The 54,180-nt window shown below is 63.5% G+C and carries 62 protein-coding genes (1 of these 62 running past the window's edge); 27 read left to right on the forward strand and 35 right to left on the reverse strand.

What is annotated here, in order from left to right; all coding sequences use genetic code 11:
- Positions 1-103 precede the first annotated feature (103 nt).
- Positions 104-367 (forward strand): DUF1344 domain-containing protein, encoded by a 264-nt coding sequence (locus FJ527_RS13575; protein WP_015318816.1) that lies wholly within the window; start codon positions 104-106, stop codon positions 365-367.
- A 21-nt stretch (positions 368-388) separates the two neighbouring features.
- Here the strand turns inward: FJ527_RS13575 and FJ527_RS13580 are convergent, their stop codons facing one another.
- From FJ527_RS13580 to FJ527_RS13595, 4 genes are all read right to left on the reverse strand, one after another.
- Positions 389-976, reverse strand: coding sequence for a histidine phosphatase family protein (locus FJ527_RS13580; protein ID WP_015318817.1), 588 nt, complete (start codon positions 974-976; stop codon positions 389-391).
- A gap of 52 nt (positions 977-1,028) precedes the next feature.
- The gene (fabI, locus tag FJ527_RS13585; RefSeq protein ID WP_015318818.1) at positions 1,029-1,847 is read right to left on the reverse strand and encodes an enoyl-ACP reductase FabI; all 819 of its coding nucleotides are present in this window, start codon (positions 1,845-1,847) and stop codon (positions 1,029-1,031) included.
- 105 nt (positions 1,848-1,952) lie between these two features.
- Entirely contained in the window at positions 1,953-2,885 is a 933-nt protein-coding gene (locus FJ527_RS13590; RefSeq protein WP_140823332.1) for a DnaJ C-terminal domain-containing protein, read from the reverse strand.
- Between the two features lie 99 nt (positions 2,886-2,984).
- Positions 2,985-3,446, reverse strand: a complete 462-nt coding sequence (locus FJ527_RS13595; RefSeq protein ID WP_015318820.1) for an RT0821/Lpp0805 family surface protein — start codon at positions 3,444-3,446, stop codon at positions 2,985-2,987.
- Between the two features lie 40 nt (positions 3,447-3,486).
- Here FJ527_RS13595 and pdxH point away from each other — a divergent pair, with 40 nt between their 5' ends.
- Positions 3,487-4,104, forward strand: coding sequence for a pyridoxamine 5'-phosphate oxidase (gene pdxH / locus FJ527_RS13600; RefSeq protein ID WP_140617306.1), 618 nt, complete (start codon positions 3,487-3,489; stop codon positions 4,102-4,104).
- 8 nt (positions 4,105-4,112) lie between these two features.
- Here the strand turns inward: pdxH and FJ527_RS13605 are convergent, their stop codons facing one another.
- Together FJ527_RS13605 and FJ527_RS13610 are read right to left on the reverse strand one after the other, a co-directional pair.
- The gene (locus FJ527_RS13605; protein WP_015318822.1) at positions 4,113-4,865 is read right to left on the reverse strand and encodes a crotonase/enoyl-CoA hydratase family protein; all 753 of its coding nucleotides are present in this window, start codon (positions 4,863-4,865) and stop codon (positions 4,113-4,115) included.
- A 19-nt stretch (positions 4,866-4,884) separates the two neighbouring features.
- Entirely contained in the window at positions 4,885-6,654 is a 1,770-nt protein-coding gene (locus tag FJ527_RS13610) for an acyl-CoA dehydrogenase family protein (RefSeq protein ID WP_140823333.1), read from the reverse strand.
- A 211-nt stretch (positions 6,655-6,865) separates the two neighbouring features.
- On the opposite strand from FJ527_RS13610, the gene FJ527_RS13615 reads away from it, so the two are divergent.
- Together FJ527_RS13615 and FJ527_RS13620 are read left to right on the forward strand one after the other, a co-directional pair.
- Positions 6,866-7,102, forward strand: coding sequence for a hypothetical protein (locus tag FJ527_RS13615; protein ID WP_140823334.1), 237 nt, complete (start codon positions 6,866-6,868; stop codon positions 7,100-7,102).
- 140 nt (positions 7,103-7,242) lie between these two features.
- The gene (locus tag FJ527_RS13620) at positions 7,243-8,352 is read left to right on the forward strand and encodes a glycoside hydrolase family 25 protein (protein WP_140823536.1); all 1,110 of its coding nucleotides are present in this window, start codon (positions 7,243-7,245) and stop codon (positions 8,350-8,352) included.
- Between the two features lie 19 nt (positions 8,353-8,371).
- Here the strand turns inward: FJ527_RS13620 and purD are convergent, their stop codons facing one another.
- Both purD and FJ527_RS13630 read right to left on the reverse strand, forming a co-directional pair.
- The gene (purD, locus tag FJ527_RS13625; protein WP_140823335.1) at positions 8,372-9,649 is read right to left on the reverse strand and encodes a phosphoribosylamine--glycine ligase; all 1,278 of its coding nucleotides are present in this window, start codon (positions 9,647-9,649) and stop codon (positions 8,372-8,374) included.
- Between the two features lie 151 nt (positions 9,650-9,800).
- Positions 9,801-10,622: a phytanoyl-CoA dioxygenase family protein gene (locus tag FJ527_RS13630; RefSeq protein WP_140823336.1), complete on the reverse strand. Its 822-nt coding sequence runs from the start codon at positions 10,620-10,622 to the stop codon at positions 9,801-9,803.
- Between the two features lie 90 nt (positions 10,623-10,712).
- On the opposite strand from FJ527_RS13630, the gene FJ527_RS13635 reads away from it, so the two are divergent.
- Positions 10,713-11,624, forward strand: coding sequence for a LysR family transcriptional regulator (locus FJ527_RS13635; protein ID WP_140823337.1), 912 nt, complete (start codon positions 10,713-10,715; stop codon positions 11,622-11,624).
- A gap of 68 nt (positions 11,625-11,692) precedes the next feature.
- Entirely contained in the window at positions 11,693-12,676 is a 984-nt protein-coding gene (gene ubiA / locus FJ527_RS13640) for a 4-hydroxybenzoate octaprenyltransferase (protein ID WP_181166365.1), read from the forward strand.
- 41 nt (positions 12,677-12,717) lie between these two features.
- Here ubiA and FJ527_RS13645 read toward each other — a convergent pair whose 3' ends face one another.
- The 3 genes from FJ527_RS13645 to FJ527_RS13655 all read right to left on the reverse strand — a co-directional run bounded on the left by FJ527_RS13645 (position 12,718) and on the right by FJ527_RS13655 (position 15,887).
- Complete coding sequence (locus FJ527_RS13645; protein ID WP_041163896.1) at positions 12,718-13,284, reverse strand: DUF6101 family protein; 567 nt, start codon at positions 13,282-13,284, stop codon at positions 12,718-12,720.
- A gap of 189 nt (positions 13,285-13,473) precedes the next feature.
- Positions 13,474-14,904: an FAD-binding oxidoreductase gene (locus FJ527_RS13650; RefSeq protein ID WP_140823339.1), complete on the reverse strand. Its 1,431-nt coding sequence runs from the start codon at positions 14,902-14,904 to the stop codon at positions 13,474-13,476.
- A gap of 8 nt (positions 14,905-14,912) precedes the next feature.
- Entirely contained in the window at positions 14,913-15,887 is a 975-nt protein-coding gene (locus FJ527_RS13655; protein ID WP_181166352.1) for an L-threonylcarbamoyladenylate synthase, read from the reverse strand.
- A 154-nt stretch (positions 15,888-16,041) separates the two neighbouring features.
- Between FJ527_RS13655 and FJ527_RS13660 the strand changes: the two genes are divergently transcribed.
- Both FJ527_RS13660 and FJ527_RS13665 read left to right on the forward strand, forming a co-directional pair.
- On the forward strand, positions 16,042-16,518 hold the full coding sequence (locus FJ527_RS13660) for a hypothetical protein (protein WP_224622699.1): 477 nt from the start codon (positions 16,042-16,044) through the stop codon (positions 16,516-16,518).
- Between the two features lie 175 nt (positions 16,519-16,693).
- Complete coding sequence (locus tag FJ527_RS13665; protein ID WP_140715040.1) at positions 16,694-17,080, forward strand: hypothetical protein; 387 nt, start codon at positions 16,694-16,696, stop codon at positions 17,078-17,080.
- A 71-nt stretch (positions 17,081-17,151) separates the two neighbouring features.
- Here FJ527_RS13665 and FJ527_RS13670 read toward each other — a convergent pair whose 3' ends face one another.
- Positions 17,152-17,439, reverse strand: coding sequence for an ATPase (locus FJ527_RS13670; RefSeq protein WP_140715042.1), 288 nt, complete (start codon positions 17,437-17,439; stop codon positions 17,152-17,154).
- Between the two features lie 196 nt (positions 17,440-17,635).
- Entirely contained in the window at positions 17,636-19,852 is a 2,217-nt protein-coding gene (glyS, locus tag FJ527_RS13675) for a glycine--tRNA ligase subunit beta (protein WP_140823341.1), read from the reverse strand.
- Positions 19,853-20,047: 195 nt separating this feature from the next.
- Between glyS and FJ527_RS29290 the strand changes: the two genes are divergently transcribed.
- Positions 20,048-20,224, forward strand: coding sequence for a hypothetical protein (locus tag FJ527_RS29290; protein ID WP_181166353.1), 177 nt, complete (start codon positions 20,048-20,050; stop codon positions 20,222-20,224).
- A 3-nt stretch (positions 20,225-20,227) separates the two neighbouring features.
- On the opposite strand, the gene FJ527_RS13680 is transcribed toward FJ527_RS29290, so the two are convergent.
- Complete coding sequence (locus tag FJ527_RS13680; protein WP_140823342.1) at positions 20,228-21,172, reverse strand: glycine--tRNA ligase subunit alpha; 945 nt, start codon at positions 21,170-21,172, stop codon at positions 20,228-20,230.
- 197 nt (positions 21,173-21,369) lie between these two features.
- Here FJ527_RS13680 and FJ527_RS13685 point away from each other — a divergent pair, with 197 nt between their 5' ends.
- On the forward strand, positions 21,370-21,831 hold the full coding sequence (locus tag FJ527_RS13685) for a GNAT family N-acetyltransferase (RefSeq protein ID WP_140823343.1): 462 nt from the start codon (positions 21,370-21,372) through the stop codon (positions 21,829-21,831).
- A 74-nt stretch (positions 21,832-21,905) separates the two neighbouring features.
- On the opposite strand, the gene FJ527_RS13690 is transcribed toward FJ527_RS13685, so the two are convergent.
- From FJ527_RS13690 to FJ527_RS13710, 5 genes are all read right to left on the reverse strand, one after another.
- Complete coding sequence (locus FJ527_RS13690; protein WP_140823344.1) at positions 21,906-23,681, reverse strand: tetratricopeptide repeat protein; 1,776 nt, start codon at positions 23,679-23,681, stop codon at positions 21,906-21,908.
- A 142-nt stretch (positions 23,682-23,823) separates the two neighbouring features.
- On the reverse strand, positions 23,824-24,273 hold the full coding sequence (locus FJ527_RS13695; protein ID WP_140788105.1) for a DUF1284 domain-containing protein: 450 nt from the start codon (positions 24,271-24,273) through the stop codon (positions 23,824-23,826).
- Positions 24,270-24,863 carry a biotin transporter BioY gene (locus FJ527_RS13700; protein WP_140788103.1) on the reverse strand — a complete coding sequence of 198 codons (594 nt, stop codon included), beginning with the start codon at positions 24,861-24,863 and terminating at the stop codon, positions 24,270-24,272. Before FJ527_RS13700 ends, FJ527_RS13695 begins: the two co-directional genes overlap by 4 nt.
- Before the next feature lie 107 nt (positions 24,864-24,970).
- A complete protein-coding gene (locus tag FJ527_RS13705) occupies positions 24,971-25,639 on the reverse strand; it encodes a GntR family transcriptional regulator (protein ID WP_140788101.1) in 669 nt (222 codons plus the stop codon).
- Positions 25,640-25,739: 100 nt separating this feature from the next.
- Positions 25,740-26,756, reverse strand: coding sequence for a polyprenyl synthetase family protein (locus FJ527_RS13710; protein ID WP_015318844.1), 1,017 nt, complete (start codon positions 26,754-26,756; stop codon positions 25,740-25,742).
- Between the two features lie 188 nt (positions 26,757-26,944).
- On the opposite strand from FJ527_RS13710, the gene FJ527_RS13715 reads away from it, so the two are divergent.
- The 6 genes from FJ527_RS13715 (at position 26,945) to moaB (ending at position 30,648) form a co-directional block, all read left to right on the forward strand.
- Positions 26,945-27,169 carry a DUF2007 domain-containing protein gene (locus FJ527_RS13715; RefSeq protein WP_015318845.1) on the forward strand — a complete coding sequence of 75 codons (225 nt, stop codon included), beginning with the start codon at positions 26,945-26,947 and terminating at the stop codon, positions 27,167-27,169.
- Positions 27,169-27,969 carry a methyltransferase gene (locus tag FJ527_RS13720; protein WP_140823345.1) on the forward strand — a complete coding sequence of 267 codons (801 nt, stop codon included), beginning with the start codon at positions 27,169-27,171 and terminating at the stop codon, positions 27,967-27,969. Before FJ527_RS13715 ends, FJ527_RS13720 begins: the two co-directional genes overlap by 1 nt.
- A gap of 77 nt (positions 27,970-28,046) precedes the next feature.
- Complete coding sequence (locus FJ527_RS13725) at positions 28,047-28,910, forward strand: S49 family peptidase (RefSeq protein ID WP_140823537.1); 864 nt, start codon at positions 28,047-28,049, stop codon at positions 28,908-28,910.
- Between the two features lie 82 nt (positions 28,911-28,992).
- Complete coding sequence (locus FJ527_RS13730) at positions 28,993-29,178, forward strand: membrane protein (RefSeq protein ID WP_015318848.1); 186 nt, start codon at positions 28,993-28,995, stop codon at positions 29,176-29,178.
- A gap of 17 nt (positions 29,179-29,195) precedes the next feature.
- Entirely contained in the window at positions 29,196-30,107 is a 912-nt protein-coding gene (locus tag FJ527_RS13735; protein ID WP_041163508.1) for a 4-(cytidine 5'-diphospho)-2-C-methyl-D-erythritol kinase, read from the forward strand.
- The gene (gene moaB / locus FJ527_RS13740; RefSeq protein WP_140823346.1) at positions 30,094-30,648 is read left to right on the forward strand and encodes a molybdenum cofactor biosynthesis protein B; all 555 of its coding nucleotides are present in this window, start codon (positions 30,094-30,096) and stop codon (positions 30,646-30,648) included. The genes FJ527_RS13735 and moaB overlap by 14 nt, the downstream gene beginning before the upstream one ends.
- 28 nt (positions 30,649-30,676) lie before the next feature.
- Here moaB and FJ527_RS13745 read toward each other — a convergent pair whose 3' ends face one another.
- A complete protein-coding gene (locus FJ527_RS13745) occupies positions 30,677-31,204 on the reverse strand; it encodes a glycosyltransferase (RefSeq protein WP_140823347.1) in 528 nt (175 codons plus the stop codon).
- A 150-nt stretch (positions 31,205-31,354) separates the two neighbouring features.
- Between FJ527_RS13745 and FJ527_RS13750 the strand changes: the two genes are divergently transcribed.
- A complete protein-coding gene (locus FJ527_RS13750; protein WP_041163509.1) occupies positions 31,355-32,509 on the forward strand; it encodes a PA0069 family radical SAM protein in 1,155 nt (384 codons plus the stop codon).
- A 152-nt stretch (positions 32,510-32,661) separates the two neighbouring features.
- Entirely contained in the window at positions 32,662-33,357 is a 696-nt protein-coding gene (locus tag FJ527_RS13755; RefSeq protein WP_140823348.1) for a ribonuclease HII, read from the forward strand.
- Positions 33,358-33,485: 128 nt separating this feature from the next.
- Here FJ527_RS13755 and FJ527_RS13760 read toward each other — a convergent pair whose 3' ends face one another.
- From FJ527_RS13760 to FJ527_RS13790, 7 genes are all read right to left on the reverse strand, one after another.
- Positions 33,486-33,977 carry a F0F1 ATP synthase subunit B gene (locus tag FJ527_RS13760; RefSeq protein ID WP_015318854.1) on the reverse strand — a complete coding sequence of 164 codons (492 nt, stop codon included), beginning with the start codon at positions 33,975-33,977 and terminating at the stop codon, positions 33,486-33,488.
- A gap of 10 nt (positions 33,978-33,987) precedes the next feature.
- A complete protein-coding gene (locus FJ527_RS13765; RefSeq protein WP_140823349.1) occupies positions 33,988-34,587 on the reverse strand; it encodes a F0F1 ATP synthase subunit B in 600 nt (199 codons plus the stop codon).
- A 62-nt stretch (positions 34,588-34,649) separates the two neighbouring features.
- A complete protein-coding gene (locus tag FJ527_RS13770) occupies positions 34,650-34,874 on the reverse strand; it encodes a F0F1 ATP synthase subunit C (protein ID WP_013896722.1) in 225 nt (74 codons plus the stop codon).
- A 66-nt stretch (positions 34,875-34,940) separates the two neighbouring features.
- Entirely contained in the window at positions 34,941-35,699 is a 759-nt protein-coding gene (locus tag FJ527_RS13775) for a F0F1 ATP synthase subunit A (RefSeq protein ID WP_015318856.1), read from the reverse strand.
- 85 nt (positions 35,700-35,784) lie between these two features.
- A complete protein-coding gene (locus tag FJ527_RS13780; RefSeq protein ID WP_015318857.1) occupies positions 35,785-36,186 on the reverse strand; it encodes an AtpZ/AtpI family protein in 402 nt (133 codons plus the stop codon).
- Between the two features lie 256 nt (positions 36,187-36,442).
- Positions 36,443-37,624 carry a cell wall hydrolase gene (locus FJ527_RS13785; protein ID WP_140788090.1) on the reverse strand — a complete coding sequence of 394 codons (1,182 nt, stop codon included), beginning with the start codon at positions 37,622-37,624 and terminating at the stop codon, positions 36,443-36,445.
- Positions 37,625-37,767: 143 nt separating this feature from the next.
- Positions 37,768-39,054 (reverse strand): MFS transporter, encoded by a 1,287-nt coding sequence (locus FJ527_RS13790; RefSeq protein WP_140823350.1) that lies wholly within the window; start codon positions 39,052-39,054, stop codon positions 37,768-37,770.
- A gap of 116 nt (positions 39,055-39,170) precedes the next feature.
- Between FJ527_RS13790 and FJ527_RS13795 the strand changes: the two genes are divergently transcribed.
- Positions 39,171-40,091 carry a LysR substrate-binding domain-containing protein gene (locus FJ527_RS13795; RefSeq protein ID WP_140823351.1) on the forward strand — a complete coding sequence of 307 codons (921 nt, stop codon included), beginning with the start codon at positions 39,171-39,173 and terminating at the stop codon, positions 40,089-40,091.
- A 36-nt stretch (positions 40,092-40,127) separates the two neighbouring features.
- On the opposite strand, the gene der is transcribed toward FJ527_RS13795, so the two are convergent.
- Together der and FJ527_RS13805 are read right to left on the reverse strand one after the other, a co-directional pair.
- Positions 40,128-41,555: a ribosome biogenesis GTPase Der gene (gene der / locus FJ527_RS13800; RefSeq protein WP_140788084.1), complete on the reverse strand. Its 1,428-nt coding sequence runs from the start codon at positions 41,553-41,555 to the stop codon at positions 40,128-40,130.
- Positions 41,556-41,616: 61 nt separating this feature from the next.
- Positions 41,617-42,282 (reverse strand): tetratricopeptide repeat protein, encoded by a 666-nt coding sequence (locus FJ527_RS13805; RefSeq protein WP_140823352.1) that lies wholly within the window; start codon positions 42,280-42,282, stop codon positions 41,617-41,619.
- Positions 42,283-42,541: 259 nt separating this feature from the next.
- On the opposite strand from FJ527_RS13805, the gene FJ527_RS13810 reads away from it, so the two are divergent.
- Complete coding sequence (locus tag FJ527_RS13810; RefSeq protein ID WP_140823353.1) at positions 42,542-43,549, forward strand: polysaccharide deacetylase; 1,008 nt, start codon at positions 42,542-42,544, stop codon at positions 43,547-43,549.
- Between the two features lie 30 nt (positions 43,550-43,579).
- Here the strand turns inward: FJ527_RS13810 and sbmA are convergent, their stop codons facing one another.
- The 3 genes from sbmA to FJ527_RS13825 all read right to left on the reverse strand — a co-directional run bounded on the left by sbmA (position 43,580) and on the right by FJ527_RS13825 (position 46,410).
- Positions 43,580-44,839 (reverse strand): peptide antibiotic transporter SbmA, encoded by a 1,260-nt coding sequence (gene sbmA / locus FJ527_RS13815; protein WP_015318863.1) that lies wholly within the window; start codon positions 44,837-44,839, stop codon positions 43,580-43,582.
- Positions 44,840-44,952: 113 nt separating this feature from the next.
- The gene (locus FJ527_RS13820; protein WP_140823354.1) at positions 44,953-46,113 is read right to left on the reverse strand and encodes a YbfB/YjiJ family MFS transporter; all 1,161 of its coding nucleotides are present in this window, start codon (positions 46,111-46,113) and stop codon (positions 44,953-44,955) included.
- A 78-nt stretch (positions 46,114-46,191) separates the two neighbouring features.
- Entirely contained in the window at positions 46,192-46,410 is a 219-nt protein-coding gene (locus tag FJ527_RS13825; RefSeq protein ID WP_140823355.1) for a hypothetical protein, read from the reverse strand.
- Positions 46,411-46,505: 95 nt separating this feature from the next.
- Here FJ527_RS13825 and FJ527_RS13830 point away from each other — a divergent pair, with 95 nt between their 5' ends.
- Genes FJ527_RS13830 through FJ527_RS13840 form a run of 3 tightly spaced genes read left to right on the forward strand, consistent with a single transcriptional unit; the run spans position 46,506 to position 49,128 of the window.
- Positions 46,506-47,498, forward strand: a complete 993-nt coding sequence (locus tag FJ527_RS13830; protein WP_140823356.1) for a LysR substrate-binding domain-containing protein — start codon at positions 46,506-46,508, stop codon at positions 47,496-47,498.
- Positions 47,495-48,751: an aminopeptidase gene (locus FJ527_RS13835; protein ID WP_140823357.1), complete on the forward strand. Its 1,257-nt coding sequence runs from the start codon at positions 47,495-47,497 to the stop codon at positions 48,749-48,751. The genes FJ527_RS13830 and FJ527_RS13835 overlap by 4 nt, the downstream gene beginning before the upstream one ends.
- Positions 48,752-48,774: 23 nt before the next feature.
- Positions 48,775-49,128, forward strand: a complete 354-nt coding sequence (locus tag FJ527_RS13840; protein ID WP_140823358.1) for a DUF488 domain-containing protein — start codon at positions 48,775-48,777, stop codon at positions 49,126-49,128.
- A gap of 100 nt (positions 49,129-49,228) precedes the next feature.
- Here FJ527_RS13840 and FJ527_RS13845 read toward each other — a convergent pair whose 3' ends face one another.
- Positions 49,229-49,579 carry an ArsC family reductase gene (locus FJ527_RS13845; protein WP_140823359.1) on the reverse strand — a complete coding sequence of 117 codons (351 nt, stop codon included), beginning with the start codon at positions 49,577-49,579 and terminating at the stop codon, positions 49,229-49,231.
- 174 nt (positions 49,580-49,753) lie between these two features.
- On the opposite strand from FJ527_RS13845, the gene FJ527_RS13850 reads away from it, so the two are divergent.
- A complete protein-coding gene (locus tag FJ527_RS13850) occupies positions 49,754-50,110 on the forward strand; it encodes a metalloregulator ArsR/SmtB family transcription factor (protein ID WP_140661448.1) in 357 nt (118 codons plus the stop codon).
- The gene (locus FJ527_RS13855; protein ID WP_140661449.1) at positions 50,107-50,586 is read left to right on the forward strand and encodes an SRPBCC family protein; all 480 of its coding nucleotides are present in this window, start codon (positions 50,107-50,109) and stop codon (positions 50,584-50,586) included. Before FJ527_RS13850 ends, FJ527_RS13855 begins: the two co-directional genes overlap by 4 nt.
- Before the next feature lie 94 nt (positions 50,587-50,680).
- Here FJ527_RS13855 and FJ527_RS13860 read toward each other — a convergent pair whose 3' ends face one another.
- Together FJ527_RS13860 and FJ527_RS13865 are read right to left on the reverse strand one after the other, a co-directional pair.
- Positions 50,681-51,034 carry a SnoaL-like domain-containing protein gene (locus FJ527_RS13860; RefSeq protein WP_015318872.1) on the reverse strand — a complete coding sequence of 118 codons (354 nt, stop codon included), beginning with the start codon at positions 51,032-51,034 and terminating at the stop codon, positions 50,681-50,683.
- A 125-nt stretch (positions 51,035-51,159) separates the two neighbouring features.
- Positions 51,160-51,762, reverse strand: a complete 603-nt coding sequence (locus tag FJ527_RS13865; protein ID WP_140823360.1) for a 2'-5' RNA ligase family protein — start codon at positions 51,760-51,762, stop codon at positions 51,160-51,162.
- 258 nt (positions 51,763-52,020) lie between these two features.
- Between FJ527_RS13865 and FJ527_RS13870 the strand changes: the two genes are divergently transcribed.
- Positions 52,021-53,178 (forward strand): fumarylacetoacetate hydrolase family protein, encoded by a 1,158-nt coding sequence (locus FJ527_RS13870; RefSeq protein ID WP_140823361.1) that lies wholly within the window; start codon positions 52,021-52,023, stop codon positions 53,176-53,178.
- A 295-nt stretch (positions 53,179-53,473) separates the two neighbouring features.
- On the forward strand, positions 53,474-54,180 hold the 5' portion of the coding sequence (locus tag FJ527_RS13875) for a substrate-binding domain-containing protein (protein WP_015318875.1). 229 nt of this gene lie beyond the right edge of the window; only the first 707 of its 936 coding nucleotides appear in the window; it begins with the start codon at positions 53,474-53,476; its stop codon lies off the right edge, out of view.

Here is a 54,180-nt window from a genome sequence, read left to right on the forward strand (position 1 = left end):
GACGGATTTAGTTTTGACACATTCGGTTGGTTTCTGCTCTCCTCCATTCGCCGTTGAGGATCCGCCGCCACCCAGGCCGGCGCAATGACCAAAGAGGACGATGATGCGTACCCTGATTGGCGCTGTTGCCGCCACGCTGCTGCTCTCCACCGCCGCCTTTGCCGGGCAGACCGAAGGCCTGATCAAGAAGATCGACAAGGATGCGCTGACGCTGACGCTGGACGACGGCAAATCCTACAAGCTGAACGCCGAAACCGATCTCGATGCGCTGAAGCCGGGGATGGACATCGTCATTGCTTACGATGTGACTGATGGCGAAAACGTCGTCACCGACATGCAGCTGCCGGGTGACAGCGACACGAACTAGGAGTTGGCGTCACCGGCGTCCCTAAAGCCACTCCAGGCTCCTGCCTTCAAGTTTGAGCACGCGATCCTGCGGTATCTCCAGGTTCGCGGCCTCGTCCTCGGGCATATCAAGCACGAAGCGAAACAGGGTGCGCATGACGCCCCCGTGCGTCACGCAAATCGTCTGCCCCCGAAGTTCACCGAAGCATGGCTTCACCCGTTCGAGCAGCATCTGGTAACTCTCCGCGCCTTCACCTGGCGGCTGAAAATTCCACTTGTCCAGCGCGCGGGATCGGCTCGCGCCGGGCGACTGCCTCTCAAGCTCGGCGAAGGTAAAACTCTGCCAATCGCCGAAATTGACTTCAATCAGTCTGATATCGGTTCGATAGGCGAGCGGATCGAGCCTCATGGCGGCGCGGATGCGTTCCATCGTTTCGCGCGTGCGTCTCATCGGACTGGCGACGAAGTCGAATTCCTGGGGAGCGCCGACGAGTTCGGCCAGCCGATGCCCGTTTGCGCTCGCCTGTTCGCGGCCGAGAGCATTGAGATCGGTATCGGCCTGGCCCTGAAGCCGGAACTCGGCATTCCACGCGGTCTGGCCGTGGCGCACGATATAAACCAGCGGGTACATCAGCTCTTCCGGAGATCGGGCCAGGGCCTGGAAGGAGGAAAGGCGGGGAGACCTAATCCTTGACCGTCGAAATATCTGGAGCGTCGACCGCTTTCATGCCGACGACGTGGTAGCCGGAATCGACATGGTGCACTTCGCCGGTGACGCCACGCGACAGGTCGGACAGGAAATAGACGCCGGAATCGCCGACCTCTTCCTGCGTGACCGTCTGCTTCAGCGGCGAATTGTATTCGTTCCACTTCAGGATGTAGCGGAAGTCGCCGATGCCGGAGGCGGCAAGCGTCTTGATCGGGCCGGCAGAGATCGCGTTGACGCGGATCTTCTTGGCCCCGAGATCGACGGCGAGGTAACGCACGCTGGCCTCGAGTGCGGCCTTGGCGACGCCCATGACGTTGTAATGAGGCATGACCTTCTCGGCGCCGTAATAGGTCAGCGTCAGCAGCGAACCACCCTCGGTCATCAGCGCTTCGGCGCGCTTGGCGATGGTGGTGAAGGAATAGACTGAAATGTCCATGGTGCGGAGGAAATTGTCGCGCGTCGTCTCGACATAGCGGCCGGTCAGCTCGTCCTTATCGGAAAAGGCAATGGCGTGCACGAGGAAGTCGAGCTTGCCCCAATGCTTGGCGACATTGGCGAAGACCTCGTCCAGGCTCGCCGGATCGGTTACGTCGCAATGGCCGGCGACAAAGGCGCCCAGTTCCGCCGCCAGCGGCTCGACGCGCTTCTTGAAGGCTTCGCCCTGATAGGTCAGCGCTATCTCGGCGCCGTGATCGACGCAGGCTTTGGCAATGCCATAAGCGATCGACCTGTTGTTGGCGACGCCAAGAATCAGGCCGCGCTTGCCGGCCATCAGGCCCTGTCCACCCGCCATATGCGTGTTCTCCGCAAGATATCTGCTTTGTGGAGTGCCTATCGCACAGGCATACAGCCCCTTCAAGCGTTCAAAGCGGACAGTTCGGGGGACAAAAGCTCTCGATCAGCCTTTTTGGCCGCGCAACAGCGATTCCAGCGCGCTGTCGCCGCCTTCCGGCAGCATGATGCGCACATGGGCATAGAGATCGCCATGGCCGCCGGCTTTCTCCGGCAAGCCCCTGCCCTTGAGCCGCAGGACCTTGTCCGAGCTCGACCAGGCGGGAACGTTGACCGCGAGCCTGCCGGTCGGCGTCTCGACCGGCACCTTGGCGCCCAGCACCGCATCAGCCAGCGAAACCGGCAGGTCGGCGTGCAGGTCACGGCGTTCGATGCGGTAACGAGGATGCCGGCGGATATGGATCTTGACCAGTGCGTCTCCGGGTTGACCCGGTCCCTGCTCGCCCTGGCCTTTCAGCCGGATGGTCTGGCCATCCTCGACATAGGCCGGCAGCTTGACCGCAACCTTGCGGCCATCCGGGAACATCGCCGTCACCTTCTCGGCATTGGCCGCTTCCTCGATGGTGACGTCGAGCGTGACGTTCAGGTCGGCTGCTGTCGCCGCCTGGCGGCGGTCGCCCGCGCCTGGCCCGCGCGCGCCTGAAAAGGCATCGCCGAAGATCTGGCTGAAGATATCGCTGTTGCCGTCGAATGGATCGCCGCCCGGACGGCCCGAACGGAACTCGAATCGCGAGCCTCCGGCGCCCTGTTGCTGGCGGCGGAACCCGGCAAAGGGGTCGCCACCGCCGGCCGCACCTTCAAAACCCTGGAAACGCGGCTTGCCGTCGGCGTCGATCTCGCCACGATCGAAAGCCGCACGGCTCTTCTCGTCGCCGATGACCTCATAGGCCTGATTGGCCGCGGCAAAACGGTCCTTCGCCTTGGGATCATTCGGATTCTGGTCCGGATGATGCTTCTTGGCGAGTTTCCGGTACGCCGATTTTATGTCCTTGGCCGATGCGTTCTTTGCAACGCCCAGCACCTCATAGGGGTCGCGCATACTTCCTGCCCTGGAAATGAGTTGAGTCCATACTTGCCCCTATATGCGCTCGCATAGGAAGAAATTCCAGTAGCGGACCTTCATATCGACGGCGGAAAATCAGAGTGCCTTGAAGCCCTGCATGCGCCAGCCGCCGGCACCGGCAAGACAGAGTTCGCCTTGGAACATGGCAACGCCGTCAAAGCTTTCGCGCGAAACCTTGAAGCGGCGGCAGGTCTGGCCGCTGTCCTTCAATTCCGCCAGTTCGGTGATGGAGCCGCGCGAGCCGGTGCCGGTGTTCGCCCACGGCACCGCCTGGCCGCCGAGTTGCTCGATATCGGCGGACGATACCGCATTGCCGATCGTCGTCTGGTCGGAGTCGCGATCCGAATCGGCCGGCTTGGGCGAAGCCGATGTGCTGCTGGTCAGGATCGAGCGGTCGACTTCGGCCTTTTCCAGGCTGAAGCCACCTGCACCGCAGGCCGCGAGCGGCAGGGCGACTGCCACGATCGCCGCTTTCGTGCTGGCTGAAGCGATAACGCCCCATTGCCTGCTGTCAAAAGCTTGCGCGATACGCGACAATCGGCAACCTCCCTGGTCTCGTGACAATTTGAGAAAAACTATGAGTGACACAGAGTTAACAAGCAGTGACTTTACCGAGGCGGCCGAGCCGTTTCGCCTCTTTGCCGCATGGCTGGACGACGCTACCAAGAGCGAAATCAACGATGCCAATGGCGTGGCATTGGCGACCGTCGATGCCGAGGGCATGCCGGACGTAAGGATGGTGCTGCTCAAGGGGTTCGATGAAAGCGGCTTTGTGTTCTACACGAATTTCGAGAGCGCCAAGGGCCAGGAGATTCTTGGCAGCATGAAGGCGGCGATGTGTTTCCATTGGAAATCGCTGCGCCGCCAGGTGCGCATTCGCGGTCCGGTGGAGCTCGTCAGCGATGCGGAAGCCGACAGCTATTACGCCACACGGCCACGCGGCAGCCGCATCGGCGCCTGGGCGTCGAAGCAATCGCGCCCGCTGGAAAGCCGCTTCGCGCTGGAAAAGGCGGTCGCAGAATACACGGCGCGTTATGCCATCGGCGAAATCCCGCGACCGAAACATTGGTCGGGCTTCCGGATCGTGCCGAAGACGATCGAATTCTGGCACGACCGGCCGTTCCGGCTGCATGACCGCGTGGTCTTTTCACGCAACGCGGCAGGCGGCTGGGACAAGGCCAGGCTCTATCCCTGAAAAAACCTTCAGCCCTTTTTCCTGGTCATGAATGCCGTGAGAGCGGCGCGCGCCTCGTCGGATTTCAGCCGCTCGCGGAAATGCTCGCTCTCTATCCCGATGCGGGCAACCAGATCGTCGCGTGAGCCACGCATCAGGTCGCGCGCGATCTTGAGCGCTTGCGGTGGCTTGGCCGCGATCTGGCCGGCCGCTGCAAGCACCGAAGCCTCCAGCCCACCTTCCTCGACCACCTCGTAGATCAGCCCGGCGGCCTTCGCGCGCTCGGCCGAAAAGCCCTCACCGAGACCGAGCAGGGCGAAAGCACCCTGCTGGCCCAGGATGCGGGGCGCCAAAAGGCTCGACCCTGCCTCGGGCACGAGGCCGAGATCGACGAAGGGGGTCCGAAACACGGTGCGCGGAGTGGCGAAAGTCAGGTCGCAGTGCAGGTTGATCGTGGTGCCGATGCCGACCGCGATACCGTCGACGCCGGACACGATGGGCTTTTCGACCCCGGCCAGGGCGATCAGGAAATCCCAGACTTCGGTGCCGCCATCGCCGCCGGTGGCCACGACCATGAAATCGGCAAGGTCGTTGCCGGAGGAAAAGGCGCCCGGCACGCCGAAAAAGACATGAACGCGGACCGCCGGATCGGCGTCGCCTTCGGCAAGGGCCGCCGACATTTTCGCATACATGGCACGCGTCAGCGCGTTCTTCTTGTCCGGCCGGTTCATGCGGATGATCTGGATGGCGCCCTGGCGGTCGACGAGGATGTGGTCTGTCACGGTGTTTTCCTTGTGAAGGTCAGGCGGAAATCAGTGCCTCGGCGGCAGCAGCCAGGCTGACGGCGCCATCGATGACGCGCTCCTTCAAAGCGCTGGCTTCGCCAAGCAGGTTCTCGGCGAAGAAGCGGCAAAGCGCGATGCGGCCCTGGTCGGCAAGAGCGGCCCGCGCCAGATAAGCGCCGCCGGCGGCAAGCGAGATCAGCCGGAGATACGGCGTGGCGCCAGCCAGCGCCTCCTCCGTCCGGCCCTCGGCCGACAATTTCTGCAGGAAACGCGTCGCTTGCGTCAAATCGGAGAGCGCCTGATCGAGAGTGTCGGCGGTGCGGCCAAAACCTTCGAGGTTCGACGTTCGCACCGCATTGGCGATACCGGCCAGTTCGTCGATGTAGCCATGCACATGCTCGCCGCCACCGAGCGGCAGTTTTCGGGTCACCAGGTCGATCGCCTGGATGCCGTTCGTGCCTTCATAGATCGGCGCGATGCGCGCGTCGCGATAGTACGCGGCCGCACCCGTTTCCTCGATGAAGCCCATGCCGCCATGCACCTGGACGCCGAGCGAGGCGACTTCCACGCCGACATCGGTCGAAAACGCCTTGGCGAGCGGAGTCAGCAAATTAGCACGGTCGCGCCAATGCATCGCCTCGCCGCCAGACGACACGCGCGCCATGTCGATGGCGTGGGCACAGGAATAACTGATCGACCGCGCGATCTGGGTTAGCGCCTTCATGGTCAGGAGATTGCGCTGCACGTCGGGGTGGTGGACGATCGGCGCCATGCCGGCGCCGGCGTAATCCGCCGCCTTGCCCTGGCGGCGTTCATTGGCATAGGCAATCGCCTTCTGGGTCGCTGCTTCCGCGACCGCGACGCCCTGCATCCCGACGGCGAGGCGGGCATTGTTCATCATGGTGAACATGCAGGCGAGGCCCTTGTTCTCCTCGCCGATCAGCCAGCCGATGGCGCCAGGCCTGGCGCCCTGAAAACCATCGCCATAGATCATGGTGCAGGTCGGCGAGGCATGGATGCCGAGCTTGTGCTCGAGGCCGGAACAGAAGACGTCGTTGCGCGCACCGAGCGAGCCATCGTCGCCGACCAGGAATTTCGGCACCAGGAACAGCGAGATGCCACGCGTTCCGGCCGGCGCATCGGGAAGCCGCGCCAGTACCAGATGGATGATGTTGTCGGTGAAATCGTGCTCGCCGTAAGTGATGAATATCTTCTGGCCGAAGAGGCGGTAGGTGCCGTCGCCGGCGGGCTCGGCGCGGGCGCGCAAGGCGGCGAGGTCCGATCCGGCCTGCGGCTCGGTCAGGTTCATGGTGCCCATCCATTCGCCGGAGACGAGCTTTGCCAGATATGTCGCCTTGAGTTCCTCGGAAGCGTGCTTGTCGAGCGCCTCGACCGCGCCCATGGTCAGCGTCGGGCCGATGCCGAAGGCCATGGCGGCGGAGTTCCACATTTCGAGTGCGGCGACGCCGAGCATGGTCGGCAGCGCCTGGCCGCCATACTCTTCCGGCCCGGAGAGCGCATTCCAGCCGCCTTCGATCCAGCGGCGATAGAGTTCCTTCCACCCCGGCGGGGTGGTGACCGCGCCATCGCCGAGCACGGCGCCATGCTCGTCGCCGATTTTATAAAGGGGGGCCACCTCCTCGGAGGCGAAACGGCCCGCCTCGCCGAGGACGGCGTCGACCAGATCCTCGCTGAGGTCTCCGAACGCTCCCGTATCGATGGCGGATTTCATGCCGGCCACATGCTTCAGGGTGAACGCGATATCCTCGACCGGTGCCCGATACATGCCGCTCGATCCTCCCTTATGCATCGGCCTCGCCGACCCTAGGGCCAGTGCGCCGCAAAACCATCCGCCTTTGGGCGGTCTCCCATCGCCTTTTTACGTAAACGTCAAATTTTGTCACGCTGATTTTGCAATCAGGCGGGGCTGTATTAAATTCGACAGATAGCCGGACCAAATCGACCGGCGACGGAAAACCAGCGACCGGAAGATTCTCATGCTTGCCAGACCTGACGCCTATCGCTGCATCGAATGCGGTTTGCCCTATCGGGCAACCGGGTTTTCCTATTATCACGGCGACCTGGGAAATGGTGCCGCCTACTGGTCGGAGCGCGGCATATTGTGCTCGCCGCGATGCTCGCTTGCCCACCACCGCAAACGCGCCGCCGAAGGTACGCTGCAACAGGGGCCCGCGCCCGACCCGTTCGAAGTTCAACCGTTCAGCCGGCGCTAGCTTATCCCGCACCAGGGTTCGAGAAGCACTTTCTTAACCATAGCGGTCCAGGATTTGCCTTTGATCAACGGGGGTTCCCTGTTTTGAAAAGGACGGCGCGCCTCCTTCGCCGCACGGCGCTTCTCGCTTTCGCGGCAGCGATTGTGCTGGGCACGGCGGCAAAGGCTTCGGACTTCTCCGAGCCGTGGAAGAGCGCTGACCGCGCGCTCGTCATCGACGCCTACGAATACAATTCCATCGACTGGGCCCAGCTTGCCACCGACAAGCGCATCGTCGCCTTCATCAACAAGGCTTCCGACGGCATGCCGCCGCCCTATTTCTGTTTCGGCGGCGACACTGACGTGAAACTGTGCAAGGCACTGTGGAAACGCCACGCGGTGACGCGCGAATTGTTCCAGACACGCAGGGTCGTGGCCAAGGCGCTCGGCATGAAATGGGGCGCCTATCATCTCGCGCGTCCCGGCAATCCGGTCGAACAGGCCAATAATTTCCTCGATTTCGCCGACCCCGCACCGGACGACCTCATGGCCCTCGACATCGAGGGCATCGATCCCTCGCAATGGATGTCGCTCGACGATGCCGAGGAGTTCGCCCGCCAGGTGCATCGGCGTATCGGCCGCTTCCCGGTGCTCTACACCAACGGCAAGACCGCCCAATATATCGCCGACAACCTCTACAAATACCGGCTTTTGTCGCGGCTGCCGCTTTGGTACGCGCGCTATAAGCCTGACATCGACGTGCATTTTCCGATGGGCAACTGGCAGGGCTACGCGCTCTGGCAGTTCTCGGCGCAGGCCAATTGCGGCCGCTTCCGTTGCCCCTACAGGGTTGCCGGCACACCCGACAACATCGACGTCAACGTGGCGCCCACGGATGCCGTCACTCTGCGCCAGCAATGGCCTTTCGGTGGCCTGATCGACGTGCCTGCCGATTATCTTGCCAGCGTGCCAGTGCCGCTCTCGCGGGAAGCCGCGCTCGCCGGCAAGGCCACCATCATTTATGCCGATGTGGCGACGCCGCCGACCTTCGAGGAAATGGTCGCCGTGCTTGGTTCGCGCTGGTCAAAATTTCGCGACGGGTTCCGCATGCCAGTCGTGAAGATGGTCCCGCGACGGCCGGGGTTCGGCATTGTCCAATATGTGGCCTGGAAGCGGGGCGGGCAGCGTTCCCCCGAACAGCTTGACGCCGCCTTTGCCGCGGCCGACCCGGTCAGCACCGCTTCGACAACCCTCGACCGAAGTCAGCAATAGCCGCCACCCGGTCGGAGCTTCAGCCGGCCTGCTCGCGCGCCACGGCCTGCCAGCCTATGTCGCGGCGGCAGAACCCGTCCGGCCAGTCGATGCGGTCGAGGGCGGCATAGGCCCGCGCCTGCGCCTCTCCGACGGTGGCGCCGCTCGCCGTGACATTGAGCACACGGCCGCCATTGGCGACCAGCGCACCGCCATTGATTGCGGTGCCGGCATGGAAAATCTGGACGCCTTCACCGGCGGCGTCCTCGACGCCGCGGATGACAGAGCCTTTCTCCGGTGTGCCGGGATAGCCCCTGGCCGCCATCACGACGGTCAGCGCCGCCTCGTCACGCCAGCGCACCGACATATGCGCGAGCTGGCCATCGGTCGCGGCATTGAGCAGCACCAGCAGGTCATCCCTGAGCCGCATCACCAGCACCTGGCATTCCGGATCGCCGAAGCGGGTGTTGTATTCGATCAGCTTCGGCCCGCTTTCCGTGATCATCAGTCCGGCGAACAGAATCCCGGCGAAAGGCGCGCCAAGCTCGGCCATGCCGCGCATGGTCGGCTCGATGATCTCACGCATGGTGCGCTCGATCATGTCAGGCGTCATTACCGGGGCCGGCGAATAGGCGCCCATGCCGCCGGTGTTGGGACCGACGTCGCCATCACCGACGCGCTTGTGGTCCTGCGCGGTGCCGAAGGGAAGCGCCGTGGTGCCGTCGCAGAGGCAGAAGAAACTCGCCTCCTCGCCGGTCATGAATTCCTCGACCACCACCTCCGCGCCGGCAGCACCCAAGGACCCGTCAAAGCAGGAAGCGAGTGCCGCCCGTGCCTCGTCCATCGTCATGGCGACGGTGACACCCTTGCCGGCTGCGAGCCCGTCGGCCTTGATGACGATCGGCGCGCCCGTCTTCTCGACATAGGCCTTGGCCGAGGCCAGGTCGCCGAACCGGCCATAGGCGGCGGTCGGAATGTTGTACCGGGCGCAGAGGTCCTTGGTGAAACCCTTCGAACCTTCCAGCCGCGCGGCGGCCTTCGAAGGCCCGAAGACGCGGATGTTTTCGGCGCGCAGATCATCGGCGATGCCGGCGACGAGCGGCCCTTCCGGGCCGACCACGACGAGATCGATTTTTTTCTCCCGGCAGAAGGCGGCGACCGCGGCGTGATCGGTGATATCAAGCTTAATCAGTTCGGCCTCGCTGCCGATGCCCGGATTGCCGGGGGCCGCGTAGAGCTTGGTCAGCAGCGGCGAAGCGGCAATCTTCCAGGCCAGCGCATGTTCGCGGCCACCGGAGCCGAGAAGAAGAACGTTCATGGCCACCTCTTGATGCCGCCGATCCCATAGAGAGAACAACCCGCTATTGCTCTCTGGGCGACGGGTCAAGGCATCAGGGTGGATTGCGCACGGGAACGTTATCCCTGTCGAATAGGGCGCCGGCCACCGCCGTGCCTATTCCGGCTCTCGTTCAGCCCTGAAAGACCACCGGAAACCAATCCTCGCGCAGCTTCTGTCCCGGCTGCATGCCATGGCCGTGATAGGGCGGCGAGGTGCGGCCCGGTCGCTCGACATAATGGGCATCGTCGCCGACCCAGCGCAGCGACAACGCCCGGCGCCGGGCCGCGGTCATATTGCCGCGCGCGCCGTGTGCCGTCCTGAAGTCGAACAGGATGGCGTCGCCCGGCTCCATCTCCCATTCGATAACTTTCATCGATGGATCGGTGTCGGGATCGGGCACCGGACGGTAATCGCCCTCGGCGGCGTAAAAATTGCCATCGTCCAGCCAGCGTACCGGCAGGATCACCTTGTCCCATTTGTGCGAGCCGGCGATCAGGCGCAGCGTCGCCTCCTTCACAGGATCGATGGGGATCCAGAAGCTCACCGTCTGCTGGCCGTCGACGAAATAATAGGGGATGTCCTGGTGCCATGGCGTCGGCTTCTGCGTACCGGGCTCCTTGACCAGCACATGGTCGTGGAAGAACTGCGCGGTGCGCGACTGCATCACCGCGGCCGCCAACTGCGCCGCCGGCGAATTGCGCACGACATCGACGAATTCAGGGATACGCTCCCAGTTGCAGTAATCGTCGAAGAAGCTGCCCTTGCCGCCAGCGATGTCGGACGCGGTGGCGCTGCGGCTCCGCATGTTGCGCTCGATGCCGGCGGCAATCGTGTCGACCCAGCCCTTGAAGGCGCCGCGGATGCAGACCGCGCCGTCACGCTGGTAGTCGGCAATTGTCTGCGCATCGATGATTTCGGTGACGATTGGCTGCGTGGCGGTTTGCGAAGCCATGGTGTCCTCCTCTCAGGATGGAGGCCACTATCGCAAGGTCCTCTTATTCAGTAAAATAATAACTTCTCATCTGACACATAGGTTCTGGCTATGAGTCTCACTCTCACGCAACTCCGCTATCTCATCGCCGTCGCCCGCCATGGCAGCGTCACCGGCGCGGCGCGGGCGATCAACATTTCGCAGCCGTCGGTTTCAGTGGCCATCGACACCATCGAAAGGGATTTCGGCCAGAAACTATTCGTACGCCAGCGGGGAAGCGGCGTTTCGCTGACCTCGTTCGGCCGTGTCGTGGTAGCGAAGGCAAAGCAGGTTCTTGCCGAGACGGACGAACTCATGAGCCTGGGGGCGGGCAACTCAGCCATCGGTGGCGAGCTGGTGCTCGGCTGCTTCGAGGATCTGGCGCCCTTTTTCGCGCCGGGCCTCATCCGCGCCTTCTCCGAACGTCATCCAGCGGTCGCGGTTATCGTCCGTGACGAGACGTTCGAGACGCTCGGGCGACGCCTGGCGGACGCCACAGTCGACCTCGGCCTCAGCTACGATCTCGGCCTGCCGTCGCATTTCGCCCGCATCCTGTTGCACGAGCTTCGGCCGCATGCGCTGCTGCCGGCGGGCCATGCACTGGCGGGCCACCCTGAGGTCAGCCTGGCGGATCTGGCCGCCTACCCGCTGATCACGACCGACCAGCCGCATAGCTGGCAGCATATGCTCGACCTGTTCCGCGGCCGTGGCCTGTCGCCGGTGGCCGACATGCGCACAAGTTCGTTCGAACTCCAGCGCAGCATGGTGGCCAACGGCTTCGGCGTCGCGGTCAGCTATACCCGCCCGCATGGCGACCGCAGCTATGACGGCTTGCGCCTCGTCTGCAAACCGCTGTCGGATCCGCTGCCCATGCAGCGCATCATTCTCACCCACGATACGCATCAGCGCGTGTCGAATGCGGCGCTGGCTTTCATCGCGGTGGCGAAAGTCTGGTTTTCCACACGCGACATCTTCGCGTCGTGACGGTTGGCGGGCCGCCGCTCCTCCGCTTGCCGCTTGACGGTTTCCGCCACTGCTGCCACTCCATGCCAATGGAACCTGTCCAGTCAAAAGCGGCCCAGGGTCGCGTCGCCGATGCGCCGAACCGCCATTGGGTCTATCGCGTGCTGCCGCGCGCGATCTGGCCCTATGCGCAGCTGGCGCGGTGGGACAGGCCGATCGGCTGGCAGTTGCTTTTGTGGCCATGCTGGTGGTCGGCGTCACTTGCGGCGAGCGCCTATCCGCGCCCAGGCGACCCGCTGCTCTCGCTGCTGCCGGCGCCCTTGTACCTTGTGCTCTTCCTGATTGGCGCCATCGCCATGCGTGGCGCCGGGTGCACCTATAACGACATTGTCGACCATGACATCGATAACCAGGTCGAACGCACCCGCTCACGCCCGCTACCGTCCGGCCAGACCACGCGCCGGCGGGCCTGGCTGTTTCTTGTCCTGCAGGCCCTGGTCGGCCTGGCGGTTCTCCTGCAGTTCAACAGCTTTGCCATTCTGCTCGGCGTCTGCTCGCTGGTGATCGTCGCTGTCTATCCATTCACGAAGCGGATAACCAACTGGCCGCAACTGTTTCTCGGCCTCGCCTTTTCCTGGGGCGCGCTGATGGGGTGGGCGGTCGAGTTCGGTGATCTCGATGGCCCCGCCGTCATGCTCTATATCGGTTCGATCCTGTGGGTGATCGGCTATGACACGATCTATGCCCACCAGGACAAGGAAGACGACGCCATTGTCGGCGTACGTTCGACCGCGCGGCTGTTCGGCGACAACACCAAGGCATGGCTCGCGGGGCTTTATGGCGGTACGCTGATCTGCTTCGCCATCGCCTTCGCCTCGGCGCAGGCCCCGGTGGTGGCACTGGCGGGATTGATCGCCGCCGGCGCCCACATGGCCCGGCAGATCGCGGTTCTGGATATCGACGATCCAGACCAGTGCCTGCGGCTGTTTCGGTCGAATAACCAGGTCGGCTGGCTGATCTTCCTCGGCCTGATCGGCGGCGCACTGTGGGTGGCGCTGAAGCCGCTGGTGTAGTGGCTTTTCCTTCTCCCCGTCTCTATACGGGGAGAAGAACGCTAGTCTCTTGAAATGATCTCCTCGCCGCCGATCACCAGCCTGAGGCCGAGGTCACCGGCTCTGCGGCGGGCAAGGAAGCGGGGGCGGCGCATATTGGAAACGCGGCCCTTGCGGCGCTCCCGCGGCGGCAATGTCTTGATGGCGGCGCCGAGCGATTCTTCCAGGGTGCGGGCGACGCCATCGGATTCGATCAGCAGCATCGGCAGACGGTAGGCGTCGGCCCAGGCGCGCCAGTCGGCGGCGACGTCTTCGAGATCGTCGGCCACCAGCAGCGGCACCGACAGCATCGGATCGTTGTGCAGGAGTTCCAGGGTCACCGTGACATTGCCTTCCGGATCCTCCATCGCACGGGCGGCGACGCCGCGAAATGCATTGGCGGGCAGCACGATGATCGCCGGCAGGCCGCTCATCTCGAGCAGGCGGCGGATCACGGCGCCGCGCTGGTCGATGGTGAAGGTTACGTCGCCATAATCGTCGCGCGTGGCATAGCTCACCACCTGCGGCAGGCGGAATGGGTCGAGACGCATGTTGCGTCCCGCCCAGACTGGCTTCAGTCCAGTGTTCACGTTCATAGAGCGCCTTCCTGTCTGTCTCCTGAGAGCCGGTTCCGGTTCTCTCCGGGCCAGTTTTCCCGGCCTCGTTATGGGGAAACAGTAGCGCCGGCTCCTTACCGCCGCGCTTAAGAAAGTCGGTTAAATTTTGCTGATCTCAGGGATGGTTATCGGAATGCCACCAGCCACAGGATGGTGAAAGGATCAGATAACCTTACCAGGATTCATGATGCCCGCCGGATCGAAGGCAGCCTTTACCCGGCGCATCAGATCGATGGCCATCGGCGGCGCGGTGGCGATCAGTTCGTCGCGCTTCAACTGACCGATGCCGTGCTCGGCCGAGATCGAACCGTGGAGGCTGCGCACCACGTCATGCACGGCCTTGTTCATAGCATGATAGAGCGCCAGGAACGCCTCGTCGTCGCCGTCGACGGGCCGTGAAATGTTATAGTGGAGATTGCCGTCTCCCATATGGCCGAAGCAGACCACGCGGGCGCCGGCGCTCACTGACGCCACGGCGTCGGCGGCCTCCCTTATGAAGCGCGGTATCGATGCGATCGGCACCGAAATGTCGTGCTTGATCGAAGCGCCTTCCGGCTTTTGTGCCTCGGGCAACAGCTCGCGAAAATCCCAGAAGGCATCGCCCTGCCCGAGGCTGGCGGCGATGACGGCATCGCCGACGAATTCCTGCTCTAGACCCGCCGAAAGCACATCCTCGACCAGCGCCCGAGAATCCTCCGCTGAGCGGCCGGACGATATCTGCATCAGCACGTACCAGGGCCAGTCTTCGGCCAGCGGCCGCACGACGCCCTGGGCGTGCGCAAGGGTAAAGTCATACGGGCGCTTGCCGATCAGTTCGAAGGCCGTGAGTGCGGCTCCGGCGCGGTCCATGGCCAGGCTGAACAGGGAAAGGGCGGCTTCGGGCGACGACAGGCCGACGAAGGCGACGTCCCTCCCCTTCGGCTTCGGGAACAGTTTGAGCACGGCGGCGGTGATGACACCGAGCGTGCCTTCGGCGCCGACGAACAGGTCCTTCAGGTCGTAGCCGGTGTTGTCCTTCTTCAGTTTGCGCAAATCGTCGAACACCTCGCCGGTCGGCAGCACCACCTCGACGCCGAGGCACAGTTCGCGCGCATTGCCATAGGCCAGCACGCCGGTGCCGCCGGCATTGGACGACAGGTTGCCGCCGATCTGGCAGGAGCCTTGCGCGGCGAGCGACAGCGGAAACAGCCGGCCGGCGGCATCGGCCGCTTCCTGCAAGGTCTGCAGGATGACGCCGGCCTCGACCGTGACCGTATTGGACAGCACATCGATCTCGCGGACGCGGTTCAGCCGCGATAGCGACAGGACGATCTCGCGACCGGATCTGTCCGGCACCTGCGCGCCGACCAGCCCGGTGTTGCCGCTTTGCGGCACGATCGGCGTTCCGGTCTCTGTCGCCAGCCGCATGATCCGGCTGACCTCGTCGACGCTGCCCGGCCGCAGCACCAGGGACGTCGCGCCATGCCAGAGCCCGCGTCGCTCGATGAGATAGGGCGCGATGTCCTGCTCGTCGCGCAGCGCATATTTGTCGCCCACGATCGCCGCAAAGCGATCGATGAGAGCAGGATCCAGTTTCGCGGAAATTTCGGCCATGGCGAAGACTATGTTGTGGACAGTATGTTGTCACGAGGAGCGGCGGCACGGGAGAGCCGGTCGTTGATGGCCTCGCCGAGCCCGTCAAAGGGAATTGGCTCGACGGCGATAATCCGCGCGCCGCTACGGTCCAAATCTTGCATGTAGGCAAAGAGATTGCTTGCCGCTTCACTCAGGTCACCTGACAGGGAGAGGTTGAGGAAAGCGGTCGCGCCGCGCCAGCCTTCCGCGCGGTGGTCGCCGAAGGCAAGCAATGCTTCTCCTTCACCAACCGTGCCGGCATTGAGCCGAACAGCCGCGCCCGGTGCGTAGTGCGAGGCAAGCATGCCCGGTGCCTCGACGCCGGCAGTGCCGCCGCGCTGCAGCTCCATGCGGATGGCTGCCTCGATCTCATCGGCGGCAATGCCGCCGGGCCGAAGCAGGCGCAACCTTTCGCCTTCGGCCTTGACGATGGTCGATTCCAGCCCGACCGGGGTGGCGCCGCCATCGACCACCAGTTTGATGCGCCCGCCTAAATCCGCAGCCACCGCTTGCGCCGTCGTCGCGCTGATCTTGCCGGATGAGTTGGCGCTGGGCGCGGCAAGCGGTCGGCCAAGCCTAGCGATCAGGTCGCCGCCAAAACCCCTCGGCATGCGCACGGCGATCGTGTCGAGCCCGGCCGTAACCAGCGGATGAATGCCGTTGCCGGGGCGCTGTGGCAGCACCAGCGTCAGCGGACCCGGCCAGAAGGCAAGCGCGAGCTTCCTGGACAGCGGATCGAACGAGGCGATGCGCTCGGCCATCGCCATGTCGGCGACATGGGCGATCAGCGGATTGAAACGCGGCCGCCCCTTGGCTTCGAAAATGCGCGCCACGCCAATGCCGTTGGTGGCATCGCCGGCAAGCCCGTACACGGTTTCCGTTGGAATGGCGACGACATCGCCGCCCTCAAGCAGCGTCAACGCCGGTTCCATCGCTTCGCCGACGGCAAGTATTTCAGCCACTCTCGTCACCTCGCGGATGCCGGCTGCGTAATACGACGGGGCCGCCGGGGCAAGCGGGCATTGGCAATTCATCAATTCCTAAAATGCTATCTTTCCACGAAAGCCGGCATCAATCGCCGAGTACTATCGTGCGGCTTCTGGGCAATGGGGAGCTATGTCGGTGTCTGTTCGTATCTGGGGAGCGCTTGCCATCACTTTGGCCTCAATGGGTGGCGGGGCTCAGGCCTCGTCGCTGGTCTTTCCCGGTGCGCCGGCCTCGACACCCTCCATCCTTGCGCTGAAGGCGGCCGACGGCAAGGCGAGCGACGTTGTGTCCGTCGTTGTGCTTGGCGAGCCTGACGTCACCTACGAAAAGGTCGCGGCAATCCCCGGCAAGGCCGAGGCGAGGCACTCCTTCGCGCAGAGCCCGATGATCATTAGGGGCGGCGTCGTCGGCGGCGCTTTCTCGACACCCATGCAGGCCAAGGCGCCGGCCGCGGCAACGGCCCCAGCCACCCCAACCGCCCCCGCCACGGCGACAGCCTCGGCAGCCCCCGCGCCGGCAGCGCACGGGAAAGCAGCGGCACCGGCGGCAGCCGCGCCGCCTCCGCCAGCCCACCAGCCTGCTTCAGGAGCCGGCAAGGTCAAGTAGCGACCACGCAAACCGGACGGGCAAAATGCTCGGCGGCTTGACGGCGGTCTGGCCTCCTGCGCACCACTGTCCGGCGAATTTCGTCTAGAGTATCTCGCTGGCGGCCCTGCGGCTGATTTTCGCCAAGCGGCTCCGGCGGACTCAATCGCATTGTTCAAGGCAAAGGGGATTGCTCATGAAAAAATCGAAGACCGTTACCGTGGCAGGGCTTCTGTTGGCGTCATTGCTTGGTGGCGTGGCCCAAGCGGACGACATGCTGGGATCCTATGTCGCGCGCATTTCTGATCGCGACCACCAGGCGAGCGACGGCTATGCGCTGGATGGCGCCGCGCAGATGGTGCGGCAAGACCGTGCCAACTGGCACAAATTCCATCGCCGCGACGGCGACGACGAGGGCGACGCCTGGTTCAGGACCAACGACCAGCGCGCCGACCTGCAGCGCATGCTGGAGCGCCCCGGCGCGATGAGTTCCTCGACCAAGCGCGCCATCGTCAATGGCGAGCCGCTGATCCAGGTCGACGTCTATGAAAACAGCGTGCGCGTCAGCATCCTGGAGAACTGATCAAATCAATTTGGGAAGACGGCGGAAGGGCGGCGCGAAAGCGCCGCCCTCGAGAACCTGTTAACTGAAAATCAGGCTGCTTCTTCCTTGTCGTCGTCGTCTTCGGACTCGCCGTCTTCGGATTCTTCGGCGTCATCGCCTTCGGCCTTCACGGTGTCATCGGCGTCGTCTTCGTCAGACTCTTCGCCGTCTTCATCGTCGCCTTCCTCGTCATCGCCATCTCCGTCTTCGTCAGACAGATCAGCGGCTTCGACCGTGGTCGCAGCGGCGTGATCGAGGGCGGTTTCGGAAGCGGATTCAAGCGGCTCGGCAGGAGCCGAGGTTTCTTCTGTCACTTCGATTTCGTGATCGGAATTCATGGAAGCCTCCGTTGGGGTGGGGAACACACCCCTTTTGCCACGGAGAGATCATCGTCATATGACTGTAAGCCGGCTCGAAGGGCCGGCCGGAACATATTTTTCCCGGGGCCTGCGGCCCCCTCTATCCCGGCGTGATCAGGACAAACGGAAACCGTTTGTCCGAGAAAATCGGTGCCGACTTTTCGAAAAGTGCTTCTCAACCAGCGATTTTCGAGAAATCCGCGACCTGACCGGTAGCCGTGCGAATGCGCGCGAGCAGCGCCAGTCGGTTGGCACGCACGGACAGGTCCTCATCATTCACGAGAACATGCTCAAAGAATGAATCAACGGGTTCACGCAACACGCTAAGCGCCATCATGGCAGCCGAAAAGTCTTGGTTTTGAATCGCTTCGCCGACTTGCTTCTCGGCCTGATTCACCGCGGCGAACAGCGACTTCTCCGCATCTTGCCGGAACAACGCCGGCTCAACGGTTTCGGCGACGGCCGTTTTCTTCTTCTCCTCGGCGGCCAGAATGTTGGCGGCACGCTTGGTGCCGGCGAGCAAATTCTTGCCGTCCTCGGTGTCAAGGAAAGAGCCGAGCGCCTCGACACGGCGGACGATCTGCAGGAGGTCATCGGACTGAGGCGTGATCACCGCGTCGATCAGGTCATGGCGCGCGCCCTGGTCGCGGAGGTAGACTTTCAGGCGGTCGTGGAAGAAGGCGAGGAGGTCGATCACCTCGGCCCCAACCTGCCTTCCTTTGAATTCCCGCATCCCTCGCCCAATAGCTCCGCCACGAGGACGCTGCATCGATTGGTGGACAAAGAGAACATGAGATTCTGCTAGTTCGGCGATGCTCAATTGAATTCTATTCTCAATAAGAATTCTCACTACCCCAAGTGCAGCCCTTCGCAGTGCATAAGGATCCTTAGATCCAGTCGGCTTCTCGTCGATTTCCCAAAATCCGACCAGCGTATCGAGCTTGTCTGCAACCGCAACGGCCACAGATACCGGATCAGTCGGCACCCGGTCTGACGGTCCTTGCGGCTTGTAGTGCTCCTCGATGGCCGCGGCCACGGATGGATGCTCGCCCTGCAGCAGCGCATATTTGCGGCCCATCGCCCCCTGCAGTTCGGGAAACTCGCCGACCACTTCGGTGGTGAGATCGGCCTTGGCGAGAACCGCCGCACGGCCCGCGAGCGTGGGATCGGCGCCAACGACCGGCGCCAATTCTTCCGCCAATCGCTTGATGCGCCCCACCCGCTCGCCCTGCGTGCCAAGCTTGGCATGGAAGGTCACATTGAGATGGTCGAGCCGCGCCATGCGCTGGTCGAGCGGCTTTTTCAGATCGAGCCCGAACTTCTCGGCCGATGCCTGGAGTTGGTCAAGGTCCGGCAAATCGCCCTGGTCGGTAGTCCAGAAATAGAGCGCATCGGACAGGCGGGCGCGCACCACCTTGCCGTTGCCGTGGGCGATCTCCTTGCCGCCGTCCTTCGCCTCGATGTTGGCGGTGAGGATGAAGCGGTTGGAAAGCGCCTCGCTTTCCCCCCGCGGCCGCGTGACAAAGCATTTCTGGTTGGCGCGGATCGTCAGGCGGATCACCTCGGCCGGAATGGCAAGGAAAGCCTCTTCGAACTCGCCCATCAGCACGACGGGCCATTCGACCAGCCCCGACACTTCCTCAAGCAAGCCCTCGTCCTCGACCAGGTCGAGCCCGTTGGCGAAGGCGAGGTTGCGGGCGTCGGCGAGGATGATCTCCTTGCGACGGTCGGCGTCGAGCACGACCTTGCCCGCCTCCAGCTTGCCCACATAATCGTCGAAGCGGCGCACGGTGATTTCGCCGGGCGCGAGGAAACGGTGGCCGTAGGTGATGTTGCCCGAACGGATGCCGTCGATCTCGAAATCGACCACCACCGGCTCCTCGGTCTCGGGGCCGAAGGTGCACAGGATCGACTGCAGCGGGCGCACCCAGCGCAGCGAGCCCGGCTTGGCCGAGGCCGGTCCCCAGCGCATCGACTTCGGCCACGGAAAATCGCGGATGATGTCAGGCACCAGTCCGGCGATGATCTCTTCGGCCGCCCTGCCCGGCTTCGAAATATGGGCGACGTAGAAGTCGCCCTTCTTCGGGTCGGAATGGACATGCGCCTCGGCGATCGAAGACAGGCCGGCCTTGCGCAGGAAGCCTTGGACCGCCTGTTCTGGCGCCGATCTCGATGGACCCTTGATTTCCTCGTGAATGTCTTTTGAGCGTGCGGTGAGCCCGCGTATATCGAGCGTAAGGCGCCGGGGCGTCCAATACTCACGCGCCGCCTCATAGGTGAGACCCGCCTCGACCAGGCCGTCGGTCAGCATCTTCTTCAAATCGCCCGCCGCCTTGCGCTGCATGCGGGCAGGAATTTCCTCGGAACGAAGTTCAAGAAGCAGGTCAGGCATCGGGGTCAGCTCATGCGGGAGAGTGGTCCGGGCGGGGCATAGCAACTCGGCTGGCCGCTGTCACCCTTTCCATAAATTTCAATAGGCCTGTCGGGACGAGCCGAACCCGCCCGTCCTTGGATCAAAGATTTCCATGAACCGAAAGCTGCGCTGAAGCGACCCACGCTCAGGCAAGGAACTATTGGCTGAACGACAATGAAAACGGCATCCAGACTTCTTCAGATCCTTGCGCTCAGCGCCTGCTTCACCGCGCAGGCCCACGGCGCCTTCTCGATGCCAGGCGTGCGGCAGGCGCTAAGGACAATGGCTGGTCCGAGCGGCCAGATCCTGCCGCCGATCAATGCTTCCCTCGAAATGACCGAGGGCGCTTGAGGCTCAGGCCGCCAATCCACCGGCCTGCGTCTTCAAGAACGCCTCGCCGCAGGCTTTCGCCAGATTGCGCACACGCAGAATGTAGCTCTGGCGCTCGGTGACAGAGATCACGCCACGCGCGTCCAGCAAATTGAAGACATGGCTGGCCTTGATGCACTGGTCATAGGCCGGGAAGACCATCTTGTGCATCGGCAGATTGTCGTTCGAGGCCGGCGCGCCGGCCTCGAGCAGCGCCTTGCACTCGGCCTCGGCGTCCTCGAAATGCCTGAGCAGCATCGCCGTGTTGGCGTATTCGAAATTGTGGCGGGAATATTCCTGCTCGGCCTGCAGGAAGACATCGCCATAGGTCACCTTGTCGGCGCCCTCGCGGCCGTTGAAGTTGAGGTCGTAGACATTGTCAACGCCCTGCACATACATGGCCAGGCGCTCCAGGCCGTAGGTGAGTTCCCCCGCCACCGGCGCGCATTCGATGCCGCAGACCTGCTGGAAATAGGTGAACTGCGACACCTCCATGCCGTCGCACCAGCATTCCCAGCCAAGCCCCCAGGCGCCCAAAGTCGGGCTTTCCCAATCGTCCTCGACGAAGCGTATGTCGTGCAGCAGAGGATCGACGCCGATCGCCGCAAGCGAGCCGAGGTAAAGCTCCTGCAGGTTCGGTGGATTGGGCTTCAGGATCACCTGGTACTGGTAATAGTGCTGCAGCCGGTTGGGATTCTCGCCATAGCGGCCGTCCTTGGGACGGCGCGAAGGCTGGACGTAGGCGGCGTTCCAGCCCCTGGGCCCTAGCGCGCGCAACGTCGTTGCCGGGTGAAAGGTGCCGGCGCCGACCTCCATGTCATAGGGCTGGAGGATGACGCAGCCATAAGCCGCCCAGTAATTGTGCAAAGTGAGGATCAGCCCCTGGAATGAGCGGCTGGGATGCATATGGGCTGGGATTTCAATCGTCACGGTGGCCTCGGCGACACAGGCTAGCTTGCGGCCACGTCCTAGAGACACGGCGGCGAAGCGTCAAGCAAGGCGCGCGCCCGCGACCTTTGCAGGACCGATCGAAAGCTTTGCGAGCGGCTGGCCCATTGCCGGACGTGGCGACCTGCGCTCTCTTCGAAGCCCTGTATCACCCATGTCAACGACGACAGGTCAAGCCAATGTCCAACCCCGTCACCATCCGCCTCGTCACGCGCCAGGATTTCGACCGATGGCTGCCGCTGTGGGACGGCTACAACGCGTTCTATGGCCGTTCGGGCGAGACGGCGCTGGCAAGCGAGATCACCGCAATGACGTGGTCCCGCTTCTTCGACGCCTATGAGCCGGTGCATGCGCTGGTCGCGGAAAACGAAGGCGAGTTGCTTGGCCTCGTCCACTACCTGTTCCACCGCAGCACCACGGCGATCGCGCCGAACTGCTATCTGCAGGATCTTTTCACCAGCGAAGCCTCGCGCGGCAAAGGCGTCGGCCGGGCGCTGATCGAAGGCGTCTACGAGCGCGCCCAGGAGGCCGGTTCCGGCCGAGTATACTGGCTGACGCATGAAACCAATCACACGGCGATGAAGCTTTATGACAAGGTCGGCGAACGCTCTGGCTTCGTCGTCTATCGAAAGATGTTCTGAGCGCGTTCTGAGCAGACGGACATCAAAACGAAAACGGGGCTCCGAGAGCCCCGTTCGGATTCCAAAAAGGCGTTTCACCCCTTCGGGGCGGGAACCGGCTCCGGCTTGACCTTCGGGGTTTCCTGCGCCGTGTTGGACACGATCGGCGGCAGGCCCTTCATCAGCTTCTGTTGCAAGGAGGCAAGCACGTCGGGATCCGGCTTCAGGTCGCGGGCCTGGTTCCACTGGAAGGTGGCTTCCAGCTTGCGGCCGACGCGCCAGTAGGCATCGCCGAGATGGTCGTTCAGAACCGGATCTTCCGGCTTCAGCGAGACCGCGCGTTCCATCTCGCGCACCGCGTCATCGAACCGGCCGAGGCGGAAATAAGCCCAACCCAGGGAATCGACGATGTAGCCGTCGCTCGGCTTGAGATCGACGGCCTTCTGGATCATCTCCAGGCCTTCCTTCAGGTTGGTGTTCATGTCGACCCAGGAATAGCCGAGATAGTTCAGCACCTGCGGCTGGTCTGGCTGCAATTCCAGCGCCTTGCGGAAATTCGGCTCGGCCTTCGGCCATTCCTTCAGCCGCTCATAGGCGATGCCGCGCTGGTAGAAGATGTTCCAATTGGCGGCGGTCGGTGTCTTCAGCACCTCGACGGCCTTGTCGTAGAGATTGGCGGCGGAGCGGAAATCCTCCTTCGAGGAGTAGACACCGCCGAGCGCCAGATAGGCGCGCATGTCGTTTGGATGAGCTTCGACGAAGGCCTTCAGATGCGTGATCGCCTCGTCATGGCGGTCGAGATCGGCAAGGTTGAGGCCAAGCTGCAGGTCCGAAATCTCCTTCAGCGGCGAAGAGTCGGGGATGCGCCGATAGAGCGCGATGGCGCCCTCGCCGTTCTTCAGCTGTTCGGCCACGGCGGCGAGTTGCACGAGGGCAGCGTCGCTGTCGGGCTTCAGGGCCAAGGCATATTGCAAATAGAGGCGCACGAATGGCTCGCCGCCGCCACGGTTGAGCGCGGTGGCAAGATCGAGCAGGATTTCGGAAGCACCGTCGGACGGACCGGACACGAAGGGCGCGATCTTGTCGCCCTTGCTGATCCTGTCGCGCAAGGCGACGATTTCCAGCTTGCCCGGCGAGAACGCCTCGGCCTGGTCGAGCACCGACATCGCCTTGGCCTTGTCGCCCTTGCGGGCCAGGAACGAGGCATAGGCCTGCGCATTGCGCATCCAGGTTTCAGGCGCCGCACCGCCGGCGGTGGTGTCCTGCATCGTCGCGGCATAGATAGCCTCGGCCTTTTCAGGCATACCAGACGCATCGGCGATCAGGGCGCGGTGGAAGGATTTGAACAGGCCGAACCAGTCCGGCCCCTGCAGCTTGTCGATAGAAACCATCGCTTCGCTGGCCTGGCCGGCACCTTGCTCGGCCCAGCCGGACATGACGCCGGAGATCAGCCGATCGAGATCGGATTCCAGCGACAGCTTGAGCCAGTACTGTGCCTTGGTGAAATCCTTCTTGTGGAAGGTGTCGACCGCCAGCGCCAGGCGCGAGAAGCGCTCGACATCGGGCACTTCCTTGAGCTTGTCGGCATAGACCAGCGATTCGTCGAAGCGGCCTTGAGCGATCAGCGACAGCATCAGGCTCTGCTGCAGGGCTGTGTCACCAGGATTGAAGGCCAGGGCTTGCTTGTAATAGGCGATGGCGCTGTCGAGGTCGTTGTCGCCCTCGGCGATCCTGGCAGCCAGATAGGCGCCCGAGAATGACGAGATCTTGACCGGTTCGGTGGATTGCTTGGCATAGGCCGGCAATGCCGAAATCGCCATGCCCGTCACAATTGCCAGCCTTGTCAGCCAGCGCGCACGTCCCTGCTGCATCATATCCCTTTCAGCCAGGCGCCATCTCCGCGTCAGCGGATCGACCCAGACTCGATCTTTCCAGGCAAAGCATGGCCTTTTTGGGGTCGCGCTTCAATCCGCCTGAAATTCACAATCGGGTCACCCGATTAACAAACCATGGCTAAATGGGACGGTTTTGCGCGTCAACAGGCCGCCGCAGCCGCGCATCGCGATAGCCGCCGCTTGCCACCGCGCCGCACAGCCCGCTCCATTCGCAGCCGCCGCACGCCTTGCGCACGTGGCCGGTCGAAAACGCCTGCCGCAGCCTTGTCAGGATGGCGGCATCGAGATCGACGCGGATGCCGTGCCGGATCGGCCGAGCCAGCAGCGCTTCCACGTCTTCCGCGGCCTGCCGGTCCCGTCCGGCCGCACTGTCACGCAGGCAGTGCGGTTCCGGCTCGCCAAGCAACGGAGCGCAGATGTCGTCTGGTCCGGAAACGAGGAGGATGTCCTCGCCCCGGCTCAAGCGCTCCGCGATCCCATCATAATTGGCGGTAAAATCGGGGCTGTACCCCTTGCCCACATAGGTGAGCAGGCAAAGGAGATGGTGGGCGCGCAGCCTGACCGTCACGGCTTGGGCAAGTTCATCTTGCCGTGCGGGAGCGCCATCAGCGTCGCGGCGCCAAGCGCCGATTTCAGCAACCCGCCGACGATGAACGGCACGAAACCGAAGGTGATGGCCTTCTCGGCGCCGATCATGACGGCAAGCCAGGCTGTGCCGAGAGCCAGGCAGGCAAGATTGCCGAGCAGCATGGCGGCGAAGGCAGGCAAAACCCTGTTGCCGTTCCAGCCGCGCTCGGCCAACCAGCCGACCAGTGCGCCGGTGACAGGAAAGGCAAAGAGATAGCCACCCGTCGGGCCCACGAAATGCTGAATGCCGGCAGCGCCGCCGGCCAGGACTGGAATGCCGACAGCACCTTCGACCAGCCATGCCGCGATCGTCACCGCGCCAAGCCGCCAGCCATAGAGCGCACCGATCAGCGTCACGGCGAAGGTCTGCATGGTCACCGGAACCGGCACCATCGGAACCTCGATGTAGGAGGACAGCGCCAGCAACAGCGTGCCGAGCACGACGGCGCCGGCCTGCCAACCGAGCGATCGCTGCTGGAGACGCAGCGGGCTGAAGGACGGTCTGGCGGACGAGAATGCGAGGTTGGTCATAGGCTTCCCTTCGGTCGATCCGAAATTATAGATAATTTCTGTTTTCGATCTATTATCGAATCCACATTTCTGGAGCGATAGCAAGCCTGGGCTTGGGAAAAGATCGTTCAACCCACGATCGCGAAAGCTTCGCGCGTGGCGCCGGAGGCTGTCTTGACCGGCTTGCGGCCAATCCATTGGACATGCCGTCCCAATGTTGCCGCGGCCGATTCGGTGTTCCCCTGCCGCAAGGCGGTGAGGATCGCCCGGTGGTCCTGGTCGGTGCGCGTCTCCCACTCCGAGCGCCAGGCCGCGAACAGGAAGCGGGCGCTCGCCGCGTGCAGGTCGTCTATGGTGGCAAGCAGGCGGGGCATGCCACAGGGCGTCAGGATCAGCCGGTGAAAGGCACGATTGGCCTCTTCCCACGACCTGACGTCATGGGATTTGTCGCCGGCTTTTGTCGCCTCCTCGGCCTGGTCGAGAATGGCCGAGGTCAGATGCGGCGCGGCTTGGCGCAGTGCCAGCACTTCGAGTGCGGCTCGCATCTCGGCGACCTCCTTGACCTCGCTCAGATCGAAGGCCGCGACACGCACGCCACGGCGCGGCTCACTGACGGCAAGGCCCTGCGCCTCGAGGCGGCGAAAGGCCTCGCGCACAGGAACGTGGCTGGTATTGAATTCCTCGGCGACATGATCCTGCCGCAACCTCGCCCCCGGCTCGATCGCGCCGGAGATGATGCGATCCGCCAAAACCTTGCCGATGCGGACGGCGATGGTGTCGTCAGTGCCCTTGGCCATGGTTTATAGATAATTTGCGGTGGTGCGGCTTGTCGATACGGCAGGGCGAATTCACAGGCGTCTTTTCACTGACGGCCCCCGGCAGGAAGCCGTCAGGCGCTCAGTTCACGCGGCTGATGCAGAAGTCGATGACGTCGATCAGCGCCGATTTCTGCGGCGTCTCTTCCAGCGGCGCCAGCGCGTCGCGGGCGATCTCGCCGAAATGGCGGGCGCGCCCGATCGTATCGGCAATGGCGCCGTGGCGGGTCATGAGGCCGATCGCCTTTTCCAGCCCGGCGTCGTCGGTGACATTGTCCTCGATGGCGCGCTTCCAGAAGGTGCGTTCGGCCTTGCTGCCGCGCCGGTAGGCGAGGATGACCGGCAAGGTCACCTTGCCCTCGCGGAAATCGTCGCCGACATTCTTGCCCAGATCCTTGCTGGTGCCGCCATAGTCCAGCGCATCATCGATCAGCTGGAAGGCAAGGCCGAGATTCATGCCGTAGGAACGCAGCGCCGCACGGTCGTTGCGGGTTGCCTGGGCGATGACCGGGCCAACCTCGGCGGCGGCCGAAAACAGCGCGGCGGTCTTGGCCTTGATGACGGCGAAATGCTCGTCCTCGGTGGTTTCGAGGTTCTTGGCGGCGGCCAGCTGCATGACCTCGCCCTCGGCGATAATCGAGGCTGCGCTGGACAGGATGTCGAGCGCTTCGAGCGAGCCGACATCGACCATCATGCGGAAGGCCTGGCCGAGCAGGAAGTCGCCGACCAGCACGCTGGCCTGGTTGCCCCAGATCATGCGGGCGGTCTTCTTGCCGCGCCGCATGCCGCTTTCATCGACCACGTCGTCATGCAGAAGCGTGGCCGTATGCATGAATTCGACCGAAGTGGCGAGCTTGACGTGGCCCTCGCCGGCATAGCCGAACATCTGCGCCGCAGCCAGCGTCAGCATTGGCCTGAGCCGCTTGCCGCCGGACGAGATCAGGTGATTGGCGACCTCGGGGATCATCTCGACGTCGGAGCCGGCCTTGGACAGGATCAGCTCGTTGACACGTCCCATATCGGCAGCAGTCAGATCGATGAGATCCTTGATGGAGGCGGGCTCCCGCTTCCCGTTTTCGATGTTGAGAACGACACCCACGACAATCACTCCCGTCTTGGTATAACGCGTGCGACGGCACCCTTAGTCCCGACAAGACTCTAGGGCCGCTGGCACGGCCACGGCAAGTGGCGAATTGGCGCGGCGGCGGCGACAGCGTGTCAACGCCGGGAAATGCGGGAATGCGGCCGCACGTTTACATGCACGCCGCAACCTGCGAGTTTCTTGCGATGATAGAGCTCATCCGCACCAACGACGCCGTCATCATCTCCTTTGTCGAATCGCTGATGCGCGATGCCGGGATCGGCTGCTTCGTCGCCGACCAGAACATGAGCGTGCTCGACGGCTCGCTTGGTATCCTGCCGCGACGCGTCATGGTCGATGCCGACCAGGCCGACGCCGCGCGCCGCATCCTGACCGATGCCGGCATCGCCAACGAGATCCGGGGGAAATAATGTCGGCCGCGCCAGCCGCCCTTGTCCCGGATACGCCGGCCCACACGGTCGATGCGTTCCACCGCGGCCGGTTCTGGCTCGTGCAGCCCAAGCATGGCGGCCATCGCGCCGGGATGGATGCAATGATGCTGGCCGCATCCGTACCATCCTCGTTTGGCGGCCGGCTCGCCGATTTCGGGGCCGGCGCCGGTGCTGCCGGTCTTGCGGTGCTGTCGCGCTGTCCGGGTGCCCAGGCTGTGCTGGTCGAACGCGCGCCTGAGATGGCGGCCTTCGCGGCAGCCACGCTTGCCCATCCGGGCAACGCGCACCTCAGCGATCGCGCTGCCGTGCTCGTCGCCGATGTCACCGTGTCGGGCCGCGCCCGGGCCACCACCGGCCTTGCCGACAATGATTTCGACTTCGTCATCATGAACCCGCCTTTCAACGCCGCCCGGGACCGCGCCACTCCCGAGCCGCTAAGAAAGGAAGCGCATGTCATGGAGGACGGACTGTTCGAAAGCTGGATCCGCAGTGCGGCGGCGGTTGTCAGGCCGCGCGGCGGGCTTGCCGTCATCGCCCGGCCCGAACAGCTCGGCGCCATTCTCGACGCGATTTCAGGCCGCTTCGGCGAAGCCGAGATGCTCGCCGTGCACCCTCGCCCGGACGCGGCCGCAATCCGCATTATCGTGCGGGCAGCACTTGGGGCACGAGGAAAGCTCGCCATCCGTCCGCCCCTGATGCTTCACGCGCGATCGGGCAACGGCCCCGACGAGCGCAGCGAAATGATCACCAACGGGCTCGCCTCGCTGTTCGGAGACTGAGCTGTTGGCGGCCTACACATTGCCGTTGGCCGGGAAATCCCTACATGCCTGCAACCATCGCCGGAGACCACGCCATCGTGAAACGTCTTTTCAACCGCCTGCTGCCGAAGTCCTGGCGCTCCTCCGTCGTCACCGTTCCGGTCATCCGACTGCACGGCACCATCATGGCCGGCGGAGGCCAGTTCCGGCCGAGCCTGTCGCTTGCTTCCACCGCCGGACTGATCGAAAAGGCGTTTTCCTTCGAGGCGCCGGCGGTCGCGATCTCGATCAATTCGCCGGGCGGCTCGCCGGTGCAGTCGCGGCTGATCTTCAAGCGCATCCGCGACCTTGCGATCGAGAAGAATAAAAAGGTCCTGGTCTTCGTCGAGGATGTCGCGGCGTCCGGCGGCTACATGATCGCCGTCGCCGGCGACGAGATCTTCGCCGATCCCTCCTCCATCGTCGGCTCGATCGGCGTGGTGTCGGCCTCGTTCGGTTTCCCGGAACTGATGAAGAAGATCGGCATCGAGCGCCGTGTCCACACCGCCGGCCAGAACAAGGCGGTGCTCGATCCGTTCAAGCCCGAGAAGAAGGAAGACGTCGAGCGGCTCAAGGTGCTGCAGCTCGAAGTGCACGAGACCTTCATCGATCTGGTCAAGGAGCGCCGCGGTACGAAGCTGGCGGACGATCCGGACCTGTTCACCGGGCTGTTCTGGACCGGCAAGCGAGGCCTGGAGCTCGGCCTCGTCGATGCGCTGGGCGACATGCGCACGGTGCTGAAGACCCGCTTCGGGCCGAAGACCCAGCTCAGGCTGGTGGCGGCGCCGCGCGGTTTGTTCGGCCGCTTTGGCCTGTTCGGCTCGAGCAAGGGCTTTTCGGCGCCCGATATCGCGGCGGCTGCCGCCAGCGGCGTCATCAATGCGGCGGAAGAGCGCGCATCGTGGGCGCGCTTCGGGCTTTGAAAAAGCCATGAAAGCGTCTAGCATGGTTGCCCGAAAGACCCGACCGGCCGGTCTTACCGGCCCAGCGTGGTAGGAGTTTGACATGCCGCAGCTCATTTTTTTCGCCGTCGTCGGCGTCGCCGCCTATTTCGGTTACCGCACCTTCGTGCGCGAGGCTGAACGCGTGACGGCCAAGGTGCGGCGCACCGAAAAACAGGCGGCCAACGGCGCGATGGGAACGCTGGTCAAGGATCCGCAGACCGGCGAATACCGGCTGGCCAAGGACTGACCCTCATTTCACTCGCAATCGAGACTGCGGAATCGGGTCAGCGTGTCCGGACATGGGCCGCACCCGCCAAGATAAATCTAGCTTTGCACGTCACCGGCAGGCGCGCCGACGGCTATCATCTCATCGAAAGCCTGGCTGTGTTCACGCGCTTTGGCGACAGGATCGAGATCGCGCCGGCCGACGCCGATGAGTTCAGCGTGTCCGGCCGCTATGCGGCGGACGTACCGCTCGATGGCGGCAATCTTGTGCTGAAGGGCCGCGACGCCCTGCGGCAGGCCGCCGGCGTTCGGAGCACGCCGCCGGTAAGCATCAGGCTCGAAAAGAACCTTCCGGTCGCATCCGGCGTGGGCGGAGGGTCGAGCGACGCGGCGGCCGTGCTGCGCGGGCTGACCGAGAGCTGGGGGCTGGAGCTCGATAGCGCCGAACTGGCGCGGATCGGTCTTTCGCTTGGCGCCGATGTGCCGATGTGCCTGGCGGCAAAGCCGCTGGTCGCGCGCGGCATCGGTGAGGAACTGTCGATGGTGCCGGATTTTTCAGCACTGGGTCTCGTGCTGGTCAACCCGGGCGTGCCGGTCTCGACGACGGAAATCTTCGCCGCACTCTCCCGTCGCGATAATGAGCCGCTGCCGCCGCTGCCGCGCAGCATCGATTTTCACAGCCTGCGCAACTGGCTGGAAATCACCCGCAACGATCTTGAGCGGCCAGCCCTTGCGATGCAGCCCGCCATAGGCAGGGCGCTTTCATGGCTTGATAAGGCCGGATCGGGCTTTTCACGAATGTCCGGATCGGGCGCGACGTGCTTCGGCCTGTTCGAGACCGGCAATGTCGCCAAGCGCGCGGCGGCCGAGATCCGCGACCGCCAGCCCGACTGGTTCGTCGCGGCAACGCGCAGCATGGCGTCGGAGGCTGGGCGAGATGGCCAGAATTGACGAGAGCCGTGCCTTCATTCCGGTGCGCATCGCGGTGCTGACTGTTTCCGACACACGCAGCCTGGCCGACGACAAATCTGGCCAGACACTGGCCGATCGCATTACCAAGGCCGGCCACATCCTGGCCGCCCGCGATATCGTCACCGACGACCGCGAAAAAATCCGCGACGCCGTTCTGGCGTGGTCGCGGGACAAGGCCATCGACGTCGTGATCACCACTGGCGGTACCGGTTTTACCGGACGCGATGTGACGCCCGAGGCGCTGGAGCCGATCTTCGAAAAGCGCATGGACGGATTTTCGGAAGTGTTCCATCGCATTTCCTATGACAAGATCGGCACCTCGACTATCCAGAGCCGGGCGACCGGCGGTGTCGTCAACGCCACCTTCGTCTTCGTGCTGCCGGGATCGCCCGGCGCCTGCAAGGACGCCTGGGACAGCATCCTCGAGCCACAGCTCGATTACCGGCACATGCCCTGTAACTTCGTCGAGATCATGCCGCGCCTGGACGAACATCTGCGGCGCGGCAAATCGGCGTCGTAAGCAACGCCACGCAGAGCCGTTGCAAAAATCACCCCCCAGAGCGGTGCTGCTGCTTCGGCTGCGCTGGCCAGATTTCGGCGTCGAGCCGTCTGGTCGCCAGCCCGCGCGCTAAGGCCTCGGCGCTGCCGGCATTCTTGGACAGCGATGCCGCCTGTCGCTTGCTGATCACCAGTCCGTCGGCGAGCGCGCGGTTTGCCGAAAAGACCCGGGCCAGGAACGGTGGACGGCTGCCCCGCGCCTGCGAGAACCGGGCCGCTATTGTCTGCCTGGCCGTATGGGCGACGACGGCGTCGATCCAGCCCTCCACCAGCCTCGCACCCGGTTCGAGAAACAGCAGCCAGTCACCCTTGGCCTGGCGGATGCCGGCGGCGATGCCCCCGCTCCCCACATAGTGGCAGCCGGCATGCTCGGCGACGCGATGGGTCTGGTCACTGGAGCCCGTGTCGCAGACGACAACCTCACGCACCACGCCCTCGACCGCGCCGCCAATCAGCGTCCCCAGCGTACGGGCGAGCCCCTCCTCGTCATTGTGCGTTTCAATCAGAACACTGAGCATGGTTAGCCGAATAGCGGAAAGCGTTGATCGGTGCCAGTTTTTGCGGCGCACCATAGAAAGTTCTTGATTTGTTCTCATCGATAAAATAGGAATAATTTCATGAGCAGAGCGATTCGACAGAACATGGACAGTCCTTGGGAGCGGGCGAAGATGGAACCGATCATGCGCGCCGACATTGCAGCCTTCGGAGCAGGACGAGCCGAAATGGCCAACGCGATGATCGAGCAGAGCGGCATGCGAGTCCGTCCGGACCGCAACCGCGGCCGGTCGGCAGGCATCAATCCGTCCGGCCGGTTCGAACCTGTCAGCCGGCATGTCTTCGACGATGGCTGGAGTTCGCTGGAGGAACTTCCTCCCTTCAAGACCGAGGTGCAGGTGGAAAAGCCGCGCACCATCATCACCCGCAACGAATCGCCCGACATCTCCTTCGACCGGTCGATCAATCCCTATCGCGGCTGCGAGCACGGTTGCGTCTATTGCTTCGCGCGGCCGACACACTCGTTCATGGGCCTGTCGCCGGGCCTGGACTTCGAATCCAAGCTGTTCGCCAAGCCCGACGCGGCACGCCTGCTCGACAAGGAATTGTCAAAGGATGGCTACCAGCCGCGCACCATCGCCATCGGCACCAACACCGATCCCTACCAGCCGATCGAGAAGCAGTACCGGATCATGCGCGAAATCCTCGAAGTGCTGGAGGCGCGCGGCCACCCGGTCGGCATCGTCACCAAGTCAGCCCTGGTCGTGCGCGACATCGACATTCTGTCGCGCATGGCGGAGCGGGGCTTGGCCAAGGTGGCGCTGTCGGTGACGACGCTTGACCGCATGCTGGCCAGGACGATGGAACCTCGGGCATCGACGCCGACCAAGCGGCTGGAGGCGATCAGGCAGCTTTCGGATGCCGGTATCCCCGCTTCGGTGATGGTGGCGCCGATCATTCCGGGCCTGACCGACCAGGAGATGGAACGCATCCTCGACTCGGCGCACCATGCCGGGGCGCGCGAGGCTGGCTACGTGGTGCTGCGCCTGCCGCTGGAGGTCAGCCCGATCTTCAAGGATTGGCTGCTGCGCCACTATCCCGACCGCTACCGCCACGTCATGTCGCTGGTCCGTTCGATGCGCGACGGCAAGGACTACGATTCGGAATGGGGCAAGCGCATGAAGGGCGCCGGACCCTATGCCTGGCAGATCGGCCGGCGCTTCGAAATCACCGCCAAGCGGCTCGGCCTCAATGCCGAGCGGCGTACGCTGCGGACCGACCAGTTCGTCGCTGCCGGCAAGGACCAGGAGCAGTTGATGCTGCTCTGAACCGAAAATCGCCTCGGCTGTTCATTGCCGCCGTGGCAAAGAAATCCCGTCCGGCCTGCCCCGGCCTGCAGACGGTGCCCTCCCGGTCCGGCGCCCCACCCGACCCGGAGGGACTTGCGGAGAATCGGAGCCGATGCGAACCTCGCCGCAACATGGCTCGCGCGCGTTCTGATTCTCCGCCTCTCTTCGAAATCGTCGAGAAACCCGATTTCTCCTTCGAGACGAAGGCGATGGCCGATGGTTTGTGGCCGGTCGCGGGGATGGACGAAGCCGGCCGCGGCCCGCTCGCGGGTCCCGTGGTCGCGGCGGCAGTGGTGCTCGACCCCGCCAATATTCCCGAGGGTCTCGACGATTCCAAGCGGCTTAGCCACCTGCAGCGCGAAGCGCTGTTCCTGCACATCATCGGCTCCGCTCTCGGCGTCTCGATGGCGTCGATCAGCGCCGAGGGCATCGATGGCAGCAACATCCTCAAGGCGAGCCTCGAAGCGATGCGCCGCGCACTGGTCGGGCTGCCGGTGCAGGCTAAGCTCGCGCTCGCGGATGGGCGCGACGTGCCGCCGGGATTGCCCTGCGAGGGGCGTGCGCTGATCAAGGGCGACCAGCGCTCCCAATCGATCGCCGCCGCCTCGATCGTCGCCAAGGTCATGCGCGACCGCATGATGCGCGGCTGCGGCAACCATCACGACCGCTACGGCTTCGAAGTCCATATGGGCTACGCCACGGTCCGGCACCGCACGGCGATCGAGGCGCATGGGCCAGTGGCTCGGCTGCATCGCACTTCGTTTGCGCCGTTCCGGCTGGGCGGGACTGAAGTGGTTGAGGAAGAGAGCTTGGCCGGGCTGGAGTAGGGCGACGGCAGTGGCAATTCCATCTTCCCCACGAGGGCGGAGATTGGCCGCTTTGACGCGCCGCTTTCTCCCAAACAAAAAAGCCGCCAGGTTGCCCGAGCGGCTTCGTGTCAGCGACTGAAGAACGCTCAGTTCAGCTTGGCCTTCACATCCTGCAGCGCGGACCTGAACAGGTCGGCTCCGGCCTTAGCGTCAACCTTGGCGGCGAGCAATGCGCGTGCCGCCTCGACGGCTATATCGACGGCACTGGCCCGCACTTCGGCAACCGCGTCACGCTCGGCTTGGCCGATCTTCTGCTCGGCAAGCGCGGTGCGCCTGGCAACGTAGTCCTCGGTCTTCTTGTGGGCGTCGGCAGCCAGCAGTTCGGCCTCACGCTTGGCGGCCGCTACAATGTCGGCGGCCTCCTGCTCGGCTTCCTTGCGCTTCTTCTTGTATTGGCCGAGCAGTTGCTGGGCTTCGTCGCGCAGCTTGCGGGCCTCGTCGAGTTCACTGCTGATCCTGGCGGCGCGGGCGTCCAGCGCCTTGGCGATCATGCCGGGCACCTTGATGTAGATGGCGATGGCCAGGAAGATGATCAGGGCAATGGTGGCCCAGAGCGTTGCGAGAGATGTAGCGTCCATGATGCGCTCCTCACCGGGCCACGGATTTGACCGCGGCCGCGATCTCGGCCTTGCTGGCCTTGCCGCCAACGAGTGCCTCGACGATCGCCGAAGCGGTATCCTCGGCGATGCTGCCGACTTCCTTCATGGCGTTGGCCTTGATGGAAGAAATGCGTGCCTCGGCCTCGCCAAGCTTCTCATCGAGCGCGGCCTCGATCTTCTTGCGCGCGGCGTCGGCTTCCGCCTTCGCCGCATCGCTGGCCTGCTGGCCGATCGAGTTCGCGTTCTTCTTGGCTTCCGCCAGTTCCTGTTCGTAAGCGGCAACGGCGGCGTCGGCCTCGCCCTTCAACTTGGCCGCCTGGTCGAGATCCTGGCTGATGCGGTCGTTGCGGACATCGATGATGCCGCCGACGCGCGGCATCACGACCCGCTTCAGGAACAGGTAGAACAGCCCGAACGTGATCGCCAGCCACAGAAGCTGCGACGGAAACGTCTCCGGATTGAATGGCGGAAACGTGCCGTGCGCTTCGGCAGGCACGCTGGTGCCGGAATGCGTGTCGCCTCCGGTCGCAGCGTGGCTGGTGTCGGCTGATGGCGCGGACTCTTGCGCGAAGGCAGATGTCACGAACATGGACTATCCCCAGATATCAGGCCCGCCGCTTGCGCGGCCGGCCTGTCCAATCTTCTCAGTACTCAGCCGAACAGGGCCAGCAGCGCAATGAGAAGCGAGAAGATGCCCAGAGCTTCGGTCACGGCGAAGCCGAAAATCAGGCGGCCGAACTGGCCGTCGGCGGCCGACGGATTGCGCAGCGCGCCCGAGAGGTAGCTGCCGAAGATGTTGCCCAGGCCAATGCCCGCGCCACCCATGCCCAGGCAAGCGATGCCGGCGCCGATGTACTTTGCTGCTTCTGCGTCCATTTGTTCAACTCCTTTGGATCTGAAAATTTCGTTGCTATTCCATCCGGCGTCGTGCCGGAAACCTGATTAGTGCGAGGGATGGAGGGCGTCGTTGAGATACATGCAGGTCAGCACCGCAAAGACATAGGCCTGCAACAGCGCCACCAGCAATTCGAGCGCCGTCAACGCCACCGCCATGGCCAACGGCAGGATCGATCCCGCAATGCCGAGCGCACCCAGCGCACTGAGGCTGACCACAAATCCCGAAAAAACCTTCAGCGTGATGTGGCCGGCGAGCATGTTTGCGAACAGACGAACCGAGAGGCTGACCGGGCGCGACACGAAGGAAATCACCTCGATCGGAACGACAAGCACCATCATCAGGAGGGGCACGCCCTTCGGCACGAACAGCTTCAGGAAGCCAAGGCCATGCTTCATGAATCCATAGACGATCACGGTGCCAATCACCATGATGGCCAAACCGAAGGTGACGATGATGTGGCTGGTGATGGTGAAGAAATACGGGAACAGGCCGAGCAGATTGGCGACCAGCACGAACATGAACAGCGAGAACACGAAGGGGAAGAATTTCATGCCCTGCGTGCCGGCGGCATCGCGCAGCATGTTGCCGACGAACTCATAGGCCATTTCGGAGACCGACTGCAGCCGGCCGGGAACCAGGCTGCGGCTCGACGTCGTCAGAAACAGGAAGGCCGCGGCAATGACCACGGTCGCGACCATGAACAGCGCGGAATTGGTGAAGGACAGATCATAGCCGCCGATCTCGATCGGAACCAGCTTGATGATATGGAACTGGTGGATCGGATCGACCTTGTCAGCTGCCACGTTCAAACCCCGTCAATGCCGCGTACGGCTAAATTACCATTGCCGCATGGAAGGCGGCTATTTCCAAATGCCGCCTGAAGGGCGGTCATTTGCTGTCGTCCAGGTCGCGGCGCGGCTTCGCACCTTGTCCGAATTCCGCCACAACGCCAGCTGAACGCATGACATTGAGCACGCCGGCGCCAAAGCCAAGCAGCAGGAAAACGATCAGACCCCACGGCGATGTCCCCGCCATACGGTCGATGATCCAGCCGATGCCGGCGCCTACCACCACCCCGGCGATAAACTCGCTGGATAGTTTGATCGCCTGACCGTATCCGGTCACTGGTTTCGCGTCGTCTTTCCCCTCAAGCCGGTTCGGCAGCCTTGTCGCAAGCGATGCTCCAAGTTCACGCCGACGTCGCTCAAGATCGTCGTCGCGGATTTCGGGGTCATGCTGCTTGCCGCGGCCGGTTTCTCCGGTTCCGTCTGGCCTGTTTTTCTCGGCCATCGCAACCCCCCTGCCCGGGCAGACCGTCACCGTCCGTCCGCTTCTAAAGTCGCCGGCAACATAGTTAGAGGGTTTGCGCCCGTCAAGCCACGGAGGGAAGTTCCGCGCTGTGTATTTTAGGTAGTAAAATCAGATGGTTACAAAGGTGCGACATCGTGCCCTTTGCGATCGGCGGGATGCGCCGCGCGAATCCCCCCGACAATGGCTCTCCGATCGATCGTGCGACCGCGCGAAAAGACGGCGGGCGGCGGACCGTTCAGCTCCAGCCACCACCATAGGTCCGGTAGAATATATGCAGGCCGATCTTGGTCATCTTCTGCATCGTGCGGGCCCAGCCGGGATGGACGTAATTGGCATAGTAGTGGGTCGACGATCCCACTTCCGGAATGAAGATCTTGCCGGCGGTGACGGCCATGCCGACATCCTGAGCGGTCTTGTAGGCGACCGGATTGTCGATGCGCTTCTTCCTGCCGTCGCAGGCGAAGGAGAACTGGCAGCGGTTGAACCAGCTGTCGTTCTGGTAGACGACGCCGCAGATCGAATTGGGATAGGCGGGATTGCGGACCCGGTTGAGGATCACCTGGGCGACGGCGGCCTGACCGCGCACGGCTTCGCCGCGGGCCTCGAAATAAATGCCGTTGGCCAGGCACTTCTGCTCCGGCTTGGAGAAGACGCTGGCCGGAAGCGGATTCTGGATCCATGAATGGTCGCCCTTGGCCATCGGCGGAATGAAGCGGCCGCTGTTGGGCTCTTCATCCTGAAGCAGGGCTTCAAAGGGCGAGGCCTTGGCATAGTCCGGCGCGGATTGCGCATAGGCGGTCGCCAGCACATCGGGATGGTCGTTGTTGACCAGGGCCGCAAGCATGGCCGGCACGCCGGGATCCGGCTTCTTGTCCTCACGCGCATGGAATGCCGCGGCGATCTGGATTTCCTTGCCTTTGATCCGCGGCTTGGCGAAGGCCATTTTCAGATCGCCGTCCATGCTCGGCCGCATCAGCGAGGAGGTCCGCTGGAAGATCGAGCCGGCATTGAAGTTCTTCGGTGGCGCCACGGGAGAGACCTGGACGATGCGGCCCTTCTTGTCGGCGCGCACGACGCGATCCTCGTCGGGCGACCCGCTGACCTTGCCGCCCTTGCCGCGAAACGAGACGGCGCCGACACCGGGAAGGCGAACACCGGAACCCGAGATCGAGCTGGTGACGTCGGAATCGACGAACGGCATCTCGGCGGCGTGGACCGAACCGGCGACGGATTTCTCGACATAGGAATTCCAGCGCGTGGTCGGCGATTCAAGGCCGGAAACGAGGCTGGTCATGTCCTGGTAGGCAGCGACGGTCGGAAAGCCGATCCAGATACCGAGACCGATGATGAACGGAGACACAAGGCTGCGTTTCTCACCGGCGGCGGCCATCAGCCGCTTCAAGACACGTCGATGCACGGAACTCTCTCCAGGAACGCAACTGACCCCACTGGAGAGCAAAATGATGCATTAACCTTGATGGGACGTTAACGAGGTCGTCAGGTTTTCTCGATCGGCTAGAGGTCGTGGTTTCGAAGTCGGGCGATTTTGCGGCGGCAGGCTCAGGTCCGCCGCAGGAAGATCGGCCAGGCGACCAGGGCGCAGGCGGCTGCCGACAGCCACACGCCGGGCCATGACCAGAGGTGCAGCAGCCCTGGAATGGCCACCGGAACCAGGAAGAAGCCGACGAAGACAAAGCTGTTGGCAAGGCTGAGTGCGGTTCCGACATGGCCTGCACCGGCAAGCGTGGCAAGCTCGGTATAGGCAACGCCGTGCCAGGCGGAGACCGAGATGCCGGCAATGACAAGCATCAGGGGCAGGACAGCGATCAGGAAGGATTGGCTGGAAGGCGTTGCGTGAGCCGCCAGAACCAGCAACCAGAGCACCACGAAGGCCAGCGCGCTCAGCGCACTGCACAAGCGGAGAAATTGACGGCGGTTGCCGTGGCGGTCGGTAAAGCGGCCGCTCCAGACGCGCATGACCATGGCGCCGACCTGTACAGCGGCGAGGCTGGCGCTGATCGCCGTCGTGCCAAGCCCGGCGAAGTCGTGCAGGAACACCGATGCGAAAGTGAGGACCGCCACCTGCGGAAAGCAGAGCAGGCCGATGGCGGTCGAGATGCGCCAGACCTCGACGTTGCGCAACGGTGCCGGTCCGGCAACGTCGGATGAGACGGCCTCACCCGCCATCGGCGGTTCGTGCAGCCAACGCCAGGCGAACAGGGCGGAGAGAGCGGATGCCGCCGCCAGAAGCCCGAACACCGCGGCGAAACCGAAAGCCAGGGCAAGCGAAGGCAGGACCAGCGCGCCGAGGCCGCCGCCAAGCGGCACCGCCGTCTGCCTGATGCTCATGGCAAAACCACGCTCATTCTCCCGGAACCAGGCCATGATGGCGCGGCCGCTCGAGCCATTGACACTGCCGCCGAGCAGTCCCGTGACGAGCAGGCCTGCCGCCAGCAACGTGACATCGGGAATGCTTGAGCTTGTCGGCACGACGAGCATCGCCATCGCAAGCAGCCAGGCCGACGTTGCACCGAGGCCGACCAGAAGCACGCGGCGATCCCCCCAGCGGTCGGTGAGCAGGCCCCATGGCAGCTCGCTGAGCGCAACCCCCAGTCCAAGAAGACCGAGCGCCAGGCCAAGCTCGGCATTGCTCAAATGATAGCCCTGGCGAAGCACGACCGCCGTCGCCGGTATGCCGGAGAAAGTAGCCGAGAAACCGGCATTCGCGGCAACCCCGATGCCCAGGACCTTCCAGCGGTGGTTGGGGCCGAAGGTCCGGCCGGCCGCGGTCGTGGCGGTGCCTCGCCCGGATAGCTGGCAATGGTTGCGAATGACGGTGGCGGACATGATTCCATTCCCGTGATGCCGGCCGAGCGGCCTTGACGGGAGGCATGTAGCGCCATAGCTTCATCCATAAAATCAGGAAGTTTTTGATCAATAATCCTGAAAAAAAGGACGATCTTATGCGCCGCGTCACATTCGATCTCGACGTGCTGAGGACTTTCGTCATCGGCATGGAACTGGGAAGTTTTGCGAGGGCAGCTGAGCGGCTTGGCCGCTCGACCTCCGCCGTCAGCGCGCAGCTGAAGAAACTGGAAGGGCAGGCCGATACGCCGATCTTCCGCAAGGCGGGGCGCGGCCTGTCACTGACCGAAGCCGGCGAGACGATGCTCGGCTATGCGCGGCGCCTGATCGAGCTCAATGACGAGGCAGCCCTGGCGATCCGCGACGTCGAACTGGAGGGCTGGGTGCGGCTCGGCCTGCAGGAGGATTTCGGCGAGGCCGTGTTGCCGGAAGTGCTCGGTCGCTTCGCTCGCGCCCACCCCAAGGTCCGGATCGAAGCACGGATTGGACGCAGCCACGAATTGGCCGAGCGTGTCCTTTCCGGCACCCTCGACATTGCGCTCGCCTGGCATGATGGCACGACGCTGCCGTATAGCCGGCATGTCGCCGACGTGCAGGCGCGCTGGATCGGCCCGGCGAAACCGATGGAGGCAGGTCCCCACGATGGCGAGGCGCTGCAACTGGTCGTGTTCGAGGCGCCTTGCCTGCTGCGCACCGTGGCGACCGAGACGCTGGATCGTGCCGGGCGGCCCTGGCGGATGGCGTTCTCCAGCCCCAGCCTTGGCGGCATATGGGCGGCGGTGGCGGCGGGCCTCGGGCTGACGATCCGCACCGATATCGGCCTGCCCGCGAATGTCCGGGCGCTCGCGCCCGGAATGCTCGGGCTGCCGCCGCTGCCGAAGATGGCGCTGCATCTGCATCAGAAGGACGCCGAGCTCGATCCGGTCGCGGCGCGGCTGGCCGCCATCCTGCTGCAATCGGCGTTCGAAGCGTTGCCCGAGGGCGCCGAGATCAAAGAAAACCTGCTGAAAGTCGCTTAGCCGCAGCTGTCGGCGGAGGCGGTTGCCACCCTATCGTCAACGCTTCTTCGCGCGGCCGGCGAACGGATTGTCCGAAGTGCGTAGCGCGATGCGGATCGGCACGCCCGGCATGTCGAAGGCTTCGCGCAGGCTGTTGGAGAGATAACGGACATAGCTTTGCGGCATCGCGTCCGGCCGCGAACACTGGACCACGAAGCCCGGCGGCCGGGTCTTGGCCTGGGTGACGTATTTGACCTTCAGCCGGCGTCCGGCGACGGCGGGCGGCGGGTGATGCGTCAGGATGGCTTCAAGCCAGCGGTTGAGCTTGCCGGTCGAAACACGGCTGTTCCAGACCTTGTGCGTCTTCAACACCGCATCCATCAGCTTGTCGAGGCCGCGTCCGGTCTCGGCCGAGACCGGCACGGCCTGTATGCCGCGCGCCTGCGGCAACAGCCGCTCGGTCTTCTCGCGCAGTTCGGCCAACAGTTCCTGCGGGTTGTCGATCAGGTCCCATTTGTTGAAGGCAATCACCGGTGCCCGGCCCTCGCGGATGATCAGATCGGCGATCTGCAGGTCCTGCTTCTCGAAGGGAATGGTGGCGTCGAGTACGATGATGACGATCTCGGCGAAACGGATGGCGCGCAGGCCATCCTGCACCGACATCACTTCCAGCTTTTCGTGGATCCTGGCCTTGCGGCGCATGCCGGCCGTGTCGAACAGTTTTATGCGGCGTCCGCGCCAGTCCCAGTCGACCGAAATGGAATCGCGGGTGATGCCGGCTTCCGGTCCGGTCAGCAGCCGCTCCTCGCCGATCAGCGCGTTGATCAGCGTCGATTTGCCGGCGTTCGGCCGGCCGACGACGGCGATGCGCATCGGCTTGGTGTCGTCATAGGATGGCTCGGCGTCCGGATCGGCGATGTCCTCGCCGATCAGCACCTCGCTGGCGGCGGCGTCTTCGTCTGTATCCTCGTCTTCACCGAAGGCGCGCGCCTCGCCGAGGGCTTCGATCACGGCGTCGCGCAGGTCGGGCATGCCCTGGCCGTGCTCGGCAGAAACCGGGATCGGTTCGCCAAGGCCAAGTTCCCAGGCCTCAAGCATGCCTCCCTGGGCGCCCTTCGCCTCGGCCTTGTTGGCGACCAGCACGACCGGCTTTCCGGATTTTCGCACGATCTCGGCAAAGGTCCTGTCATCCGGCAGCAGGCCGGACTTGGCGTCGATGGTGAAAAAGATCAGATCCGCCTCGCGGATGGCGATTTCGGTCTGCGCGCGCATGCGGCCCGGCAAGGTCGAAGCGCCGGCGTCCTCGAAGCCCGCGGTATCGATGACATCGAAATGCAGATCGTAAAGCTTGGCGGCGTGGACGCGGCGGTCGCGGGTGACGCCCGGCGTGTCGTCGACAAGCGCCAGCTTTCTTCCCACCAGCCGATTGAAAAGCGTCGACTTGCCGACGTTAGGTCTGCCGATGATGGCGACTTTGAATGTCATCCGACCCTACATCTTCCACGCATGTCGTGGTGCCAAACCGCTGCGCGCCTTGGGCAAGGGGTCACGATGCACTGCCCGACCCGCGGATCAGCTCGGACATCAAGGTCGCCCGCTCGCGCGTGTTGCGCGGGGCGCCATCATCGGCGGCGATCTGATCGAACAGCTTCAGCGCATCCTGGGTCTTGCCTTCCTTCCAGGCGGCAAGGCCAAGCGCCTCGCGCGCGCTGTGGCGCAGCGTGTTGGTGTCCGACGTCAGCGCCTCGACGCGGCTCGACACGTCGGCGAAGGAGCCATGATCGACGAGCAGGAACGCCGCCCTCAGCCGCGCCATGTCGCGCAGGCCCTGGGGAATGGCGGTGTCGGCGGCGACATCGTCGAAGTCCTTGACGGCGCCATCGACGTCGCCCTTGTTGGCCTTGACGGTCGCGGCGCGCATGCGGGCGAGCAGCGGATAGGCGCCGTAGCCATCCTTTTCCAGCTGATCGAGCGCGGCCAGCGCGTCATCGTTCTTACCGTCGTTGGCGAGCTTCAGCGCCTGCGAGAAGGCATCGCCGGAGCGATTGGCGCGCGTCTCGTCCCAATAGCGATAGCCGACGAAGGCCGCGGTGCCGAGCACCACAAGCACCGCAATGACAAGCAAGGCCGGGCCAAAACGGTCCCATAGCTTCTGCGCCTGCTCGCGACGCATCTCATCATTGACTTCGCGAATAAAACTGTCGTCGGACATCAATCAAACCATTCCTGCCCCGGGCCGGGGCGGTTCATGAGCCCGCGTTTTAGCGAAATTTTGTCGGCATGGAAGGGGTTCGGCCGGAAAATCGGCTATTCCCGGGGCAAACAAATGTTTGTCCCCGGCAAACAACTGTTTGTCCCCCGGGCAAACCAATGTTTGTCCCCGGGGGCAAACCCACGAAAACCCAATCCCACCGGCGCCACATTTGCGCGATAGCCGGCTTGCCGACCACCCGGAGCCCGTGAATTTGCCGATGCCTTGTTTGTCCCGCGTTGTTTTGTTCTCGCTTGCCTCACTCGCCACCGCCGGCGTGGCCCTGGCCGATCCGCCCGCGCCACCAGCACCGGCAAGGCCGAAGCAGATCGTGATCATCTCCTTCGACAGCGCGCGCGACATCTCGCAGTGGAAGCGCAGCCGGGCGCTGGCCCAGCGCACCGGCGCACATTTCACCTATTTCCTGTCCTGCGTCTTCCTGCTGTCGCCCGACACACGCGGCCAATACACCGCGCCGGGCAAGACGGCGGGCAAATCCAACATCGGCTTCGCCGCCTCCAGGCAGGACGTGGCCGAGCGGCTGGAACAGATCGGCCTCGCCGCCCATGAGGGTCACGACATTGCCAGCCACGCCTGCGGCCATTTCGACGGCAAGGACTGGAGCAAGGCCGACTGGCTGAAAGAGTTCGCCTCCTTCGAGCACATTTTCGAGAACGCCTATGCGATCAACGGCATTGCGCCCGAGCCCGAGGGCTGGCGGGAATTCGCGCGGCATGCGGTGGCGGGTTTCCGGGCGCCGTATCTGTCGACTGGCAAAGCGCTTTACGAGGCACTCCCGGCAGCCGGTTATCGGTTCGACGCAAGCGGCGTTTCAATGGGTCCTGCCCTGCCGCCGACCGTTGGCGGCGTCACCCGCTTTTCCCTGCCGCAGATTCCCGAAGGGCCGAAATCACGGCCGGTGATCGCCATGGACTACAATCTGTACGTCCGCCATTCCGGCGGCTTCGAGCGGCCGAGCAACGCCGGCGAGTTCGCGGACCGGACCTATCAGGCGTTTCGCGCCGCCTTCGACGCGCAATATCGGGGCAAGCGCGTTCCGCTGGAACTCGGCTTCCACTTCACGCTGATGAATGACGGCGCCTACTGGAATGCGCTGGAGCGTTTTGCCGGCGAAGTCTGCGTCAAATCAGATGTCGAGTGCATCAGCTTTCGAGATTACATCTCGCGGCAGGATGGCGGCCAGGAGCAGGCGCCGGCTGGCGGCTGAGCCGCCAACCGGCGCTTCGTCAGAGCATCCCTAGGCCGGATCCCCGGCCCCCTGCCTTGCCAGATAGCGCTGGTCGATATCGGGCAACGGCTCGCCTTGCAGCGTCGCCTCGAAGGCGCGCAGGCGTTTGTGCACCGATTGCAGCTCGACGATGGTCGACCATGAGGTAAGCAGGAACTGCAGCGAACCCGTCACCTTGCCGAACGCGTTCGATATCTGGTTCAGCGCGCCGAACGTTATCTTGTGCGCGACCAGCGACGGACCCAGGATCAGCAGCGAGAAAATGTTATCGGCCTGCAGGTAGGTGTACCGGACGACGTTGAAATAGATGTAGTGGAAATAGAGCCGGAAATAATTGTGCCGGACATTGGCGAACAGCTCGGCGGTGGTGGCGGGTTGCGCCCTGTCCGCATGATCCTCGCCATAGACCAGCTCCTTGCGGTAAGCGGCTTCGACGCGCTGGTTGCGGAACTGCAGCCCGGGAAGCTTCATGCCGGCAATCATCACCGAGATCGTGCCGAACAGACACCAGGCAAGTGCCGCGACCACCAATGGCTGCGGGATCGCGCCGATGATCGGCAGTTCGCTGATGTGGGCCTGCAACTGGATCATCACCGGCAGGAAGGCGATCAGGGTCATGATCGACTGGACAAAGCTGGAACCGAGATCCTCCATGATCTGCGAGAACCGCATCGTATCTTCCTGGATGCGCTGCGAAGCGCCCTCGATATGGCGCAGCCTGCTCCAGTTCTCGATAAAGTAGTTGTTCATGGCTGTGCGCCAGCGGAAGATCCAGTGGCTGACGATAAAGGCGTTGACCACCTGCACGTTCATGCCGACCAGGGCCAGCCATGAGAAGTCGGCCAATCCGGTGTAGAACTCGGCGTTCGTCGACTTTCCGGTCCCCGACATCAGCCCCTGTACATAGTCGAAGAACGGGCCGTACCACGCGTTGACGGCGACGCTGACCTGCACGTTGAAATAGATGAAGAACAGGATGACCGCCGTCATCAGGATCGACCAGCGCTGCCATGGGTGCGGCGAATACCAACTCCAGAACGCGTAGAAGATGGCCACGCAAAGCGTGAAGTAGATATAAAACCAGAGGAATGGCTTCGATACGAGAATGGCGATGCCGATGATGGGTGGCGCTCCGGGAGCAGCAGGCGGCATGCCGAAAACCGCTCCCAATTGCTCCCCGCCGAAAAACCAGAACAGGATTGCCGCAAGGCTCCAGATGGCGGCCGAAGAGAAGAACAGCTTCGGCTGCGGGAAGAAGGATACGAACACTGTGGCGAATTCCTCGATCGATGCGCAAATCAGCAGGTTTGAGCCGGCATAAGGTCACACATTAGGAGGAAAGAAAATGCCTGCCCGATGCCGGTGCAGAGCAAGACCACAAATCATGGCGATTTTGGCGCAGCCGACCATGTGATGGCGCCGGAGACGACCAGGACGGCCGCGGCGACGATGGAGGCGAGGAAGAAATCGCCCGATGCCTGCGCCAAAAGTCCGGCGGCGATCGGGCCGATGATCTGGCCAAGCCCGAAGGAGGCGGTCATCAGGGCAAAGATGCGCCGGGGCGACGCTGGGGCCTGCTGCCGGGCGGCCTGCAGGCCAAGTGCCGTGATGGCAATGAACGTGCCGCCGAGCAGCACGCCACCAAGCAGCGGCCCCATGCGCCCGCCGGTGGCGACGCTCGCGGTAACGCCGACAACTTCGACGAAGCATCCCAAGGCATAGGCGGCATAAAGCCCGATCCGCGCCGCTATCTTCTGCCACAGCCAGACCGAAGGGAAACCGGCAAGGCCGGCAACCATCCACACCATGGCCTCGAAGACGCGGCTGCCGCCGCCTTGGCGCACGATGGCCACGAGGAAGGTCGCCGTCACCACATAGCCGAAACCGAACAGCCCATAGGCGACGATCACCTTCATCAGCGACCGATCCTTCGGCAGCGCCGGTTCACGGCGGACCTCGCCATTGGTGAGCGGCCCCTGGTTCACCAGCAGCACCACGGCGACGAAGCCGCAAGCCGAAATCGCCCCCGACCACAGCCAGCCCTGCGCCCAGCCGGCATGTTCGGTGACCAGCACCGCCATCATCGCCGCCGATATCGCTATGCCGAGGCCGACGCCGCCGAAATGCCAGGCCTGCAGATCGCCGCGCCCGGCGGCCGCGATATGGCTGAAAACGATGCTGGCCATGAACACCATGACGAAAGCGCTCGCCAGACCGGCCAGAAAACGAATGGCGACGAAGGCGGCCATGGCGTCGGTCAGCCCCATCGAGGCGGCCAGCACGGCGCTGGCACCGAGGGCGCTCAGCATCAGCAAACGCTCGCGTCCATGTGCCCAGCTGCCCGCCGCCACCAACGCGCCAACGAGATAGCCCAGATAATTTGCCGAGGCGATCCAGCCGGCATTGGCCGGCGACAGATGCAGTTCCTCCATCATGCCAGGCAGGATCGGCGTGTAGACGAAGCGGCCGATGCCCATGGCAACTGCCATGGCGATCATGCCGGCGAAGGCGTAACGCAGCGCTGTCGATTGGGGCGAAGTCATTGCAGTGCACAATAGATGTGCGAGCGGGTGAAACAATCCGCCTCGTGTTGGGCCAGTGCCCGGATCGCGATCGCGCGCTCAGCAGCGATCGCCGAAACCGGCGCTCGGTGAAACGGTCTCATACGCGGTCCGGCGCGCCGTCAACCGGAACGGCACATCACCGAGTTCGCGCTCCGACATTACATCCAGCGCGGGATGGGCAAGCGGATCGATCAGCCAACTCAGCGTATCGAAGTCGCAGCCCGTGTCATCCGGCGAAGTGGCCGCGACCAGGGCCTTCAGCAACATGCTCAGCATTTCCGGCTCCATGGGCCTGTTTCCACCCATAAGGTCTGCCGTTTCGATATCCCTTTCAATTGAGATTTCGGCCGGATCGGTTTAGAAAATCTCAAATGGCCATGCTCAACCGCGTTCATCTCAACGGCCTTCGCGCCGTGGAAACCGTCGCCCGTCTCGGCTCGCTCGCCGCCGCCGCCGGCGAACTCAATGTTTCCGTCAGCGCCGTCAGCCAGCAGATCAGCCGCACCGAAAAACAGCTCGGCCAGGCACTGTTCGAGCGCACGACCAGCGGCCTCGTCCTGACCGAATTCGGCGCCGTCTTCGCGGCCCGCCTGGGCACTGGATTTCGCGAGCTTGCCCAGGCCGTGGCACTGGCCGACGAAGCCAGCCAGTGCACATTGGTCGTTTCGGCGGCACCGGCCTTTGCCTCCAAATGGCTGCTGCCACGGCTGTCGCGGCACTTCGACCGGCATCCCAACGTGCTGCTGCGTATCGACGCTTCAGTGCGGCTGGCCAATCTCGATCACTCGGACGTCGACGTTGCCATCCGGCTTGGCGACGGCAAATGGCCGGGTGGAAAGGCGGAGCTGCTTTTGGCGCAGGAAGTCTTCCCGGTCTGCGCGCCCGGGATTGCCAGAAAACTGACCTCGATCGGCGACCTCGCCCAGACCTGCGCCATCACCGACGAGCGGGCGATGATCAACTGGGAAAGCTGGTTCGCGGCCGCCGGCGTTCAACCCGTCACCTTCCAGAAAGGCGCGAGCTTCACCGACCCGATGCTGTGCCTGGAATCGGCGATCGCCGGCCATGGCGTGATGCTCGGCTGGCAATTGCTGACGGCCGATGCGCTGGCCGACGGGCGCCTGGTGGCGCCGTTCGGAATTCGCGCTCAGAGCGGCCTCGGCTACTGGCTGGTGACCTCCGCCACCAAGGCCGAGAGCCGCAAGGTCCGGGACTTCATGATCTGGATCAAGGACGAGATCGCGGCGACGATGGCGCGGTTCGGATCGTCGGTCGCGGAACGCAGCGGCACGATCGCGGTGGAAAGCACCGCGGCACCGGTCTATGTTCAATCAGACATCCCAAGACGACAGGCAGGATCATGACCACACATTCGCGCGGCGTTTCCGCAACGATCGACCCGGTGAAGCTCGACAGGCTGGCGGAAGTCGCCATCAAGGTGGGGCTGCAATTGCAGCCCGGACAGGACCTGGTGCTGACATCGTCGATCGCGGCCCTGCCGCTGACCAGGCGCATCGTCGAACACGCCTACAAGGCCGGTGCCGGGCTGGTGACGCCGATCTTCAACGATGACGAGATGACGCTGGCGCGCTACCGCTTCGGCGCCGATGCTGGCTTCGACCATGCCGCCGGCTGGCTCTACGAAGGCATGGCTAAGGCCTTCTCGAACAACGCAGCCCGGCTTGCCGTGCGCGGCGAGGATCCGTCGCTCCTGTCGGCGCAGGATCCGGCGAAGGTGGCGCGCGCCAACAAGGCCAATTCGATGGCCTACCAGCCGGCGCTGGAGAAGATCACCGGCTTCGACATCAACTGGAACATCGTCGCCTATCCGGATCTGGCCTGGGCCAGGCAGGTTTTCCCCGGCGATGCCGACGACGTGGCGGTCGCGAAGCTCGCCGACGCCATCTTCGCCGCCTCGCGGGTGGATGTGGAAGACCCGATCGGCAACTGGACGGCGCACAATGCGGCGCTGCGCGGCCGCACCGAATGGCTCAACGGCCATGATTTCCATGCCCTGCATTTCGCTGGACCGGGCACCGACCTGACGGTCGGGCTGGCGGATGGCCATGAGTGGATGGGCGGCGCCTCGACCGCCAAGAACGGCATCACCTGCAATCCCAACATCCCGACCGAGGAAGTTTTCACAACTCCGCATGCGCGCCGCGTCGAGGGCCATGTCTCCTCGACCAAGCCGCTGTCCTACCAAGGCACGCTGATCGACGACATCTCGGTGCGCTTCGAGAGCGGCAGGATCGTCGAGGCCAAGGCGTCGAAAGGTGAGGACGTGCTGAAGAAGGTGCTCGACACCGACGAGGGCGCGCGTCGGCTGGGCGAAGTGGCGCTGGTACCGCATTCCTCGCCGATCTCAGCCAGCGGCCTGTTGTTCTTCAACACGCTGTTCGACGAAAACGCGGCCTGCCACATCGCGCTCGGCCAATGCTATTCGAAATGCTTCGTCGACGGCGCCTCGCTCAGCCCTGACGAAATCGCGGCGCGCGGCGGCAACAAGAGCTTCATCCATATCGACTGGATGATCGGGTCGGACAAGATCGACATTGACGGCGTCGCCAAGGATGGCAGCCGCGTGCCAGTGATGCGCAAGGGCGAGTGGGCCTGAGGGGTTCGGCGTAGGGAGGTCGAATGGCTTTCGACCTGATGGTCAAGCGGATTTACGAACCGCCCGCTGCCGATGACGGGCAGCGGGTGTTGGTTGATCGCATCTGGCCGCGCGGCGTCAGCAGGGAGCATGCCGCGCTGGCACTGTGGCTGAAGGAGATCGCGCCGAGCGACGAGTTGCGGAAGTGGTTCGGGCACGAGCCGGCACGTTGGGTGGAATTTCGGAAGCGATACGGGGCTGAGCTCGACAGGAATGGTGAGGCGGTTGCGCAGCTGCGCGGCTTGCTTGGCGAGGGCAAGGTAACGCTGCTCTATGGCGCGCATGACGAGGCGCACAATAATGCGGTGGCGTTGGCGGAGTATTTGAGCGCGGGTTGAGGCGCTCGGACCTTCGCAAGCAGGCGGGACAGCGCCCCCCCTCTGTCCTGCCGGACATCTCCCCCACGAGGGTGGAGATCGGACGTCGCGACGCTTCCGCCTACTTCCCCACCGTCTGCTCATAAACCTCCGGCTTGAAGCCAACCACCACCCGATCGCCGATCTCCAAGACCGGCCGCTTGATCATCGTCGGCTTGGCCAGCATGAGCGCTTTCGCCTTCTTCTCGTCGAGGCCTTGCTTGTCCGCCTCCGGCAATTCGCGAAACGTCGTGCTGCCCTTGTTGAGCAGCTTTTCCCAACCGACCTTGCCGACCCAGCCATTCAGCTTGCCCGCCTCGATCCCTTCGGCCCGATAGTCGTGGAAACGATAGGGAAGGTCATGGCTCTCCAGCCAGACGCGCGCCTTCTTGATCGTGTCGCAATTGGTGATGCCGTACATGGTGATCGTCAAAGTGCTCTTCCCTTGGGCTGACAGTCGAACCGTTTCGCAGCCTAAAACCGCCCTTCCCGCTTGGCCAGCAGCTTGGCCAGCAGCTTGGCCAGCATTGCCGTAAATTTGCGCTTGCCAACACTAAGGAAATTACCTAAGTGTTTTCGACCGCTTTGACAACCCGGGGACCGATCGATGACCAGCCTCCAGAGTAGAAATCCAAGCCTCCCGCCGATCGACGGCATTTTTCGCGCGCTTGCCGACCCGACGCGACGGCGCGTGGTCGAGCGACTGAACAGGAGCCCTGCTTCGGTTAGCGAACTGGCCCAGCCTTTCGAGATGGCCCTGCCATCCTTCATCGACCATCTCAAGATTCTCGAAGGCTGCGGGCTGGTTCGTTCGCAAAAGACCGGACGGGTCAGGACTTACGAGCTTGCGCCTGAACCGTTGAAGCTCGCCGAAAGCTGGCTGGCCGAACAGCGTACAGTTTGGGAACGCCGCCTCGACCAGTTCGATGCCTATGTCATGACCCTCAAGGAGACAGAAAAATGAGCTATCCGTTCAAGCCGGATCCCAGACTGGACCTGACGCTGGAGCGCGTAATCGATGCGCCGCGCGAATTGCTTTGGCGAGCCTGGACGACACCTGAGCATGTCAGGCAGTGGTTCACGCCGAAGCCGTGGCTGATCACCGACTGCGAGATCGACCTCAGGCCGGGCGGCCTGTTTCGGACACGCATGCAGTCGCCCGACGGCAAGGAGGTCAGTGACCGCCACTGCTGCTATCTGGAAATCGTGCCCAACGAGCGGCTGGTGTGGACGGATGCGCTGCTGCCCGGCTATCGACCCTCGGGCGAGCCTTTCATCACCGCGGTCATTTCGCTCCATCAGGATGGCCAGGGTACGCGCTATACCGCCACAGCCATTCACCGTGACCAAGCCACCCGCGACAACCATGAAGAGATGGGTTTCTTCGACGGCTGGGGCACGGTGGCCGATCAACTTGCGCAGTATGTGAAGACGATTTGAACGCTCCCAGCGGCCAGAGGATCGCTCTGGCCGCCGTGCACATTTTCAACCTTGCCGCAAAGAGAGCAAAGCTGGGAAGACCCGATTTCCGGCCTCAGTAGTAAAAGCGCTCTTCGGTGATCTTGCCGTTCTTGACCGTGTACAGGCCAACCTCATCCATGGTGACACGCTCGCCGGTGGCCTTGGGCGTTATGTCAAAGGTGAAGCGCACAGCGAATTGATCGCCGTTGACATAAGGGCCCTCGACCGAGCCGCCATGCACTTCGTGGTTCTCTTGCCACCACTGGCTTTTCTGCCTGAGGGCCTCCTTGCCGTGACTGACGGCCATCGGTCCCTCCATCGCTTCGTAGCTGGCGATATCGTCGGCATTGTATTTTTCGGCAGCACCTTCGTTGTTGCCCTGTTTGAGAAGTTCGGTGAACTCCTTGGCGATTTCCGTGACGGTCATTTTTGTTCCTCCTGTTCAGACGCATTGCAAGTAGGGAACCGCTTGCGGACCTGCCATCGCGGACAGGTTGATAGCTGACATGACCCTGTCAGGATGGGGTGTCGCGCGAACCAGCGCGTCCTTCGTTACATCGCAATCAGCGGCCAACGTTCCAGAAAGTCATATTGCGTCAGCCCGCGCAGGCTGTGCACGAGAATGAACTCCCGCGCCACGAAGCTGATCGGCTCGATCGGCAGTTGTGGGATAAGTTTCTGGTCATAGGCAAGGGTCATATGAGGGACGAACCCGTCTGACGCCTTCAGGCCTTCACGCAGCATTTCGGCGCCGAGATTCCCGCTCAGTTCACAAACCGGTCCGTCATCGGCCACAAGCACGAAGGGATGCTTGGCCGGTCGGCCTGTTGTCGCCGGGCGGCCAGGAAAGCTCCTGGCGTGGCGAAAGGTGATCTCAAAAGCAGGCATCTTGACGCGCTGCCCCGATCGGGTGGCCGCAAAGATGATCTTCGACCGCAGCCGCTTGTAGTCCCCGACATGCTGCTGGCTGACATGAAAACGCTCCGGTATCAGCGGTGAGCCGGCTATGCCACATTTGTCGCATAGCCGGCTTTGACAATCAGCAAACCGAAAATAATCCCCTGCCTGCAGAAACACGCCGAAGAAGACACGATCGGGCTTTTTGGGCCGCCTTGGCGGTTCTGGAATTCCGAAATCTAGTTCGCCTTGGTACATTACCTATACGCTCGCCAAGGAACGCCTCCGTTCTGCTCTGGCGCCCAGAACAAAACACGAACAATTCTCTGAGTCAAGTTCAAGTAACCGGACCCTAAGCCCGGTGATGTCCTTGACATCCGGACATCGTGGATGACCCAGTCGGCATATTCGCGGCCACCGCTCGACTGCTTGGATGGGATAGACCTTTGAATGGAATCCGGCGAAAGTGCCGCGCCGACCGGGCCAGCATTTTCGATTCAACGAGGAACCCAACTCATGACCAACCCGACACATCTGCCCGCTGAAGGCTTGTTTGTCGGCCGCGCCAGGAGCGGCGATGCCTCGCACCCCCTGGTCGTCACGGTGCGCGACGGCACCGTCTTCGACATCACATCCAGCGCGGCGCCCACCGTGCGCGACATCTGCGAATTGGCCGACCCGGCCGGCCATGTGCGCTCGGCCACGGGCAAGCCGATCGGTTCACTCGACGATATCGCGTCCAACAGTTTCGAAGCCACGCGCGACCGGGCAAAACCCTTTCTGCTGTCGCCGGTCGACCTGCAGGCGATCAAGGCTTCCGGCGTCACCTTCGTCGTCAGCCTGCTCGAACGGGTGATCGAGGAACAGGCGCGTGGCTCGGCTGATAAGGCCGACGCCATCCGCGCCGACATTGCGGGTCTGATCGGCCATGATCTTTCGAAGCTCAAGCCCGGTTCGCCAGAGGCGATGGAGATCAAGGCCAAGCTGATTTCGCGCGGCGCCTGGTCGCAATATCTGGAAGTGGGCATCGGCCCAGATGCCGAGATCTTCACCAAGTGCCAGCCGATGGCCTCGGTCGGCTTCGGCGCCGATGTCGGCCTGCATCCGGTTTCGACCTGGAACAATCCGGAGCCGGAGATCGCCATGATCGCCGCCTCGAGCGGCAGGATCGTCGGCGCCACCATCGGCAACGACGTCAATCTGCGCGACGTCGAGGGCCGTTCGGCGCTGCTGCTCGGCAAGGCCAAGGACAACAACGCCTCGGCCTCGCTTGGCCCCTTCATCCGGCTGTTCGACGACACGTTCTCCATCGCCGACGTGAAGCAGGCCGTCGTGCGCCTGAAGGTCGAGGGCGAGGACGGGTTTTCGCTGGAGGGGGCAAGCTCGATGGCCGAGATCAGCCGCTCGCCGGAGGAGCTGGTTGCCGCGGCCATGGGCCCGCATCACCAGTATCCGGACGGGCTGGCGCTCTATCTCGGCACCATGTTCGTGCCGTCGAAGGATCGCGGCGAAAAGGGCAAGGGGTTCACGCACAAGGTCGGCGACATCGTCACCATCTCGTCGGAAAAATTCGGCGCGCTGGTCAACCGCGTGCGGCTGTCGCCCGATTGCCCGCACTGGACCTACGGCGCCAGCCATTTGATGCGCGACCTGGCCAAGGCCGGCCTGCTCTAAGCGGCTCTTTGGGGGCTTTCGCCCTCAGAGACCGCCCAGACGTGATCGGGATAGTCCGCCCGGCTGAGCTCTCGGCGACAATCATCCGACTGCCCGGGAAAAATCATCCCGACTGATGCGATCTGATGGGGTCGCTGATGGCGCCGCGTCAGGCGCCAACTACATCTGCAGATGGAGGCTTGCCATTCGTCGAAAAAGGGAATGCTCTTATGCATCCGAGCGGCGCTGGCAAAAAGACGCAATCCGGCTGAAGCCGGAACAAGGGACGGATCATCTTCAACCGGGAGGAAATCAAATGCTGACGAGACTAAGACTTGTGCTCTACGGCCTGCTGATCGCGCTGACGGTCATTCCGGCAGCCGCGCAGGCCAAGACGTTCTACTGGATTTCACATGGCGGGCCGGCCGACCCGGTCTGGACCTACTTCCTCGCCGGCGCCAAGCAATGGGCCAAGGACACCGGCAACACCGTCAACACGTCGTTCCACAATGGCGACGTCGCCTCGCAGCAGGAGGCGGTCCGTGCCGCCCTCTCGGCCAAGGCCGACGGCATCGTCACCACCAGCCCCGATCCGGGCAGCCTGGTCGAGATCGTCAAGGAAGCGCGCGCGGCCAACGTCCCGATCATCAACTTCAACACGCCCGATCCCAAGGCCAATTTCAACGCCTATGTCGGCGGTGACAACGTCACTTTCGGCAAGCACTGGGCGCAGTATCTGGTCGACAAGGGCCTGGTGAAGAAGGGCGACTTCGTCTGGATGCCGGTCGAGATCCCCGGCGCCACCTACGGCGTGCAGGAAGAAGAAGGCATCAAGAGCGTCTTCGGCCCGCTCGGCATCACCTATGAAGTGACCGAAGCGACGCTCGACCAGGCCGAGGTGATCAACCGCATGGTCGACTACCTCACCGCCCACAAGGGCAAGGTCAACGCCATCATCGGCCTGGGCGACCTCGTAACCGGTTCGATCAAGCGCGTGTTCGACCAGGTCGGCGTCAAGCCGGG

It is taken from the genome of Mesorhizobium sp. B2-4-18 (assembly GCF_006441385.1).
GTDB classification, from domain to species: Bacteria; Pseudomonadota; Alphaproteobacteria; order Rhizobiales; family Rhizobiaceae; genus Mesorhizobium; species Mesorhizobium australicum.

Excerpts from the sequence above, each read along its gene's own strand:
- FJ527_RS13575 (WP_015318816.1), top strand. The coding sequence starts at position 104 with ATGCGTACCCTGATTGGCGCTGTTGCCGCCACGCTGCTGCTCTCCACC.
- FJ527_RS13580 (WP_015318817.1), bottom strand. The coding sequence starts at position 976 with ATGTACCCGCTGGTTTATATCGTGCGCCACGGCCAGACCGCGTGGAAT.
- fabI (WP_015318818.1), bottom strand. The coding sequence starts at position 1,847 with ATGGCGGGTGGACAGGGCCTGATGGCCGGCAAGCGCGGCCTGATTCTT.
- FJ527_RS13590 (WP_140823332.1), bottom strand. The coding sequence starts at position 2,885 with ATGCGCGACCCCTATGAGGTGCTGGGCGTTGCAAAGAACGCATCGGCC.
- pdxH (WP_140617306.1), top strand. The coding sequence starts at position 3,487 with ATGAGTGACACAGAGTTAACAAGCAGTGACTTTACCGAGGCGGCCGAG.
- FJ527_RS13610 (WP_140823333.1), bottom strand. The coding sequence starts at position 6,654 with ATGTATCGGGCACCGGTCGAGGATATCGCGTTCACCCTGAAGCATGTG.
- FJ527_RS13615 (WP_140823334.1), top strand. The coding sequence starts at position 6,866 with ATGCTTGCCAGACCTGACGCCTATCGCTGCATCGAATGCGGTTTGCCC.
- purD (WP_140823335.1), bottom strand. The coding sequence starts at position 9,649 with ATGAACGTTCTTCTTCTCGGCTCCGGTGGCCGCGAACATGCGCTGGCC.
- FJ527_RS13630 (WP_140823336.1), bottom strand. The coding sequence starts at position 10,622 with ATGGCTTCGCAAACCGCCACGCAGCCAATCGTCACCGAAATCATCGAT.
- FJ527_RS13635 (WP_140823337.1), top strand. The coding sequence starts at position 10,713 with ATGAGTCTCACTCTCACGCAACTCCGCTATCTCATCGCCGTCGCCCGC.
- ubiA (WP_181166365.1), top strand. The coding sequence starts at position 11,693 with ATGGAACCTGTCCAGTCAAAAGCGGCCCAGGGTCGCGTCGCCGATGCG.
- FJ527_RS13650 (WP_140823339.1), bottom strand. The coding sequence starts at position 14,904 with ATGGCCGAAATTTCCGCGAAACTGGATCCTGCTCTCATCGATCGCTTT.
- FJ527_RS13660 (WP_224622699.1), top strand. The coding sequence starts at position 16,042 with ATGTCGGTGTCTGTTCGTATCTGGGGAGCGCTTGCCATCACTTTGGCC.
- FJ527_RS13665 (WP_140715040.1), top strand. The coding sequence starts at position 16,694 with ATGAAAAAATCGAAGACCGTTACCGTGGCAGGGCTTCTGTTGGCGTCA.
- FJ527_RS13670 (WP_140715042.1), bottom strand. The coding sequence starts at position 17,439 with ATGAATTCCGATCACGAAATCGAAGTGACAGAAGAAACCTCGGCTCCT.
- glyS (WP_140823341.1), bottom strand. The coding sequence starts at position 19,852 with ATGCCTGACCTGCTTCTTGAACTTCGTTCCGAGGAAATTCCTGCCCGC.
- FJ527_RS29290 (WP_181166353.1), top strand. The coding sequence starts at position 20,048 with ATGAAAACGGCATCCAGACTTCTTCAGATCCTTGCGCTCAGCGCCTGC.
- FJ527_RS13685 (WP_140823343.1), top strand. The coding sequence starts at position 21,370 with ATGTCCAACCCCGTCACCATCCGCCTCGTCACGCGCCAGGATTTCGAC.
- FJ527_RS13690 (WP_140823344.1), bottom strand. The coding sequence starts at position 23,681 with ATGCAGCAGGGACGTGCGCGCTGGCTGACAAGGCTGGCAATTGTGACG.
- FJ527_RS13700 (WP_140788103.1), bottom strand. The coding sequence starts at position 24,863 with ATGACCAACCTCGCATTCTCGTCCGCCAGACCGTCCTTCAGCCCGCTG.
- FJ527_RS13705 (WP_140788101.1), bottom strand. The coding sequence starts at position 25,639 with ATGGCCAAGGGCACTGACGACACCATCGCCGTCCGCATCGGCAAGGTT.
- FJ527_RS13715 (WP_015318845.1), top strand. The coding sequence starts at position 26,945 with ATGATAGAGCTCATCCGCACCAACGACGCCGTCATCATCTCCTTTGTC.
- FJ527_RS13720 (WP_140823345.1), top strand. The coding sequence starts at position 27,169 with ATGTCGGCCGCGCCAGCCGCCCTTGTCCCGGATACGCCGGCCCACACG.
- FJ527_RS13730 (WP_015318848.1), top strand. The coding sequence starts at position 28,993 with ATGCCGCAGCTCATTTTTTTCGCCGTCGTCGGCGTCGCCGCCTATTTC.
- moaB (WP_140823346.1), top strand. The coding sequence starts at position 30,094 with ATGGCCAGAATTGACGAGAGCCGTGCCTTCATTCCGGTGCGCATCGCG.
- FJ527_RS13745 (WP_140823347.1), bottom strand. The coding sequence starts at position 31,204 with ATGCTCAGTGTTCTGATTGAAACGCACAATGACGAGGAGGGGCTCGCC.
- FJ527_RS13750 (WP_041163509.1), top strand. The coding sequence starts at position 31,355 with ATGGAACCGATCATGCGCGCCGACATTGCAGCCTTCGGAGCAGGACGA.
- FJ527_RS13755 (WP_140823348.1), top strand. The coding sequence starts at position 32,662 with ATGGCTCGCGCGCGTTCTGATTCTCCGCCTCTCTTCGAAATCGTCGAG.
- FJ527_RS13760 (WP_015318854.1), bottom strand. The coding sequence starts at position 33,977 with ATGGACGCTACATCTCTCGCAACGCTCTGGGCCACCATTGCCCTGATC.
- FJ527_RS13765 (WP_140823349.1), bottom strand. The coding sequence starts at position 34,587 with ATGTTCGTGACATCTGCCTTCGCGCAAGAGTCCGCGCCATCAGCCGAC.
- FJ527_RS13770 (WP_013896722.1), bottom strand. The coding sequence starts at position 34,874 with ATGGACGCAGAAGCAGCAAAGTACATCGGCGCCGGCATCGCTTGCCTG.
- FJ527_RS13780 (WP_015318857.1), bottom strand. The coding sequence starts at position 36,186 with ATGGCCGAGAAAAACAGGCCAGACGGAACCGGAGAAACCGGCCGCGGC.
- FJ527_RS13790 (WP_140823350.1), bottom strand. The coding sequence starts at position 39,054 with ATGTCCGCCACCGTCATTCGCAACCATTGCCAGCTATCCGGGCGAGGC.
- FJ527_RS13795 (WP_140823351.1), top strand. The coding sequence starts at position 39,171 with ATGCGCCGCGTCACATTCGATCTCGACGTGCTGAGGACTTTCGTCATC.
- der (WP_140788084.1), bottom strand. The coding sequence starts at position 41,555 with ATGACATTCAAAGTCGCCATCATCGGCAGACCTAACGTCGGCAAGTCG.
- FJ527_RS13805 (WP_140823352.1), bottom strand. The coding sequence starts at position 42,282 with ATGTCCGACGACAGTTTTATTCGCGAAGTCAATGATGAGATGCGTCGC.
- FJ527_RS13810 (WP_140823353.1), top strand. The coding sequence starts at position 42,542 with ATGCCTTGTTTGTCCCGCGTTGTTTTGTTCTCGCTTGCCTCACTCGCC.
- FJ527_RS13820 (WP_140823354.1), bottom strand. The coding sequence starts at position 46,113 with ATGACTTCGCCCCAATCGACAGCGCTGCGTTACGCCTTCGCCGGCATG.
- FJ527_RS13825 (WP_140823355.1), bottom strand. The coding sequence starts at position 46,410 with ATGCTGAGCATGTTGCTGAAGGCCCTGGTCGCGGCCACTTCGCCGGAT.
- FJ527_RS13830 (WP_140823356.1), top strand. The coding sequence starts at position 46,506 with ATGGCCATGCTCAACCGCGTTCATCTCAACGGCCTTCGCGCCGTGGAA.
- FJ527_RS13835 (WP_140823357.1), top strand. The coding sequence starts at position 47,495 with ATGACCACACATTCGCGCGGCGTTTCCGCAACGATCGACCCGGTGAAG.
- FJ527_RS13840 (WP_140823358.1), top strand. The coding sequence starts at position 48,775 with ATGGCTTTCGACCTGATGGTCAAGCGGATTTACGAACCGCCCGCTGCC.
- FJ527_RS13850 (WP_140661448.1), top strand. The coding sequence starts at position 49,754 with ATGACCAGCCTCCAGAGTAGAAATCCAAGCCTCCCGCCGATCGACGGC.
- FJ527_RS13855 (WP_140661449.1), top strand. The coding sequence starts at position 50,107 with ATGAGCTATCCGTTCAAGCCGGATCCCAGACTGGACCTGACGCTGGAG.
- FJ527_RS13860 (WP_015318872.1), bottom strand. The coding sequence starts at position 51,034 with ATGACCGTCACGGAAATCGCCAAGGAGTTCACCGAACTTCTCAAACAG.
- FJ527_RS13865 (WP_140823360.1), bottom strand. The coding sequence starts at position 51,762 with ATGTACCAAGGCGAACTAGATTTCGGAATTCCAGAACCGCCAAGGCGG.
- FJ527_RS13870 (WP_140823361.1), top strand. The coding sequence starts at position 52,021 with ATGACCAACCCGACACATCTGCCCGCTGAAGGCTTGTTTGTCGGCCGC.